Source organism: Pseudomonas sp. Sample_10, assembly GCF_004321495.1.
GTDB lineage: Bacteria > Pseudomonadota > Gammaproteobacteria > Pseudomonadales > Pseudomonadaceae > Aquipseudomonas.
In genome coordinates, this window is the sequence record NZ_RCOE01000150.1 from 56,518 (window position 1) to 109,726 (window position 53,209).

The window sequence follows — 53,209 nt, forward strand, 5'->3', positions numbered from 1 at the left end:
GAAGCCTTGTTCCAGACGCAGGCGTACCACACCGGGGGTTGCGCCGAAATCGTGGATATCAATGTCCATGGCGGCTGGCATCTGGCCCTCGAACATCCGTGCAAACAGATGCTGCCAGCGTTGTTCACTGCCGTTGACCGAGGTCTGCACGGTGATGGTCAACTTGCCGGACTGACCCGGTTCGATCAGTACTTCGAGATCGCCGGAACCGACACAGCCCACCAGCGTGCGACCGCGTGGCGGCTGTCCGGCGGGGAATTCGAAAGATAAGGTTTCCATCAAAAAACTCCCTTTTGCAGGCTGTCGCCCGACTCGATACCGTCGATCAACAGGCAGGCTGCGAGCAGGTCGGCAGCACCGCCGGGCGAGGCATTCAACGCGATAAGTTGTTGGTCCAGCTGGTGCAGCCGGCGCCGTCCGGCGAGGCTGGCACTGCCACCGGCATCGAGTACCGCCTGGGCGCCGATTTGCATGGTGCGCAGGCCCTGTTCGCCGGCGCGGTACAGCACGCAGGTGTCGGCCAGATCGGTCATGATCGCCAGCAGCGCATCGAGCCGAGCGTTCGGTTCGCCATGCCCGTTGGCGCGGCTGCGCTTGAGTTGCGGCAGCGCCCGTTGGATAACTGCCGGAAATCCCAGTTGGGCTTCTTCCCGGGCACCGCGCGCACCGTAGCGTTGCGCGACTTGCGCGCCGTGGCTGAGGGGACGTGGCGCGAAGCGGTCATCGAGCAAGGCCAGCCTTGCCGCGCGCAACGCGATGGAACCGGCGGCGGTGGATTCAGGCTCCAGCGCGGCAGCGGCGACCAACAAGCCCAGCGCCCAGATCGCCCCGCGATGAGTGTTCACACCGTTGGTGGTGGTGAGCATCGATTGCTCGCCTTGGCGACCGATCAGACCGATCGCTTCGCGCAGCGGCAAACCGATCTCGCCGATCTCGACAGCGGCTTCAGCCATTTCCTTGAACGCCGGCCACAAGGCCAGCGCCGAAGCGTGCATCAGCCCCAGGTGCAAATCGGTGTGGGCGCCATTGCCACGACGGTCGACCAATGCCGGTTTCGGCGACAGGTCCGCTTCGTCGATCAGCGCGTCCACGGCCAGGTCCGCCAGCCGCTCGGCCAGGCTCAGGGTTTTCGCTTGCAGGTTGAGTGCGTGCATTACCAGCTCCTGAACTTGGCGGGTGGGTTGTAAAGGCCGCCGGACCACTCGACCAGATAGGCCACGCTCTTGGCGGCGAGCAGTTCGCGGGTGGCGTCGGTGCGGCGGATGCCGAGGTCTTCGGGCAAGGCGATCAAGCCTTCGCGGCGCATGCGTGCGGTGTCTTTCGGGTTGTGGCGCAGGCCGATGGCAGTGACGCCAGCGACCGCAGCAATCATGGCCTGACGTTCTTCGAGCGAGCGCGCCTTGTACAAATAGGCGATGCCTTCTTCGGTCAACAGGTGGGTTACGTCGTCGCCGTAGATCATGATCGGCGCCAGTGGCATGCCGCTTTTCTTCGCCACTTCAATGGCGTCGAGGGTTTCAACGAAGGTTGGTTTTCCGCCCTCCTGGAAGGTCTCGACCATTTGCACCACCAGTTTCTTGCCACGTTCGAGCAACGGCTCGGCGGCATCGGCGTGGCGCATGTCCAGCCAGGCTGGCGTACCGTGGCGGCGACCCCGCGGGTCGTGACCCATGTTCGGTGCGCCGCCGAAACCGGCCAGCCGTCCACGGGTCACGGTGGAAGAATGGCCATCGCCATCGACCTGCAGCGTGGCACCGATGAACAGGTCCACGGCGTACTGCCCGGCCAATTGGCTGAACATCCGGTTGGAACGCAGCGAGCCGTCACGTCCGGTGAAGAACACATCGGGCCGGGCGGCGATGTAGTTTTCCATGCCCAGCTCGGTGCCGAAGCAATGCACACTTTCAACCCAGCCGCTTTCAATCGCCGGGATCAGCGTCGGGTGCGGATTGAGCGTCCAGTTGCGGCAGATCTTGCCTTTGAGGCCGAGGGATTCGCCGTAGGTCGGCAGGATCAGCTCGATAGCGGCCGTGTTGAACCCGATACCGTGATTGAGCGACTGCACGTTGTGTTTTTCGTAGATGCCACGGATCGCCATCATCGCCATCAACACGTGCACAGGCTTGATGTGCCGGGGGTCGCGGGTGAACAGCGGCTCGATGTAAAACGGCTTGTCGGCCACCACCACGAAATCGACCCACGACGCAGGAATGTCCACACGCGGCAAGTCGCTGACGTCGTCCACCAACTGGTTGACCTGGACGATGACGATGCCATCGCTGAAGGCCGCCGGTTCGATCAGCGCCGGAGTGTCTTCGGTACTTGGGCCGGTATAGATGTTGCCGGCACGGTCGGCCATGAAGCCGGCCGAGAGCACGACGTTGGGAATCAGGTCCACCACCAGTCGCGCATAGAGTTCGATGTAAGTATGGATCGCGCCGATTTCCAGCAGGCCGTCTTCGAGCAACTGGCTGATGCGCAGGCTCTGGGTGCCGGCGAAAGAGAAATCGAGCTTGCGGGCGATACCACGTTCGAACAGGTCCAGGTGCTCGGAACGACCGACACTGGGCATGATCATGTGCAGATCGTGGAGCTTGCCCGGATCGACCTTGGCCAGGGAGCGCGAAAGAAAATCCGCCTGCTTCTGGTTGTTGCCCTCCAGCACCACGCGATCGCCCGGCAAGATCAATGCCTCGAGCGCCGCGACGATCTTGTCGGTGGGCAGCACCACCCCATCAGCCAGGGATTTAACCAACTCCAGACGCCGCTGCTTTTCGCTGCGTCGCCGCGTCCATCGCGAGTCGGGGGATATTGTTGTAGTCATGACCACTCCACGGGTTCGCTGTCGTGGGGGTCACATTAGGAGCGTTGGGTGGGGGCATCAATCAAGCAGAGTGGTGGATTGTTACGATCAAGTTAATGGTTGCCTTCACTGACCCATCGCGGGCAAGCCCGCTCCCACAAGGTTCGCGCCGTACACAAAATTGGTGACCGACACGGTCACTGTGGGAGCGGGCTTGCCCGCGATGGCGTCAGTAAAGTCTCCAAAGTCTTGCGCCATGGAACATCACAGCTCAGTCATCTGCTCCTGCACTCGAATCAAAAGCTGGGAAGTACTTTCCAGCAACTGCGCCAGCAATGCCTCATCTTCATCCATATAGCCTTCGTACTCCGCCAGATTTCGCCGCTCATGACACAAGGCGAAAAGTCGGACCTGAAGCTTGTTCGCATCGGCGGTATGAACCAGACACTGGAAAACCAGGTAGCGCTTGTCGGAGCGATAGCCACTCAACCGCAGGGCAGTCAGCGCAATGGCGTGAGCAGCGTTGTAAGCCAAATCGAATCGACTTGCGAAGGAAAGAGAAAGGGTTTCTGCGTCTTTCAGTCAAGCGATGGCCGAACGCATCAAGCCTTCGCATTCCGTGCGTTCCGGCGGCTCGACCTTCAACCCACCGCTACGTACCAGATTCTCCAGACTCTCGTTGCTGCCCATCCTTGGACTCCACAGGGCTCTCACCCATCAGATTGATCTTGTCCTGTTGCGCTACCCGCACGACGAAGCTGTTTTCAGCCTTTATTTTTGCGGCCCAGTCTTCGGGGGTGTAGAGCGTCGGGTTAAAGGTGCGGCCCAGTTGCTCTTCCAGGGGCAAGAGCCGTTCCATCACTTCACTGTAGTGCAGCCCTTTACCAATCAGCATCAGATCAATGTCACTGGATGCGTTGGCCTGATCCTTGGCGATCGACCCATAGACAAACGCCCAATCGAGCTGATCGGCGAAGGCCTGCAATGCGTCGCGCAAAGGCTGTGCGATACCGAAGGTTTTGCGGGTGATACCCATAAGCTCTGTATAGATCGGGCAATCGGGATTGGCTTGATAGTGAGTCTGGTTGCCCTGTCGGGACATCGTCAGCACCCCCGCCCGTTGCAAACGATCCAGTTCGCGCATGAGGCTGCCTTTGCCCACTTGAGCCCAGCGCACGATCTCGTTGGCGTAAAAGCTTCGGTCGGGTTTGCCGAACAACAGGCCCAGCACTTTTTGCTGAGTGGTCGTGAACAAGGCTTCGCTGAGGGAGAGGTTTTGCACAGTGGACAACCAAAGAGTCCTAAAAAGGGAACGATAGGTCCCTTTTTAGGGACTTTTCATTCTTTTCCAACCCATTGGGTTCTGTATTTGAATATTTGTTCGTAGACACAGTGAGTGAATGCCCAGCCTAATGTCACGACCTAGAGCAATGCCGGAACTCGCTAAGTGGTGAATTGTTACCGTTACCGAAACTAATTCACGTCTTCTCGTATCTTCTTTAGTTTCTGTGCAAATCGATAAGTTGCCGCCGTAGACACCTCCGTCGCGCCACGTATATTTCCACTCGATACAAGCTCAGCTTGGACTTCGGCTACGCTAAATTTTGCATGAGCGCGACTCAACCTAGGGGTAATTGAATTACCATTACCAAAGCTAGCAACTCTTTCCAATTGATCTAATACACCACTGTATTTGTCACGATGTTCGAAAAAATTATTAATTTTCGGATTTAAATATTTCCCCGAAAGAATATTCGAGAAGGAAGATCTGCGAATAGGCTCTATCCTAGAAAATTTCTTGATAAGATCCATGTTCAATGGATCTTTATCCAGCGCGCTATATAAATTCACTGATCGCTCATTCGAAAAACGTGCCGGAGCTCTCCATTTTGCAAGTTGAGCGTTCGAATTCGATAGTGGATTATTCAGATTATTTGAGTGTTTTAGATATGAAAATTTATGCCCAGCCGAAAAGGCACTCATATCAGCCAATTTTGCATCTCTTAAAACGTCTACAAAGTCTATGGTTGACATCAAAAACCAACGCATATGGCCTGTTGGGTCAGAGCCATTCACAGGATCCCCCGAACAATAGGCGTAGGGATTAATCCCCCCCTTACCAAACGGACTCAAACTGTCCGGACTATTAAATCGCATCATAATCGGATTGAACGCCCGATATCCGTTACCCAACAAATAGTGTCTGGTGATCGCATCGGGCCGCTCACCATTAAAACCCAACAAGCTGGTTAAACTATTATCCGCGTGACGATGGCCATAAGGTGAATAAGCAATTGCAGCCGAATTCCCACCAACTATGTGCATCACTGAACGCTGCTGATCAGTGGCCAACAAAGCCGTTTCCAGTGTGTCGCCCAAACTTCTCCGCTGTGCCAATAACAGATCATCCTGCTGCAAGATTGAACAGCGAGCTAGGCCATGAATCTCCGTGACCAATCGTCTTTTGCAATAAAAGCGCTGAAGAGTGTCCTGTGTGGCCGAATTCAAGCCAATTAGACAATCCAGCGGATCATAATGATAAGTGCAGAGTACTTCCTTGTTTTGGGAAGGCATTGGCAGGGCTCCTGCTGCTCCTTGCTGATGGCATTGAGTTTCGGCCCTTAAGCTGAAGGTGTCTACTAGTAGAACTGATAGGTAAGCGTTGGCCCGAGGCCTCGACCAAGATTCGGGATGAGCCTGCTCATCACAAGCGGCCTGAACCGATGTTTTTTGTTTAATCATTTGTCTGCAGGAACGGCGTGAGGCTACGCAGTTTGACGTTGTGACCTACAACACCCCCTGAACCCGCTGACTGGTGCGCTTTTGTGCTGATCTTTATCGTTTGGGTGTCGCTGACAACTCAGTGACCGGGCCTGGAAACCCGAGGTGTAGATGACGCAAAAGCGCCTTTCATAACGTATGCTTGCGCACCTTGAATGTGTGCATTCCGTTATGGCGGCTGTGCGTGGGAGACCTTCGGGTCTGCCGGGTTGTTTCCTTCATTTACCCCCGGATTTCCAGCCTGCGTACAGCTGCCACCCTTCGCCTGGAAATCGAATGGTGCAGCTGAAACTCATCAAATGAAGGGTTAAGTATTTTCAAAGTAACTCCCAATCCCCCAGAAACCGATCCCGATTCCCAAGCTTCCTTCGAAGACGAAAAACTCAAGGAAGCCGCCGACCGCGCCCTCTCTCATTACTTCCCGTCCCCTCACGAAAAACCGGCCAAGCGTCGAAAATTCCAGCTCTTCACCGTCTCTCCCGATGTCGGCACCGAAGCGCTTCTGGCCAATACCTCCGAAGACCTGCTGTCCATCAGCGCCATTGCAGCCGATCTGGCGGACGTTGTGGAAGGCTCCTGCCGCTCGGTAGCCCTGGCGCTCAGCCGGATGGCTGATGGCGTGCATTTGTTGGTGGAGCAGGCGCTGGATCATCATGAGGCGTTGGCTCAGGCCAGGGTTTAGCAGTCAGGTTTTCGGTGGATTAAAGTTCGCGTTCAAGCCCGCTCCCACATTGGACCGAGGTGAACACAGGTTTTGTGAGGAGCTCGGACTAATGTGGGACTTGCTCGCGAAGGGGCCCTTCAGACGAGCCCGGCACTCACCAACAACTCCTCCAGCGCCAACAAATCCGGGACCTTGGCCACTTGATCAGCCACCTGCACCGCCGCTTTCTCCAGCGAACACAACGGCACATCCACATAGCTCAGCTGACTGTCGAGCTTGTACGAACGCGGAATCCCCTGCACCAGCATGGCAATGAATTTCAGCTCGGGCCGGCCTCCCAGGGCATTGAGAATGACGATTCGCGCCCGCTCGCCAATGACGATTTTCTGTCCGCAGGCCGACTCGAAGCTCAGCAGCGGAATCTGCCGATTGCGCCACGTTACCCGCCCCAGGTACCAAGGTGGCGTATCCAGGTCGAACGCCGCAGGCTGGTAATCGATCAGCTCGGCCACCGCAACGTTGGGCAAGATCAGGTGACGGTCGGCCAGCGGTAGCAACAGGCCGGTGAGGTTGCTGGTGCGCTGGCTGATCAGCCGCTCAAGCATGGGTTTTGCTCCACAGGGCAATGCTTTCAAGCAATACCGATTCCTGGTACGGCTTGCCAAGATAGTCGTTGACGCCGATGGCCATCGCCCGGTCGCGGTGTTTCTGGCCGGTGCGTGAGGTGATCATGATGATCGGCAGGTGCTGCAAGCGCTCATCGTTGCGGACCTGGGTCGCCACTTCGAAGCCGTCCATGCGCGGCATTTCGATGTCCAGCAGCATCAGGTCGGGCATGTGCTCTTCGAGCAACAGCATGGCGTCGACCCCGTCCTTGGCGGTTAGCACGTTCATGCCGTGACGTTCGAGCAAGCGGCTGGTGACCTTGCGTACCGTGACGGAATCGTCGACCACCATCACCAGCAATGGCCGCTGCGGCTCGGCTTCGCCTTCGTGGCTCGCCGGGCGCTGCGGCACATGGGCCTGCATCGCACGGATCGGCGCCAGCAAGTCCAGAATCAGCACGACCCGGCCATCCCCCAGAATCGTCGCGCCGGAAACGCCCTGCACTGCGGCGAACTGCGGACCAAGGCTTTTCACCACGATCTCGCGGGTGCCGGCCATGGCGTCGACCAGCACGGCAATGCGGCGCTCGTTGCATTGCACCAGCAGCACCGGCAACGGCAGGCTCTGGCCCAATAGTTTTGGCCGGGCACTGGTTTTCAGCAGCTCGCCCAGATAGCACAGCTCGTAGCGTTGCCCGGCATATTCGTAGGTGGGCGGATCGAGGCGGAAATGCCCTTCAAGCTCGTTGGGCAATACGCGGACAATGCCGTCGATGGTGTTCAGCGGGATCGCATACTGATCATCAAGACATTGCACCATCAGCGCCCGATTGACCGACACGGTAAACGGCAGCCGAATGCGGAAATGCACGCCCTGTCCCGGCACGGAATCGATGCTCATGGTGCCGCCCAGTTGCCGCACTTCTTCGTGCACCACGTCCATGCCGACACCCCGTCCGGAGATCTGGGTGATTTTCTCGGCCGTGGAAAACCCCGGTTGCAGGATGAATTGCAGAACGTCACGGTCGCTGATGTCGCTGTCCTGATCGAGCAAGCCGCGCTTGATCGCCTTGCGCCGCACAGCGTCCAAAGGCACGCCGGCACCGTCGTCGCGGATATCGAAAATGATGTCGCCGCCCTCGCGCAACAAGTCGAGGGTGATTCGCCCTTGCGCCGGTTTCCCCGCCGCGATCCGCACTTCGGCAGGCTCAAGGCCATGGTCCACGGCATTGCGCAGCATGTGCTCGAGGGGCGCCGCCATGCGTTCGAGCACGTTGCGATCCATCTCGCCTTCGGCGTTGCCGACGATGAACTCGACGTCCTTGCCCAGCTCGCCGGCCACCTGACGGACAATGCGCTTCAAGCGTGGCAGCATCCGTTCGAACGGCACCATGCGCGTGCGCATCAGGCCTTCCTGCAACTCGGTGTTGATGCGCCCCTGCTGTTGCAGCAGGTTCTCCGCATCCTGATTGCGCCGGTCGAGGGTTTCCTTGAGGTCGAGCAAGTCAGAGGCGGATTCGAACAGTGCCCGCGACAGTTGCTGCAACTGCGAGTGACGGTCCATCTCCAGCGGATCGAACTCTTCGTAACCCAGGCGCTCGGCGTCGACTTGCTGGCGGCTGAGAATCCGGCCCTGGGTTTCGGTGTCGAGGCGGCGCAACTGGTCACGCATCCGCTCGATGGTGGTTTCCATTTCGTTCAGCGCCACTTGGGCGTCGCTGACCTGCTGTTCGATGCGGCCGCGGAAGATCGAGGTTTCGCCAGCCAGGTTGACCAGGTCATCGAGCAGCTCCGCCGAGACCTTGACCATGTCTGCACCGGCATCCGCTTGCAGCAACGGCGTCTCGGGTTTTGCCGCCGCGGGCAGCGCGGTCGTTGGCGCAGCTTCAGGTTCCGCCGGGTGGCTGAAGTTTTTGATCGCATCGATCAATCGGTCTGCCGGTGGCAGCGGTTCGCCGGCGCGAGTGGCGTCGAGCATTTGTGCCAGCCGGTCATGACTGCGTTGCAGCAGTTCGAACAACGCCCCCGTAGATTTCAGTTCACCGCTCGACAAGCCTTCGTAGAGAAATTCCAGCTCATGGGCCAGGTCGCCAATCGGACCGATTTCGACCATGCGCGCCCCGCCCTTGAGGGTGTGCAGGTCGCGCAGCAGGGTTTCCACTTCCTGACGGCTCGAAGGCTCAGCCTGCCAGCGCAACAGCGCCGCGCCGGAGCTTTCGATGATGTCGAAACCTTCTTCGAGGAAGATGTCCAGCAGTTCGCCATCGTGATGCGCCGAGTCATTGCTGGCTGCCGGTTCGACCATGTCGGCGTTACCGGCATGGCCCAGGCGGAACGCGCGTATCGCCTCGATCAGCTCACTCGGATCGCCCAACAGTTGATGCTGCTGCAATTGCTTCAGCAACTGTGCCATGCGCTCATGACTGTGTTGCAGCAACTGCGCCAGGACGTCGCTGTAGCTGTAGCGACGGTCCACCAACCCCTCGTAAAGGCTTTCCAGCTCATGGGCCAGATCACCGACCGGCTCGACCTCGGCCATCCGTGCGCCGCCCTTGAGCGTATGCAAATCGCGTTGCAGCGACGACAGCGGCGCAGCACTTTGCGGATCGTTCAACCAGCGCTGCAAGGCCTGGTTGGCGCTGTCGAGGATGTCCACCGCTTCTTCGAGGAAGATTGAAACGATCTCGTCTTCCAGATCGTTAACGCGGTCCCCTGTGGGAGCTGGCTTGCCAGCGATGATCTCGCAGGCGACTTGGTTATCCAGTGAATGCGCGTCATCGTTGACGTCCATCGCTGGCAAGCCAGCTCCCACAGGGTGGAGTGTGTTTTCAAGTTCAGCGGTGACATCACCCAACTCGCGAATGCTCAGGGTGCGGCTGCCGTCACTGCGGATCAGGCCCATGGCCGATGGGTCGAGGCTCTGATCGAGCAAGCCATGCAAGGCACGAATCCGTTCCGGACGCGGGCTGACTTCCTGGCCAGCGGCCAATTCGTCGAGCATGTTGATCAACGCTTCATGAGCACTTTGCGCCTCGTGGAAAAACGCCTCGCTGACGGCCAGGCTGCTTTCTTCCACGGCACCGTAGAGGTCGAGCAAGGCTTCGCAAAGTTCATCCACCGGATGCAAATCGGCCAGGTGCGCGCCCTCGCCGAGGGTGGTCAGCTCGTCCAGCAGCGCACTGAGTTCCTGGCGCTCGCCGGGGTGCTGCTGCCAGCGCTGCAGCAGGCTTTCGGCATCCAGCAGGATGTCCATGCCCTGGGTCAGGAAGTTGTTGATCAACTGCGGATCGCGCTTGACCCGCAACCCGCTGCTCGGCGCGTTCAAGAGGTTTTGCAAACGCTCGCCGAGCATGGCCTGGGCCCGCTCGATCAACGCTTTGGCACGGGGGATTTCGGCCAACGGCTCGCGCCTGAGCTGGCGCAAGCCAAGCCGGAACAAGCCTTCGGCTTCAAGCAGCAATTCGACTTCATCCAGCTCCAGTGCCACCTGATGCGCCTTGTACTCGCGCAACAGTTGGTCCAGCGGCGCGGCCAGTTCGGCAATCGGCAACACACCCGCCATCGACGCACTGCCCTTGAGCGTATGCAAGGCTCGCTGCAACTCGTCACTGGCCTGCAGCGGCAGATGCTCGGCCGCCTGTTCGAGAAAGCGATTGAGGCTGCTCAAATGGCTTTCGGCCTCCTTGCGAAAGATCTCCAGCAACAGCGGATCAAGGGCCGAAACGTCTTGAGTGTCTTCCTCACAGGCCGGTTCCTCGCCCTTGGCCAAGGCATGGGCGCGGGCAGCCAACTGGTCGACATCGTTGCGCTGACGCTGAGCATTGGCGGTGTATTCGGCCACCAGTTCAGGCAACAGGTTGAGCACATCACCGAGCAGTTGCTGCACCGTGGCGCCTGGTTCCACGCTGTTTTCCAGTACGCGGTTGAGCAGGTTTTCCACGGCCCAGGCCAGCTCACCCAGCACCAATGCGCGAACCATGCGGCCGCTGCCCTTGAGGGTATGGAAGGCGCGGCGCAATTCAATCAAGGCCGAATGGTTATCGGGATTGACCGACCAGCGCGGCAGGTATTCGCGCAGGACTTGCAGGACTTCATCGGTTTCTTCGAGGAAAACCTCGCGCAACTCATCGTCCACCGGCTCTTCGCCGGGCGGAGGCGGCAGCAGGCTGCCGGGGGTAGTGACAGCGGGCGGATTCAGGGCGGACACCGGACTGGCCAGCACATCGGCGAGGGTCTGGACGATGGCTGGCCCATCAAGCTCCTGGCGTTGCTGCATGACCTGCGCTTCGCTGGGGCTCAGCACATCATCAAGCACCGGCACATGCTGTTCGCTGGACTTTTCATTAGGGAAGAAGCCGAGCGACGCCAGGCTTTTTTCGGCGACGTCGAGCAGTTGTTCGCCGGGTGCTTCAGGGTCATCGCTCAAGCGTTCCAGATAATATTCGAGACTGGTGATGACGTCGGCCAGGCTGTCGAGCTCCTGCCAGCCGGGCTGCCCCGGATCCAGCAGCAGGTGTTCGCGGATGAAATGGTTGCAGGTTTCGATCAGGCTCGCCGCGCGGTTCAACGGAATCATCGCCAACGCACCGCGCACTTGGGTCAGCAACGCTGGCAGTGCCTGCAAATGCTGGCGGTCCCAGTCGGCGTCGATGTAGTCGACGATCATGTCCTTGGCCTGTTGCAGGCAGATACGCGTTTCCTTGATCACGATCTGGTGGATCTGTGTCAGGTCGGTGGTCGGCAGGCGGCTGTCTTCCTGGCTTTCGGGCTCCACCGTGCCGACCATGCCGGCCAGCGTGGCTTCGACATAAAGCAACGCCCCGGCAACGTCCATGAGGATCGCATCGTCGGGCGCGCGCTGGCCCTGGACGAGGCTCAGCACCACCGCCAGTTGATCAATGATGACCTTGCGTGGCTGACCAAAGCCCAATACCGCCAGGGTGTCAGCGATTTGCCGCAGGGGTGCCAGCAGGCTGTCCAGATCGGAAGTGTGTTGCCGGTCGCTACGCACGAACAGGTCAAGGCGCTCCTTGACCCGTACCAGCTCTTCGCACAAGGCGGCCAATACCGAACGCATGGCGTCGCGGTCAGGACCGGCCAGCCGTGCGCGTTCTTCGTCGACCATTGCGCTGTCGGGCAGCGCGTCGTCCAGTCCGTAGCGATCTTTCATGGTCAGCATCTGCCCGGTGGGATGTTCGGCCTTGGCAATGTAGAACAGCAAACTCTTGAGCAACTCCGGTGGCGGAGGCTGATTGACGCCGTGCATGCCCTGCTCCAGCAGACGCTTGAGCTCTTTGTCGGCATCCTTGAACAGGCTGCGCAACGCCGGACTGTTGGCGATGGCGCCAGCGCGCATGCCTTCGACCAATGCCGAAGCGACCTGCCACAACGGGGCCAGAGGCGCGTTGGCACACAAGCTTTCGAGACGGGCAAAGACTTTCGCCAGAAAACCGAGATGGGTGTCGTCATCCTGCTCGCGCAACAGACCGACCAGTGCCATCTGCAACATCTGCCGCAGCTTGCGCAGCACGTTCGGCAGTTCGGCCGGTTCCAGCAGCGCCAGGGATTGTTCACTCAACGGCGGCAGGTGCGGCAGTTGCGGGCTGAACAGGCTGGTTTCCGACAACAGGCTTTCGCCACGGGCACTGCGCAAATCGTTGATCAACGGCAGTACGACCAAGGGTAGATCACGGCGGGCACCTTGCACGCGGTCAAGGTAGATCGGCAGTTGCCCCAAGGCCTGCAGCATCAGGTGCAATGCTTCGTCACGGTGACTGACGCGCCCCTCTTGCAACGCGATGACCAGTTGCTCCATTTCTTCGGCGAGCAGTGCCGCGCCGTAGAATTCGACCATCTGCAGGCTGCCGTGAACCTGATGGATATACGCCAGGCATTCGCTCAGGGCGTGCGTCGCCTGCGGATCGTCAAGCCGGGTTTCGATCGCGTGATGAGCCTGCTTCAGCGTTTCGGCAATTTCGCCTTTGACCCATTCGAGGGCCACATAGTCGTGCCGATCACCCATAACCACTCCAGTCCCCACTTCGTTCAAGATGCCTGCACCCGTGGTCCGGTTCAAGCTTTGTCCGCCACCGGCGCCTTGGTGGCGGGCAAGGTGAAACCAGACACCGAACGCCGCAACTGGCTGGCCATTTTCGCCAGGTTGCCGATGCTCTCGGCCGTTGCGGTAGAACCGGACGAGGTCTGCGTGGTGATCTGCTGGATCACGTTCATCGTCAGGGAAATCTGACCGGCAGACGACGTCTGTTGTTGTGCCGCGTTGGAAATGCTCTGGATCAGTGCCGCGAGGGTTTTCGACACCCCTTCGATTTCTTCCAGGGCCACACCGGCATCCTGCGCCAGGCGGGCACCACGCACCACTTCGGTGGTGGTCTGTTCCATGGAAATCACCGCTTCGTTGGTGTCGGTCTGAATCGCCCGCACCAGGGTTTCAATCTGTCGCGTGGCCGCCGATGAGCGTTCGGCCAGGCGTTGCACCTCGTCCGCGACCACCGCGAAACCGCGTCCGGCATCGCCGGCCATGGACGCCTGGATCGCCGCGTTGAGGGCGAGGATGTTGGTCTGGTCGGCAATATCGTCGATCAGGCTGACGATATCGCCGATTTCCTGGGACGACTCACCCAGGCGCTTGATCCGCTTGGCGGTGTCCTGGATCTGTTCACGGATATTGTCCATGCCGTGGATGGTGTTGTGCACCACTTCGTTGCCCTTGTTGGCGATTTCCACCGAACGCTCGGCCACCGCCGAGGATTCAGCGGCGTTGGCCGACACCTGATCGATGGACTGGGCCATGTCATTGATCGCGGTGGAGGCTTCGGAAATCTGCTGAGCCTGATGCTCGGAAGCCTGTGCCAGGTGCATGGCGGTGGCCTGGGTTTCCTGCACGGCGGCGGCGACTTGCCCGGCGGTCAGGTTGATGGTTGCCACCAGATCACGCAGCTGGTCCACGGAGTAGTTGATCGAGTCGGCGATGGTGCCGGTGAAGTCTTCGGTCACCGACGCGGTCACGGTCAGATCGCCGTCGGCCAGGTCCTCGATCTCGTCGAGCAATCGCATGATCGCGTTCTGGTTGCGTTCGTTTTTCTCGGCGGTTTCCCGCAGTTGGCGATTGGTTTCGCGCACCATCACCAGGCCGATGAGGATGATCGACATCAGCGCCGCCAGGCCCAGCACATAGCCGCCGATGGTGTCGGTATCGCGCCCGCCGGCGAGGTTTTCGAACCCGCTGGCCAGGTGCGAGGCTTCATCGAGCAGGGTTTGCGACAGGCTGAAAATGTTGGTGGCCGATTCGCGAACCTTGAACAGTTCAGGCGAGGTTTCGAGGATTTCATCGACGGAGCCGGAAACGAACTCGAACAGCTCGGCAATCTCGATCAGCCGCGCACGCGCATCTCGGTCCTCGACCTGGCTGACTTTCAGCGCCGGATTGCCTTGGAGCATGCCATTGAGCACCTGGCCGAAACGTGCGGCATCGCGACCGAAGGCGTCGGCCGCCTGCTGCGAATTTTCATCCCCCGACAGCACCGTGTTGACGGCGCCCAGGATGCGCTCGGCCAGCAACGATTGGCGTTGAGCCATCGCCACCTGTGCGGCGGGCGCTCCGCGTTGCAGGAGGGTTTCCACCACTTTTTCGTACTCGACCTGCAACTGCGGGACGGTTTCAGCCAGGGTCGCGGCAACTTGATGCAGCGATAGCACGGTCTGTTCGCTGGAAAGAATGGCGTCGGTGTTTTTCAGCAGGCGTTCCCAGTCCAGTTGCACGGCGCGCATTTCCGGGCGCACGGCGGCCGGTGCGGGAGGCAGGCCGGTGGACGGGTCGCCTTTTTTCAGATAGCTCCAGCGCTGGGCAAAATCGTTGCGCGCATCGCTGAGCAACTTGAACGCCGCGGCCTTGCCGGCGGCGGCTTCGGTGGCGTTCTTGGCAATGCGCTGGGATAACACGCGCAGCTCGCCGGCATGGCCGATGTACTGCTTGTCGTACGTGGCCTGGGTGTTGAGGTACGCGAAGTTGGCGAACAACAGCATGATGAAGATGATCAGCGCGATGAACAGCACGATGATCTGCGACCGACTGCGCGACCCTTCCATTGGCTTGCCTGTTTTTGCTTTTGTCATCGGTCTTCGCCTGTACTGCCCAATTCACTTCAAACCCGACACCGTCCCTGTGGGAGCTGGCTTGCCAGCGATGGCATCACCTCGGTTCAAGATGAGACCGAGTTGCCTGCATCGCGGGCAAGCCCGCTCCCACAAAGGGCCGCGTTCACACCGCGATGTTCATGAAACCCTGCGAGCGCGCCAGCGCAAACGGGCTGAACACCCGCCAGGTCTGCTCGCCCTCAAAGCAGCCTTCGACAAACGCCGCCATCGGGCCGGAAACCGCATCGCCCGCGACAGCCTCAAGACTGCCGTGGGCGAAGTGCTGAAGGCCGAACACTTCGTCGACCATCAGCCCGGCGAACACGTCTTCATGCTCCACCACCAGCACCCGCCGCTGCCGACGCGCCACCGAGAGCTCGTGTCCAAAAAAGGCACACAGATCCATGATCGGCAGCAGGCGTCCACGCAGATTGGCAACGCCCTTGACCCAAGGCTTGACCCCCGGCACCTGAGTGAAACGCGGCTCGTGCAATACTTCACTGACCTCGCCCATCGGCGCGACGTACCAGCATTCACCGAGGCGAAAACCGATGCCGCTCCAGCTGTTCTGGTGGGTCGGCTGGGACGGCAAATCCGCCGCCAGCAAGCGACAGCGCTGGTCGATCTGCAGCAGCAGTTCAAAAGCCGTCAGCGACTCGGTCATGGCCGGACGATCAACCGGCCAGCACGTTGTTCAGGGTTTTGAGCAGGGTTTCCTCATCAACCGGTTTGGTCAGGTAATCCTTGGCCCCTTGGCGCGTGCCCCAGACCTTGTCGGTTTCCTGATCCTTGGTGGTGATGATGATCACCGGGATGTGCCCGGTTTCCGGATCCTTGGTCAACTGTCGGGTAGCCTGAAAACCGTTGAGGCCGGGCATGACGATGTCCATCAGCACTGCGTCGGGTTTTTCCTGGCGGGCCAGGGCCACACCGTCGGCGCCATTCTCGGCTTTTAATACCTCATGGCCGTGCTTTTCCAGCATGCCGGTCAATTTGTACATTTCAGTCGGCGAATCATCGACGATCAGAATACGTGCCATGGTCTTCCCCATTCTTGTCGACGCAAGGCCCGTTGGCCGAGCGTCACTGTAGGTGTCTTACTGCGGCAAAACGGCGGCGAAGCCCGGAACATGGGCCTGGATCGCGTTCAGCAGTTCTTCCTTGCTGAAAGGCTTGGTCAAAAACTGGTCGGAGCCGACGATGCGGCCCTTGGCCTTGTCGAACAGCCCGTCCTTGGACGACAGCATAATCACTGGCGTGGACTTGAATGCACTGTTGTTCTTGATTAAAGCGCAGGTCTGATAACCATCCAGACGCGGCATCATGATGTCGACAAAGATGATGCCGGGATGATTGTCGGCGATCTTGGCCAGGGCATCGAAACCGTCGATGGCCGTGATGACCTCACAACCCACGTTCTTGAGCAGCGTTTCGGCGGTACGGCGAATCGTCTTCGAATCGTCGATCACCATGACCTTCAAGGCGCTGGGGTGCTGTTCCATAAATGCTCTACCGTCGCCTTTGTGAATCAATATGTCCGTTTGCCGGTTAACGGCGGCCCGAAACCCTTGATACTCAAGGGCCAGCATCACTAGGCAGTCTTTTTAGCACAGTCTCCAGCACCAATCTATCGGCCGACCGGTGCGGTGGTTTTTCCTTGACCGGGAACCTACTCAGCGCCACTCTGACGCCACTTTTATTGGCTGGTTTTCTGTAGGAGCAAGCCCTCGCGATGGTCGTCAACGATAACACTGGCTGCCGACACCCCGAGGCGCTCTCAGGTTTATCGCGAGCAGGCTCGCTCCTACAGGGGATCGGCACCGGCCCCCAAATTTCGAGGAAAAACCCATGAGCGTTCGCGTCGGGATTGTCATGGACCCAATTGCCAGCATCTCCTATAAAAAGGACAGCTCGCTGGCCATGCTGCTGGCCGCGCAGAAGCGTGGCTGGGAACTGTTCTATATGGAACAGCGTGACCTGTACCAGGCCGAAGGCCAGGCACGGGCGCGGATGCGTCCGTTGCAAGTGTTCGCCAACCCGGAAAAATGGTTCGAGCTGGGCGCTGAAAGCGATGCGCTGCTCAGCGACCTGGATGTGATCCTGATGCGCAAGGATCCGCCATTCGACATGGAGTTTGTTTACTCCACGTATCTGCTGGAGCAGGCCGAAAGCGCCGGCGTGCTGGTGGTCAACAAGCCGCAGAGCCTGCGCGACTGCAACGAAAAGCTGTTCGCCACGCTGTTCCCGCAGTGCACGCCGCCGACCATCGTCAGCCGTCGCCCGGACGTGCTGCGCGAATTCGCCGACCATCACGGTGACGTGATCCTCAAGCCGCTGGATGGCATGGGCGGCTCCTCGATCTTCCGCCACACTGCGGGCCACCCGAACCTGTCGGTGATCCTCGAGACCCTGACCCTGCACGGCCAGCAACAGATCATGATCCAGGGTTACCTGCCGGCCATCGTCGATGGCGACAAGCGCATCCTGATGATCGACGGCGAGCCGGTGGATTACTGCCTGGCGCGCATTCCCGCCGCTGGCGAAACCCGTGGCAACCTCGCTGCCGGTGGCCGCGGCGAAGCGCGTCCGCTGACCGAGAAGGATCGCTGGATTGCTGCGCAAGTCGGCCCGACCCTGCGCGAAAAAGGCCTGCTGTTCGTCGGCCTCGACGTGATCGGTGAGCATCTGACGGAAATCAACGTCACCAGCCCGACCTGCATTCGCGAGATCGACAATGCCTTCGGGACCGACATTGGCGGCATGCTGATGGATGCCATCGATCAGAAGCTCAAGGCACGTTGATTAGCCAAACCAACATTGCGTTATCATGCGCGGCCTGTGAAAACGCGATGTTGGTTTCCTTGTCATGACCCTCCCGTCCGATCTGCCAGCTGAACTCGCCCACCGTGGCGTGCGCCCGGCCGATCGCCTCGGTTTTACCCTGTTCCTGGCGGCATTGATTCACCTGGCCTTGCTGCTCGGCGTCGGGTTCGCCGTGGTCGAACCCAAGCAGATCAGCAAAACCCTGGAAATCACCCTCGCTACCTTCAAAAGCGAAAAGAAACCTGAAAAGGCCGATTTTCTTGCTCAGGAGAATCAGCAGGGCAGCGGCACCCTGGATAAAAAAGCGGTCCCGAAGACCACTGAAATCGCACCGTTCCAGGACAACAAGGTGCAGAAAGTCACGCCACCGCCAGCGGCCAAGCCTGAACAGCAGGAAGCACCGCCCAAGGCTGCCGTGACCACGGTCGCGCCGAAGCCGAAGAAAGCCGCCAGCAAAACCGAAGAACCCAAGCCCGTCACCAAACCTGCGGTGGCCGCGCCAACATTCGACACCGAACAGCTGTCCAGCGATATCGCCAGCCTGGAAGCCGAACTGGCCAACGAGCAACAGCTTTACGCCAAACGCCCGCGCATCCACCGCCTGAGTGCCGCTTCGACCATGCGCGACAAGGGCGCCTGGTACAAAGATGAATGGCGCAAGAAGGTCGAGCGCATCGGCAACCTCAACTATCCCGACGAAGCCCGGCGCAAGCAGATTTATGGCAATTTGCGGCTGATGGTGTCGATCAACCGCGATGGTTCGCTGTATGAGGTACTGGTGCTCGAATCTTCCGGCCAGCCGCTGCTCGACCAGGCAGCCCAGCGCATTGTGCGGCTGGCGGCGCCGTTTGCACCGTTTACCGGGGATCTTTCGGACGTCGACCGACTGGAAATCATCCGCACCTGGAAGTTTGCGCGCGGCGATCGGCTCTCCAGCAATTGATGTACGCCCCACCCCCTGTAGGAGCGAGTCTGCTCGCGATGAACCTGAGAGCACCACGGAGTGTCATGGGCCCAGCGTTATCGTTGACGAACATCGCGAGCAAGCTCACTCCCACAGAAATGTGAGTCGTCAGCGGGAATTTGCGGCATTTCCTACGCATCCTCAGCTTGTCAGTTCGCCCCTCCAACGCCACACTAGCGCTCATGAAAAACGTCAGCCCCAGCTACCTCAAGCATCACTTCCTGATCGCCATGCCACACATGGCCGACCCGAACTTTGCGCACACCTTGACCTACATCGTCGAGCACACGGCCAATGGTGCCATGGGGCTGGTGGTCAACCGTCCGCAAGACCTGAACCTGGCCGATATTCTCGAGCAATTGCGTCCCGATATAGAACCGCCGGTCCTCTGCCAGCATGTGCCGATCTTCATTGGCGGCCCGGTGCAGACCGATCGCGGCTTTGTCCTGCATCCTTCGGGCAAAACCTTTCAGGCGACCGTTGATCTGGAAGGCGAGCTGTCCCTGTCGACCTCTCAGGATGTGCTGTTTGCCATTGCCGATGGCGTCGGCCCGGCAAAAAGCCTGATCGCCCTCGGTTATGCCGGCTGGGAAGCCGGGCAATTGGAGGCCGAACTGGCACAAAACGCCTGGCTGACCTGCCCGTTCGACGCCGACATCCTCTTCAACACCAGCAGCGAACTGCGTCTGGAGGCAGCGGCCAAGCATTTGGGCGTCAACCTCAGCCTGCTGACCAGCCAGGCGGGGCACGCCTGATGGCCCTGCGGCTGATTCTCGGTTTTGACTACGGCACCAAACAGATCGGCGTCGCGGTCGGCCAGGTGATTACCGGCCAGGCCCGCGAGCTGTGCACCTTGAAAGCACAAAACGGCATCCCCGACTGGGACCAGGTTGAAGCGCTCATCAAAGAGTGGAAGCCGGACGCCGTGGTGGTCGGCCTGCCGCTGAACATGGACGGCACGCCGAGCGAGATGTGCCTGCGAGCCGAGAAGTTCGCCCGCCGCCTCAACGGCCGCTTCAACCTGCCCTTCTATACCCACGATGAGCGCCTGACTACCTTCGAAGCCAAAGGTGAGCGACGTGATCGCGGCGGACAAAAGGGCAGTTACCGCGACAACCCGGTCGACGCCATCGCCGCGGCCCTGCTGCTGCAAGGCTGGCTCGACGAAAACACTGCACTGTTCGAATCCTGACGAGTCGCTAACCCGCCTCTCTTAGCTACAACCCGAGCCTGCCGTACAAGCAGCACCGGCTCGGGTCCAAGAAGGAGCAACCATGAGCCTGCCCAATCCTGCCGAACTGATCAGCCAGATGGCCACGCGCCTGAAGGCCCACCTGGAACACCGTGGTATCAGCGAACCGCGTTACATCGGCATTCGTACCGGCGGTGTCTGGGTCGCCCAGGCCCTGCTCAAGGAGCTGGGCAGCGAGGAGCCACTCGGCACCCTGGACGTTTCCTTCTACCGCGACGATTTCAGCCAGAACGGCCTGCACCCGCAAGTACGCCCCTCAGCCCTGCCGTTCGAAATCGAAGGCCAGCACCTGGTGTTGATCGATGATGTTCTGATGAGCGGGCGCACCATCCGCGCCGCGATGAACGAACTGTTCGACTACGGTCGCCCAGCCAGCGTGACGCTGGTGTGCCTGCTGGACCTGGACGCCGGCGAGTTGCCGATTCGCCCGAACGTGGTCGGCGCGACGCTGTCGCTGGCCGCCCACGAGCGCGTCAAGCTGTCCGGCCCGGAGCTTGCGCTCGAACTGCAAGACCTCGCCCTTTAATTCGCCCTATTGAGAGTCCCCCTCGCGATGACGCCTCTAGACACCAAGCGCCCGCTGCAGCTCAATGATCAGGGCCAGCTGCGCCACTTCCTCTCGCTCGACGGCCTGCGCCGTGAGTTGCTGACGGAAATCCTCGACACTGCCGACTCGTTCCTTGAAGTCGGCGCCCGGGCGGTGAAGAAAGTCCCGTTGCTGCGCGGCAAGACCGTGTGCAACGTGTTCTTCGAGAACTCGACCCGCACCCGCACCACCTTCGAACTGGCGGCCCAGCGGTTGTCGGCTGACGTGATCACCCTCAACGTATCGACATCGTCGGCGAGCAAGGGCGAAACCCTGCTCGACACCCTGCGCAACCTCGAAGCCATGGCTGCCGACATGTTCGTCGTGCGTCACGGTGACTCCGGCGCCGCGCACTTCATCGCCGAACATGTCTGCCCGCAAGTGGCGATCATCAACGGCGGCGACGGCCGTCACGCGCACCCGACCCAGGGCATGCTCGACATGCTGACCATCCGCCGGCACAAGGGCGGCTTCGAAAACCTTTCGGTGGCCATCGTCGGCGACATCCTGCACTCGCGGGTAGCGCGCTCGAACATGCTGGCCCTGAAAACCCTTGGCTGCCCGGACATCCGCGTGATCGCGCCGAAAACCCTGCTGCCGATCGGTATCGAGCAATACGGCGTGAAGGTTTACACCGACATGACCGAAGGCCTGAAGGATGTCGACGTGGTGATCATGCTGCGCCTACAGCGCGAGCGCATGACCGGAGGCCTGCTGCCGAGCGAAGGCGAGTTCTACCGCCTGTTCGGCCTGACCACAGCGCGCCTGGCCGGCGCCAAACCCGATGCCATCGTCATGCACCCGGGGCCGATCAACCGTGGCGTGGAAATCGAGTCAGCGGTGGCCGATGGCCCGCACTCGGTGATCCTCAACCAGGTGACCTACGGCATCGCGATTCGTATGGCTGTGCTGTCCATGGCCATGAGCGGACAAACAGCGCAGCGCCAATTCGAGCAGGAGAACGTTCAGTGAAGCTCAGCATTCTCGGCGCACGCGTCATCGATCCCGCCAGCGGCCTGGATCAAGTTACCGATATTCACATTGAAGCCTGCAAGATCGTTGCCCTTGGCGCCGCACCGGCCGGTTTTGTCGCGGTCGACACCATCGATGCCAAAGGTCTGGTGGCCGCCCCGGGTCTGGTCGACCTCAACGTCGCCCTGCGTGAGCCGGGCTACAGCCGCAAAGGCTCGATTATCAGCGAAACCCGTGCCGCAGCGGCCGGGGGTGTCACCAGCCTGTGCTGCCCACCGAAAACCAAACCGGTGCTGGACACCTCGGCCGTGGCCGAACTGATCCTCGACCGCGCCCGCGAAGCCGGCAACACCAAAGTCTTCCCGATCGGCGCCCTGAGCAAAGGTCTGGACGGCGAACAGCTGGCGGAACTGGTCGCCTTGCGCGATGCCGGTTGCGTGGCCTTCGGCAACGGTCTGGAGAGTTTCCGCAATACCCGCACCCTGTGCCGGGCGCTGGAATATGCAGCAACCTTCGACCTGACAGTGATTTTCAACTCCCAGGATCACGACCTGGCCGAAGGCGGCCTGGCCCATGAAGGCCCGACGGCCAGTTTCCTCGGCCTGCCGGGCATTCCGGAAACCGCTGAGACCGTGGCCCTGGCCCGCGACCTGTTGCTGGTCGAACAAAGCGGTGTGCGCGCGCACTTCAGCCAGTTGACCAGCGCTCGCGGCGTGGCCCTGATCGCCCAGGCCCAGGCCCGGGGTTTGAAGGTCACCGCCGATGTCGCGCTGTATCAACTGATCCTGACCGATGAAGCGCTGATCGATTTCAGCAGCCTGTATCACGTCCAGCCTCCGCTACGCACCCGCGCCGACCGCGATGGTCTGCGTGAAGCAGTGAAATCCGGAGTGATCTCAGTCATTTCCAGCCATCACCAACCCCACGAACGGGACGCCAAACTGGCGCCGTTCGGCGCGACCGAGCCGGGCATCAGCAGTGTTGAACTGCTATTGCCATTGGCAATGACGCTGGTGGAAGACGGTTTGCTGGACCTGTCGACGTTGTTGGCGCGATTGAGCACCGGACCTGCCGAGGCGCTGCGCCTGCCGGCGGGCAAACTGGCGGTAGGTGGCCCGGCGGACATCGTGCTGTTCGACCCTGCGGCCTCGACCGTGGCCGGTGAGACATGGCTGTCCAAAGGCGAAAACTGCCCGTTCATTGGGCACAGCCTGCCGGGTGTTGTGCGTTACACCCTGGTGGACGGGCGAATCAGTCACCAGGCTTGAGACCGCGTCGCTTGCATTCGCGGGCAAGCCCCACACAGTACGAGGAGTTCACAGAATTTGTGAACTCCTCAGAACCTGCGGGAGCGGGCTTGCCCGCGATGGCTTATTGGAAGGCGCTGCGCTTCTGCGCGTTACGCACCGAAACCTGATCATTCAGCGTCCAGAAGTCATACAACACTCCCAGGAAAAACAACCCGCCGGTCAGCAGGTACAGCAATCCGCTGATCCACTTCCCCTGATACATCCGGTGCACACCGAACACCCCCAGAAACGTCAACAGAATCCACGCGACGTTGTATTCGATTGGCCCAGCGGTAAAACGCAGGTCTGCCTCACGATCCATGGCCGGGATCAGGAACAGGTCGATCAACCAGCCAATGCCCAGCAAACCCAAGGTGAAGAACCAGATCGTCCCGGTCACCGGCTTGCCGTAATAAAACCGGTGGGCGCCGGTGAAACCGAAAATCCACAGCAGATAACCAATCACTTTGCTGTGGGTGTCTTGATGCGGAACAGGCGGTTGATAGGTGTTCATGGATGACCTCGATTAACACGATAGATAAATATTCTTGAATTCTTTGTGACTTTTTTACGGGCACCCGACATACGGCAAATGGTACCTTCGCTCCCGTCAAAGCCTTATAACACCGGACTTCTGTCGGACAATTGCGTCCAATTGCCGCTTTTTTAGTTCCGTTGGACGCGAATTGAATCGACCAACGGCCTCGGAAGGGCAAAAAAAGCTGTTATAAAGTTGCGCGTTCACCTATTCGAGCCTTGCCTAATGCGTTCATTTTTCAAGACATGGCTAACCATTTGCCTTTTGATGCCACTGGCCGCCCACGCCACCAATCGTGAGCAACGTCTTCCAAACGTTAATGGTTACACCCCAAAATCCCACGCTTCTGCTCCTTCGAGCAAAAGCAAGAAAGCGCTCAGAACGGCTCCAGAGCTGACCAGCAAAAGCAGCCTGGTGCCACCGATGGCAACCAAGGAAAGCAGCAACGTGCTCAGCCGTGCGGTCAACGTCCTCGGTACGCCGTACCGTTGGGGCGGCAGCAGCCCGAGCAAAGGCTTCGACTGCAGCGGCCTGGTAAAGTACGCGTTCAACGACGCCACGTTTGACCTGCCTCGTACTTCCAATGCCATGGCCAGCGGTCATGGCGAGAAAGTCGATCGCAAGGACCTCAAGCCGGGCGATCTGATTTTCTTCAACATCAAGAGCCGTCGAGTCAATCACGTTGCCATCTACCTGGGCAACGACCGCTTCATCCACGCGCCGCGCCGTGGCAAGTCGGTGACCATCGACACCTTGAAGAAACCGTACTGGGAAAGCCACTACGTGGTTGCCAAGCGGGTTCTTCCGAAAGAACAGAATCAGTTGCGGGTTGTTCAACGCTGATTGGACGGCGAGCACTTGTGGCGAGGGAGCTTGCTCCCGCTGGAGAGCGCAGCGCTCCCGCTTTTTGGGGCTGCTTCGCAACCCAGCGGGAGCAAGCTCCCTCGCCACGGTTGCATTAGGATCGTTCCCACGCTCTGCGTGGGAATGCAGCCCAGGACGCTCTGCGTCCCAAGAGCCGAACGCGGAGCGTCCGTTGAGGCGTTCCCACGCAGAGCGTGGGAACGATCATCCAAGCTCCCTCGCCACGGTTGCATTTCAATTCTCAAAAACCATCCGGCGACCGCGCCTTCTCCCGTGCATGCTCGCGACTGACCAACCCCTTGGTCACCAAATCCTTCAAGCCCATATCCAGCGTCTGCATCCCCAGCGACCCGCCCGACTGGATCGATGAGTACATCTGCGCCACCTTGTCTTCGCGGATCAAGTTACGGATCGCCGACGTCCCCAGCATGATCTCATGGGCCGCCATGCGCCCACCGCCGATTTTCTTCACCAGTGTCTGCGACACCACCGCCAGCAATGATTCGGAGAGCATTGAGCGCACCATGGATTTTTCATCACCCGGAAACACATCGACAATCCGGTCGATGGTTTTTGCCGCCGACGTGGTATGCAGCGTGCCGAACACCAGGTGACCCGTTTCCGCAGCGGTCAGCGCCAGGCGAATGGTTTCCAGGTCGCGCATCTCGCCCACCAGGATCACGTCCGGGTCCTCGCGCAGGGCCGAACGCAGCGCCGTGGCGAAACTGCGGGTATCGCGGTGGACTTCACGTTGATTGATCAGGCATTTGCGCGATTCGTGGACAAACTCGATCGGGTCTTCGATGGTAAGGATGTGATGGTGGCGATGGTTGTTCAGGTAATCGATCATCGCCGCCAGCGTGGTGGACTTGCCGGAGCCGGTCGGGCCGGTCACCAGCACCAGGCCACGAGGTGCGTCGGTCATCTTGCGAAACACGTCGCCCATGCCCAGCTCGTCCATGCTCAGGACCCTGGACGGAATCGTGCGGAACACTGCGCCGGCACCGCGACTGTGGTTGAACGCGTTGACCCGAAAGCGGGCGACGCCGGGCACTTCAAAGGAAAAGTCGGTTTCCAGGTGTTTTTCGAAATCCACCCGTTGGGTATCGTTCATGATGTCGTAGATCAACGCCTGCACTTGCTTGTGATCCAGTGCCGGCAGATTGATCCGTCGTACATCGCCATCAACCCGAATCATCGGCGGCAGGCCCGCTGACAGGTGCAGGTCGGATGCGCCCTGTTTGGCGCTGAAGGCGAGCAGTTCAGTGATATCCATAGCGTCTCTCAATTCCAGTAGAATGCCGCGAACCTTCAGACCGCTGGCGCCTCTTGATGTCCACGATAGCAGACAACATTCTTCAGGTTAGTTCGCGCATACATGCCGCAACACTCGCCGCCAATCGCGTCGAAAACAGCGTCCAGCTGCTGGCCGTGAGCAAAACCAAACCCGCACAAGCCTTGCGCGAAGCCTATGCCGCCGGCCTGCGCGACTTTGGCGAGAACTATCTGCAGGAGGCCTTGGGCAAGCAGCTCGAACTGGCCGACCTGCCCTTGATCTGGCACTTCATCGGCCCCATTCAATCGAACAAGACTCGTGCCATTGCCGAGCATTTCGATTGGGTACACTCCGTGGATCGCTTGAAAATCGCACAACGCTTGTCCGAACAACGCCCTGCCGATTTGCCGCCACTGAACATCTGCATCCAGGTCAATGTCAGTGGCGAGGCCAGTAAATCCGGCTGCACCCCCGACGATCTGCCGGCCCTGGCTAATGCCATCAGCGCCCTGCCGCGCCTGAAGTTGCGCGGGCTGATGGCTATCCCTGAGCCGACCGAAGATCGCGCCGCACAGGATGCCGCCTTCGCGGCCGTGCAAAGCCTGCAAGCCAGCCTCAACCTGCCGCTCGACACACTTTCCATGGGCATGAGCCACGATCTTGAATCGGCCATTGCCCAGGGCGCCACCTGGGTCCGTATCGGTACGGCACTGTTCGGCGCTCGCGACTACAGTCAGCCGTAACATGGCTGAGACACTTCTGAATAAGGACCTGACATGAGCAAGACGCGTATTGCCTTTATCGGTGCCGGCAACATGGCCGCCAGCCTGATCGGTGGCCTGCGGGCCAAAGGTCTGGATGCGGCGCAGATCCGCGCCAGTGATCCGGGCGAAGAAACCCGCGCCCGCGTGAGCGCCGAGCATGGCATCGAAGTATTCGCCGACAACGCCCAGGCCATCGATGGCGCCGATGTGGTCGTACTGGCGGTCAAACCCCAGGCGATGAAAGCCGTTTGCGAGGCCATCCGCCCAAGCCTCAAGTCCAACCAGCTGGTGGTGTCGATTGCCGCCGGCATCACTTGCGCCAGCATGAACAACTGGCTCGGTGCCCAGCCCATCGTGCGTTGCATGCCCAACACGCCGGCACTGTTGCGCCAGGGTGTCAGCGGCTTGTTCGCCACCGCCGAAGTGACAGCCGAGCAGCGTCAGCAAGCCCAGGAGCTGTTGTCCGCAGTCGGCATTGCCCTGTGGCTGGACCAAGAGCAGCAACTGGATGCGGTCACCGCCGTTTCTGGCTCCGGCCCGGCGTACTTTTTCCTGTTGATCGAAGCCATGACCGCCGCAGGCGTGAAACTCGGCCTGCCAGCGGACATCGCCGCGCAATTGACCTTGCAAACCGCCCTGGGCGCTGCACACATGGCGGTATCCAGTGACGTCGACGCCGCGGAATTACGTCGCCGCGTGACCTCGCCTGCGGGCACCACGGAAGCCGCTATCAAGTCGTTCCAGGCCAACGGTTTCGAAGCCCTGGTCGAAAAAGCACTGGGCGCCGCCGCGCACCGCTCCGCCGAGATGGCTGAGCAACTTGGCCGCTAATCAGCTCTCAATAAGGAATCAATAATGCTCGGACTCAATGACGCTGCCATTTTTGTGATTCAAACCCTGGGCAGCCTGTATCTGCTGATCGTGCTGTTGCGCTTCATCCTGCAACTGGTGCGTGCCAACTTCTACAACCCGCTCTGCCAGTTCGCCGTGAAAGCCACTCAACCGCTGCTCAAGCCACTGCGCCGGGTGATCCCGAGCATGTTCGGCCTGGACATGTCGTCGCTGGTCCTGGCCCTGGTGGTGCAAATGGCGCTGTTCGCGGTGATCCTGCTGCTCAGTGGCTACTCGGTCGACGCCCTGCTCCTGGCGCCTTGGGCGCTGATCGGTATCTTTGCGCTGTTCTTGAAGATCCTGTTCTGGGCGATGATCATCAGTGTGATCCTGTCCTGGGTCGCTCCGGGCAGTCATAACCCGGGGGCGGAACTGGTGCAGCAGATCACCGAGCCGGTACTTGCGCCGTTCCGCCGGATCATCCCGAACCTGGGCGGCCTCGATATTTCGCCGATCTTCGCCTTCATCGCGTTGCAGTTGCTGCAAAGCTGGCTGATCCCGCGCCTGGCTTACTACGCGCTGATGCCGAAGGAATTGTTTGGCCTGATCTGACTCGTTCGCAGCTGGACCGCGTCATCGTTCATCGCGGGCAAGCCTCGCTCCTACAGGACGTATATGACTTCTGTAGGAGCGAGGCTTGCCCGCGAAGGCAGCGCCCCGGTGTAACAGGAAAAACAGGCCCGGCCTTCATGATCGTTCCCACGCTCTGCGTGGGAACGCCTCTGCGGACGCTCCGCGTTCGGCTCTTTGCGACGCGGAGCGTCCCTGGCCGCGTTCCCACGCAGAGCATGGGAACGATCATCGCGGGTAGTTGCTTGCTGCTAGGGGCAGCGGTCTTTAGACTTACGCCTCATTTCAACGAGAGCAGGGTCGATGCCAGCTGCCTTTCCCCCCGATTCTGTTGGTCTGGTGACGCCGCAAATGGCGCACTTCAGCGAACCCCTGGCGTTGGCCTGCGGCCGTTCGCTTCCAGCCTATGACCTGATTTACGAAACCTACGGCACGCTGAATGCTTCAGCGAGCAACGCCGTGCTGATCTGCCACGCCTTGTCCGGTCACCACCACGCTGCCGGCTATCACAGCGTCGACGACCGCAAACCCGGTTGGTGGGACAGCTGCATCGGCCCCGGCAAGCCGATCGACACCAGCAAGTTCTTCGTGGTCAGCCTGAACAACCTCGGCGGTTGCAACGGTTCTACCGGCCCGAGCAGCGTCAACCCGGAAACCGGCAAGCCGTTCGGCGCCGACTTCCCGGTGCTCACCGTGGAAGACTGGGTGCACAGCCAGGCGCGCCTGGCGGATCTGCTGGGCATCGGCCAATGGGCCGCTGTCATCGGTGGCAGCCTGGGGGGCATGCAAGCGTTGCAGTGGACCATCACTTATCCGGATCGCGTGCGCCACTGCCTGGCCATCGCCTCGGCCCCCAAACTGTCGGCGCAGAACATCGCCTTCAACGAAGTGGCGCGCCAGGCGATTCTCACAGACCCGGAGTTCCATGGCGGCTCCTTCCAGGAACACGGCGTGATTCCCAAGCGCGGCCTGATGCTGGCGCGAATGGTCGGGCACATTACCTATCTGTCCGATGATTCCATGGGCGAGAAATTCGGCCGCGGCCTGAAAAGCGAAAAGCTCAACTACGACTTCCACAGTGTCGAGTTCCAGGTTGAAAGCTATCTGCGTTATCAGGGCGAAGAGTTCTCCGGGCGCTTCGATGCCAACACCTATCTGTTGATGACCAAGGCCCTGGATTACTTTGATCCGGCAGCCAACTTCGACGATAACCTGGCAAAAACCTTCGAAAACGCCACGGCAAAATTCTGCGTGATGTCGTTCACCACCGACTGGCGCTTCTCGCCTGCCCGCTCGCGGGAACTGGTGGACGCACTGATGGCTGCACGCAAGGACGTCTGTTATCTGGAAATCGATGCGCCGCAAGGTCATGACGCCTTCCTGATCCCGATCCCGCGTTACTTGCAGGCGTTCGGCAACTACATGAACCGCATTACGTTGTGAGATAGCCATGAGAGCTGATCTGGAAATCATCCAGGAATGGATCCCCGCCGGTAGCCGCGTGCTCGACCTTGGTTGCGGCGACGGTGAACTGCTGACCTGGCTGCGCGACAACAAGCAAGTCAGCGGCTACGGCCTGGAAAACGATGCGGACAATATCGCCGCGTGCGTGGCCAAAGGCATCAACGTCATCGAGCAGGACCTGGACAAGGGCCTGGGCAACTTCGCCAGCAACAGCTTCGACGTCGTGGTCATGACCCAGGCGCTGCAAGCGGTGCACTATCCGGACAGGATCCTCGACGAAATGCTGCGGGTCGGTCGCCAGTGCATCATCACGTTCCCGAATTTCGGCCATTGGCGCTGCCGCTGGTACCTGGCGAGCAAGGGCCGGATGCCGGTTTCCGAGTTCCTGCCTTATACCTGGTACAACACGCCGAACATCCACTTCTGCACCTTCGCCGACTTTGAAGCCTTGTGTCGCGAACGTGAAGCCAAGGTCATTGATCGGCTTGCCGTGGATCAACAGCATCGGCACGGGTGGGCCAGTAAGCTATGGCCTAATCTGTTAGGTGAGATCGGTATTTACCGCGTCAGCAGCCCGGGGCTTGCAGACCACAAGGTCGCGGTCTGATCCACCACATTCGAGGAGAACGATCATGGGTCGTCTAGCGCTGTTTTTACTTACTGCCTGCCTGAGCGTCACCGCCATGGCTGCTGACACCATCAAGGGTGACCGCCAGGAAAAGTTTGGCGACGTGACGGTGCACTACAACACCTTCAACTCCACGTATCTGACGCCCGACATCGCCAAAGCCGCAGAGCTTACCCGCAGCAAGAACCAGGGCGTCATCAATATTTCCGTGCTCAAGGACGGCAAGCCACAAATGGCTCAGGTCAGCGGCACGGTCAAGGACCTCACCAGCCAGAGCGTGAACCTGAACTTCCGCCAGATCACTGAACAGGGCGCGATCTACTACATCGCCCAATTCCCGGTGGAGCAACAGGAAAACCGCACCTTCGACATCAAGGTGCAGACCGGTGACAAAATCCACACCATCAATTTCAACCAAGAGTTATTCCCCGGCCAATGATCAACTTCACGCAACTCGTATTGGCCAGCCATAACGCCGGCAAACTCAAGGAACTCCAGGCCATGCTCGGCGACTCGGTGCAACTGCGCTCGATCGGCGAGTTCAGCAGCATCGAGCCTGAAGAAACCGGCCTGTCGTTCGTCGAGAACGCCATCCTCAAGGCCCGCAATGCCGCGCGCATTTCCGGCCTGCCGGCGCTGGCCGACGATTCCGGGCTGGCGGTGGACTTCCTCGGCGGTGCGCCGGGCATCTACTCGGCGCGGTATGCCGACGGCAAAGGCGATGCGGCGAACAACGCCAAGCTGCTCGACGTCTTGAAGGACGTGCCTGAAGCCGAACGCGGTGCGCAGTTTGTCTGCGTGCTGGCACTGGTGCGTCACGCCGACGATCCGCTGCCGATCCTCTGCGAAGGCCTGTGGCACGGGCGCATCCTGACCCAGGCCAGCGGCGAACACGGTTTTGGCTATGACCCGCTGTTCTGGGTGCCGGAACGCGAGTGCTCCAGCGCTGAGTTGAGCCCTGCCGACAAGAACCGGATCAGCCACCGCGCCCGTGCAATGGATCTACTGCGCCAGCGCCTGGGCTTGAAATGACCGATGAATCCACAGCATCGCCACTGATCTTCGGCGGCGATGCGCAAACGCCTCGGGCGGCGCTGTCAGTGCTGCCGCCCCTGGCGCTGTACATCCACATTCCGTGGTGTGTACGCAAATGCCCTTATTGCGACTTCAACTCCCACACTGCCAGTCCTGTGCTGCCGGAAGAAGAGTATGTCGACGCGTTGCTGGCCGATCTCGATCAGGACCTGCATGCCGTTCACGGGCGTGAGCTGAGCTCGATCTTCTTCGGTGGCGGCACGCCGAGCCTGTTCAGCGCCCAAGCCCTGGGGCGTTTGCTCAAAGGCGTGGAACAGCGCATCGCGTTTGCCGACGATATCGAAATCACCCTGGAAGCCAACCCCGGCACCTTCGAACAGGACAAGTTCGTGGCCTACCGGAAACTGGGGATCAATCGCCTGTCGATCGGCATCCAGAGCTTCCAGCAGGAAAAACTCCAGGCATTGGGCCGCATTCACAATGGTGACGAAGCGGTACGCGCCGCTGGCATGGCACGTCAGGCCGGGTTCGATAACTTCAACCTGGACTTGATGCACGGCTTGCCGGATCAGTCCCTGGAAGACGCCCTGGCGGACCTGCGCACGGCCATTGCCCTGAAACCCACGCACCTGTCGTGGTACCAACTGACCCTGGAACCCAACACCGTATTCTGGAACCAGCCGCCGACGCTGCCGGAAGACGATACGTTGTGGGACATCCAGGAGGCAGGCCAGGCGCTACTCGCCGAGCACGGTTACGCGCAATACGAAGTCTCGGCCTATGCCCTGCCAGGTCGACCGGCGCGGCATAACCTCAATTACTGGAGTTTCGGCGATTTCATCGGCATCGGTGCCGGTGCCCACGGCAAACTCAGCCATCCGGACGGCCGCATCATCCGCACATGGAAGACTCGCTTGCCGAAGGACTATTTGAATCCGGCGAAAAGCTTCCAGGCCGGCGAGAAAGCCCTGAACAACGATGAGATGCCGTTCGAGTTCCTGATGAACGCGCTGCGCCTGACGGAAGGCGTCGAATCGCGGCTCTATCCAGAACGTACCGGCATGCCCCTGGAAAGCCTTGCCGAAGGCCGCCGGGAAGCCGAACAAAGCGGCCTGTTGCAGGTCGAACCGTCACGTCTGGTAGCCACCGAGCGCGGACAACTCTTCCTCAACGACTTGCTGCAGAAATTTCTGACATAAGGAAATCGAATGGATTTGGTACTCGACCTGCTTGCCACCGTGTCTCGCTGGAGCCGCAGCAACCTCTCGGAAATCGCCCTGGCCCTGGTGGGTTGCCTGCTGGTGCTGTTCGGTGCGGATTTCAAAAGTTGGGTCGAGCAACGCCTGGGCAGTATCGCCGGCGCCCTGCGCGTGCCGCTGATGGCTCTGTTGTGCATGGTGGGTAGCGGCGCAGCGTTGATCTACGCCACGCCATGGATCGTTCGGGGCTTGAGCCAGTTCAACAACTACAGCCTGGCGCCGGTGTTGTTGGTGGTGCTGGTACTCATCGGCGTAGTCGCGGACCGCCGCTGATTCCCTGGCCATTGATCGTTCCCACGCTCTGCGTGGGAACGCAGCCCGGGACGCTCTGCGCCCCTTTTAAAGCCGAATGCGGAGCGTCCGTTGAGGCATTCCCACGCGGAGCGTGGGAACGATCAGCTATGGCGCGATTTAGGACTGCTTTTCGAACTTCAGATCCCACACGCCATGCCCAAGACGTTCGCCACGGCGTTCGAACTTGGTGATCGGGCGTTCGGCCGGACGGGGTACGCACTTGCCGTCTTCGGCGAGATTGCGATAACCCGGCGCGACGCTCATCACTTCCAGCATGTACTCGGCATACGGTTCCCAGTCGGTGGCCATGTGCAGAATGCCGCCCACCTTCAGCTTGCTGCGTACCAGCTCAGCGAATGAGGCCTGAACGATGCGGCGCTTGTGGTGACGGCTCTTGTGCCACGGGTCCGGGAAAAACAGCATCAGACGATCAAGGCTGTTGTCAGCGATGCAGCGGTTGAGCACTTCGATGGCGTCGCAATCGTAGACCCGCAGGTTGGTCAAACCCTGGGTCAACACGCCATTGAGCAGCGCGCCGACACCCGGACGGTGAACCTCGACGCCAATGAAATCCTGTTCCGGCGAGGCTGCTGCCATCTCCAGCAATGAATGGCCCATGCCAAAACCGATTTCCAGCGAGCGCGGTGCCGAGCGACCGAACACCTGGTCGAAATCCACCGGTGCGTCGGCCAGCGGCAACACGAATTTCGCTGCGCCCTGGTCCAGGCCGCGCTGCTGGCCTTCGGTCATGCGCCCGGCGCGCATCACGAAACTCTTGATGCGGCGGTGTTGGCGCTCGTCGCCTTCGTCCGGCTGGACAGGCGTGTCGTTCGATTCAGTCATCAATGGCTCTTACTTGATCAGACCATCCAGCGGCGAAGAGGCGCTGGCATAGAGTTTTTTCGGCATGCGGCCGGCGAGGTAGGCCAGGCGGCCCGCGACGATCGCGTGTTTCATGGCTTCGGCCATCATGACCGGCTGCCCCGCGTGGGCGATCGCCGAATTCATCAGCACCGCGTCACAGCCCAGTTCCATGGCGATGGCGGCGTCGGAAGCGGTACCGACACCGGCATCCACCAACACCGGAATTTTCGCTTCCTCGAGGATGATCTGCAGGTTGTACGGGTTGCAGATCCCCAGCCCCGAACCGATCAGACCGGCCAGCGGCATGACGGCGATGCAGCCGATTTCCGCCAATTGACGGGCGATAATCGGGTCATCACTGGTGTAGACCATCACGTCGAAACCTTCCTTGACCAGTGTTTCTGCGGCCTTGAGGGTTTCGATCACGTTGGGAAACAGGGTTTTCTGGTCGGCCAGCACTTCCAGCTTTACCAGGTTGTGACCATCGAGCAGCTCACGGGCCAGGCGGCAAGTGCGCACGGCCTCGATCGCGTCGTAGCAACCGGCGGTGTTCGGCAGGAAGGTGTAGCGATCCGGCGACAGCACTTCAAGCAGGTTCGGCTCGCCCTCGATCTGCCCGAGGTTGGTGCGACGCACGGCGAAGGTGACGATCTCGGCACCCGAGGCTTCGATGGCCTGGCGGGTTTCTTCCATGTCACGGTACTTGCCGGTACCGACCAGCAAACGCGACTGGTAAGTACGACCGGCCAGGACGAAAGGCTTGTCGCTACGAACGATGCTCATGGGAAATCCTCTGTAGGAGTGAGGTACTTGCTGAATGCTGCGGCCTTTCGGCCGAGGCGACTAGCCGCCGCCGATGGCGTGCACGACTTCGACGTTGTCGCCGTCGTTCAGGGTGGTATCTGCATGCTGACTGCGCGGGACGATATCCAGATTGAGTTCGACCGCCACCCGGCGTCCGGTCAAGTCCAGACGGGTCAGCAGGGCCGCAACGGTTTCACCGTCGGGCAGTTCAAAGGATTCGCCGTTCAACTGAATGCGCATGCCGGATGCCGCCATCATTTTTAGGGGCTGGCATTCTAGCCCGATCAGTCAGGCCGACCCAAGCCATTCGTCAGTCACACACCTTGCAGGAGCGAGCCTGCTCGCGATGGATGCCAGAACAACGCGTGTAATCAGCAAGCACGCGTTATCGTTCACGTCCATCGCGGGCAAGCCTCGCTCCTACAGAGGTCAGCTCAACCGCCAGGCGGCGAGGCCCAGGCAAAACCAGCCCACCAGAAACGCCAGCCCGCCAAATGGCGTGATGATGCCAAGCTTGCTGACTCCGGTCAGCGTCAGCACATACAGGCTGCCGGAAAACAGCAGGATGCCGATGACAAACGATGCACCAGCCCACGTCACAAGGCGCCCGGGGATTTGCGTGGCCAGCAACGCGACACCCAGCAACGCCAGAGTGTGCACCAGTTGATAGGTGACGCCGGTATGAAAAATCGCCAGGTACTCGGCGCTCAGACGGTTTTTCAGGCCATGGGCCGCAAACGCCCCAAGGCCGACACCGGTGAAGCCGAAAAAAGCGGCCAGCATCAGAAAGCCACGCAGCATGAAGAACTCCAGTCAGACTCAATCTACAGGGTCTGTATAATGGCCCGCTCCACGGGTTCGGCCAAGCCATCTCTATGCTGCGTATCTATTTCCGTCGTTTCACCAAGGCCGTGCTCTGGTTCATGGGCGGCAGCGTCCTGTTGGTGCTGATCTTTCGCGTGGTGCCGCCACCGGGGACGGCGCTGATGGTCGAGCGCAAGATCGAATCCTGGATCGATGGCGAGCCCATCGACCTGCAACGCTCGTGGAAGCCGTGGGATGAAATTTCCGATGACCTGAAAGTCGCAGTGATTGCCGGCGAAGATCAGAAATTCCCCGAACACTGGGGCTTTGACGTGAATGCGATCAAGGCGGCACTGGCCCATAACGAACTCGGCGGCTCGATCCGCGGCGCCAGCACCCTGAGCCAGCAAGTCTCGAAAAACCTGTTCCTGTGGTCCGGTCGCAGCTGGCTGCGCAAAGGCCTGGAAGCCTGGTTCACCGGACTGATCGAAGTGTTCTGGCCCAAGCAGCGGATTCTCGAGGTGTACCTCAACAGTGTCGAGTGGGATGACGGCGTGTTCGGTGCCGAGGCTGCGGCCAGGCACCATTTTGGCGTCAGCGCCAAAGGCCTCAGCCGCCAGCAATCGAGCTTGCTGGCGGCGGTCCTGCCCAATCCGCGGGTGTGGAGTGCCAGTCATCCGACGGGATACGTGGCGCGGCGCGCAGGCTGGATTCGGCGGCAGATGAGTCAGTTGGGTGGTGAGAGTTATCTGGTTGGCCTCAACGATTCGCGCCGGGCGCCTTGGGCTCAATAACCAATAATGGGCACACACAAAAACGCCCCGATCAATGATCGGGGCGTTTTTTATTGCTGGTGCCCGGGTTACGCGGCGATCGACACCTTGAGCTTGTTCATCGCGCTCTTCTCAAGCTGACGAATACGCTCGGCCGAAACGTTGTACTTCTGCGCCAGGTCGTGCAGCGTGGCTTTTTCTTCCGCCAGCCAGCGCTGGTAGAGGATGTCACGGCTGCGGTCGTCCAACACTTCCAGCGCTTCGTGCAGGTTGTGGTTGGAGTTGTCGCTCCAGTCGGCATCTTCCAGCTGACGCGCCGGGTCGTACCGGTGGTCTTCCAGATAATTGGCCGGCGACTGGAACGCACTGTCGTCGTCGGCTTCGGCAGCCGGGTCGAAGGCCATGTCGTGGCCAGTCAGGCGACTTTCCATCTCACGCACTTCCCGAGGCTCTACACCGAGGCTTTCCGCCACACGATGCACTTCCTCGTTGTTCAACCAGGCCAGACGCTTTTTCTGGCTGCGCAGATTGAAGAACAGCTTGCGCTGGGCCTTGGTGGTCGCGACTTTCACGATGCGCCAGTTGCGCAGGATGAACTCGTGGATTTCCGCCTTGATCCAGTGCACCGCAAACGACACCAGGCGCACACCCATTTCCGGGTTGAAACGCTTGACCGCCTTCATCAGGCCAACGTTGCCTTCCTGGATCAGGTCGGCCTGGGCCAGCCCGTAGCCGGAATAGCTGCGGGCGATATGTACGACAAAACGCAGGTGGGCGAGCACCATCTGCCGAGCCGCCTCAAGATCCTGCTCATAATAGAGACTCTCGGCCAGTTCACGCTCCTGCTCCGGCGTCAGCAATGGAATGCTGTTGACGGTGTGCACATAGGCCTCCAGGTTCGCACCCGGGACCAGAGCATATGCAGGCTGCAAAGAATTGGTCATACGAAAAAACCTCCGACTTACATACTCGTGCCAGTGGCACTGCGAAAATTGACCGGAAACCAAAAGACAAGTTCCCCTAAAAACTGCAAGGTCAATCACGCGCAAAAAAGATTCTACTTCGGCGCCAACTCCCTGAGATGACGTGCGACTGCAATCCATGCACCGATATAACCCAACAGCACCGCGCCAAGCAAGAGAGACAGACCATCGGCCACCGGTACGCCGGCCAGCGCGAAATCGCTGCCATACAAACCGGCCAGCCCGACGACCGCATCGTTCAGCCAGTCCAGACCAAACGCCAACAGCCCCCAGGAAAGCAGCCCTGCACCGAAACCATACAACGCACCCATATAGAGAAAGGGCCTGCGCACATAGCTGTCAGTGCCGCCCACGAGTTTAATCACTTCTATCTCGGTGCGGCGGTTTTCAATATGAAGACGAATGGTATTGCCTATCACCAAAAGTAATGCAGAAACCAGAAGCACGGTCAGACCAAAGACAAAGCGGTCACCGAGCTTGAGGATGGCTGCCAGACGCTCGACCCAGACTAGATCAAGTTGCGCCTGTTGTACCCTGGGCAGTTCGGAAAGTTTTTGTCTTAATGCTTCAAGTGCAGGCTTGTCGACTTCGTTCGGCGTCACCAGGACCACGCCGGGCAGCGGGTTCTCCGGTAACTCCTTGAGCGCATCGCCCAGGCCGGACTGCTGCTGGAACTCTTCCAGAGCCTGATCACGCCCCACGTACTCGGCATCCGCCACACCGGGCATGGCCTTGATCTGCTCACGCAGGGATTCACCTTCAGCCGGGCTGGCTTCGAGTTGCAGGTACAGGGAGATCTGTGCCGCACGCTGCCAGGAACCGCCCAGACGCTCGACGTTACTTAGCAAAAGTGACAGCCCCATGGGTAAGCTCAGGGCAACGGCCATCACCATGCAGGTGAAAAAACTGCCAATCGGCTGCTTGCCCAGGCGGCGCAAGCTGTCCAGCAAGCTGGCACGATGGCTTTCAATCCAGGCGCGAAACAGTGTGGCGAAGTCCGGGCCATCATCGTCATCGCGCTTTTTCTTCTGCGGCTGCGGATCGGCGGCCTTCGGGGCCACGCGCTCGGAAACCTTCGGACTGCGTGTCGCACTCATACGCCGGCCTCCCCGTCGCCAATCAATCGGCCGCGTTGCAACGTCAGCATACGGTGGCGCATGCGCGCGATCAGGGCCAGGTCGTGACTGGCGATCAGCACGCTGGTGCCCAGGCGGTTGATGTCTTCGAACACGCCCATGATTTCTGCCGCCAGACGCGGGTCGAGGTTACCGGTCGGTTCGTCCGCCAGCAGCAAGGCCGGGCGATGGACGATGGCGCGGGCGATGCCGACGCGCTGTTGCTGACCGGTGGACAGGTCGCCGGGATACAAATCGGTCTTGTCCGACAGCGCCACACGTTCCAGCGCCGAGTCCACGCGCTTGGCGATTTCCGCCTTGGACAAACCGAGGATCTGCAACGGCAATGCGACGTTATTGAACACCGTGCGATCGAACAGCAACTGATGGTTCTGGAACACCACGCCGATCTGCCGGCGCAGGAATGGGATCTGTGCGTTGCTGATGGTGCTCAGGTCCTGCCCGGCGAGCAGCAGTTTGCCGCTGGTGGGACGCTCCATCGCCAGCAACAGCCGCAACAGCGTACTTTTACCGGCACCGGAATGGCCGGTGACAAACAGAAACTCGCCGCGACGGACTCGAAAGCTCAGCTCATGCAAGCCGACGTGACCATTCGGGTAGCGTTTACCGACCTGTTCGAAACGAATCATGAACGCTCCCGCTCGGCAAACAGTGCCTGGACAAAGGGTTCAGCTTCAAAAGTGCGCAAATCGTCGATGCCTTCACCGACGCCGATGTAGCGGATCGGCAGGCCGAACTGCTTGGCCAGGGCAAAAATCACCCCGCCCTTGGCGGTACCATCAAGCTTGGTCAGCGCCAGGCCGGTCAGTTCGACGGTCTGGTTGAATTGCTTGGCCTGATTGATGGCGTTCTGGCCGGTGCCGGCATCGAGTACCAGCAGCACTTCATGTGGCGCGTCGGCGTCGAGCTTGCCGATCACCCGGCGGACCTTTTTCAGCTCTTCCATCAGGTTGTCTTTGGTGTGCAGGCGACCGGCGGTGTCGGCGATCAGAACATCGATGCCACGGGCCTTGGCGGCTTGCACGGCATCGAAGATGACCGAAGCCGAATCCGCGCCGGTGTGCTGGGCAATGACCGGGATTTTGTTGCGCTCACCCCAGACCTGCAATTGCTCCACCGCCGCAGCACGGAAGGTGTCACCGGCGGCGAGCATGACTTTCTTGCCTTCCAGTTGCAGTTTCTTCGCCAGTTTGCCGATGGTCGTGGTTTTGCCGGCACCGTTGACGCCCACCACCAGGATCACGAACGGCTTGTTCTGCGAGGCGATTTTCAGCGGTTGTTCGACCGGCTTGAGCATCGCCGCCAATTCGGCTTGCAGGGACTTGTAGAGGGCGTCGGCATCGGCCAACTCTTTGCGCGCGACCTTCTGCGTCAGGCGCTGGATGATCACCGAAGTGGCCTCTACCCCAACGTCGGCGGTCAGCAGACGGGTTTCCAGGTCATCGAGCAGTTCGTCATCGATGGCTTTCTTGCCCAGGAACAGGCTGGCCATGCCTTCGCCGATGCTGGCACTGGTCTTGGACAAGCCTTGCTTGAGTCGGGCAAAAAAACCGGCTTTGGTTTCTTCGCTGCGTACAGGCTCGACCGGAACTTCAACCGGGGCAACGGCCACCGGCTCGATGACAGGTGCAGGTGCAGGTTCGGGCTCAGGCATCTGGACAACCGGTGCCACCGGTTCCGGGACCGCTTCAACGACCGGTGCGACAACCGGCACTGGCTCAGGGGCAAAGGCACTTGGAGCAGGAATCGGCGGCGTTACATGGGGCGCCAGCTCGTCTTCGACCAACGCCACCGGCTCTTCCGCCACGGGCAAGGTCAGCCAGGGTTCTGCGGCCGGGGACAGCGGCAGTTCGGCAACGATTTGCGGTTCAGGTTCGACGGTCGGTTGCAGCACCGGCTCGGCGATTGGCAGGACGACCGGCACTGATGCTTCTTCTATTACCGGCGCAGGCGTGGGTTCAGGGAGTGGTTGTGGCTGTTCGACGACGGATTCCTGCGGTTTTTTGCGCAGCCATCCGAACAGGCTTTTCTTTTCGCCAGCCGTAGCTGGGGTCTTCTTGTCGTCGTTGGAACCAAACATGGAGGACGGCTATCTCACGGTAGCGACGCGCCAACGGGCGCCCCGGCAAATAAATATTCGATGCAGAACAGACTGCGATTGCTACAGCTTGTTCACGCGCAACATTTTGTCGAGGTGCAATCGGGCACCTTGCAAAAAAACGACTTCACGAAGGACTGAAGCGTAATAATCGGCGAAAACGCAGAGTTTAGTTGATAAACCATAGCTTTCTGCCGCAAACCCAAACAACCTGATCACACACAAAGGTCTGATAGGCGTGGCCGCCAGTAAAACGGATCAGTATCCTAGCACCCTCTCGCCCGCCGACGCTAAGACCTAGCGGGCAGCCCAACAGGTTTAAACACGAATGAATGCTCTAGCCCGCCGCGCCGCAGGCCTGCTGCTCAGCACAGTTTGTCTGCCCCTCTCGGCCCTGGCTGCCGACCCGCAACCCACCCACGAGTTCACCCTCGACAACGGCTTGAAGGTCGTCGTGCGCGAAGACCATCGTGCGCCGGTGGTGGTTTCCCAAGTCTGGTACAAGGTCGGCTCCAGCTACGAGACACCGGGTCAGACCGGCCTGTCCCATGCCCTGGAGCACATGATGTTCAAGGGTAGCGAGAAAGTCGGCCCTGGCGAAGCGTCGTTGATCCTGCGCGACCTCGGCGCCGAAGAGAACGCCTTCACCAGCGACGATTTCACCGCCTACTACCAGGTGCTGGCCCGCGACCGCCTGGGCGTGGCTTTCGAACTGGAAGCCGACCGGATGGCCAGCTTGCGCCTGCCACCGGACGAGTTCGCCCGCGAGATCGAAGTCATCAAGGAAGAACGCCGCCTGCGTACCGACGACAAACCGATGTCCAAGGCTTACGAACGTTTCAAGGCCATGGCCTACCCGGCCAGCGGCTATCACACGCCGACCATCGGCTGGATGGCAGACCTGGAGCGCATGAAAGTCGAAGAGCTGCGCCACTGGTATGAATCCTGGTACGTGCCGAACAACGCCACGCTGGTGGTGGTTGGCGACGTGACACCCGAAGAAGTCAAAACCCTGGCCCAACGCTATTTCGGCCCGATCGCCAAGCGTGCCGTGCCTGCCGCGAAAAAACCGCTGGAACTGGCCGAACCCGGCGAGCGCCAGATCACCTTGCACGTGAAGACCCAATTGCCCAGCCTGATGCTGGCATTCAACGTGCCGAGTATCGCCACCGCCGAAGACAAACGCTCGGTGAACGCCTTGCGCCTGATTTCCGCGCTGCTCGATGGCGGCTACAGCGCACGTATCCCGACCCAACTGGAGCGCGGCGAAGAATTGGTGTCCGGCGGCTCGTCGAGCTACGACGCCTACACCCGCGGCGATAGCCTGTTCACGCTGTCGGCAACGCCCAACAGCCAGAAAAACAAGACCATTGCCCAGGCCGAAGCCGGTTTGTGGAAGCTGCTTGAACAGCTGAAAACCACTGCGCCGACCACTGAAGAACTGGAGCGTGTGCGGGCACAGGTCATCGCCGGCCTGGTTTACGAGCGCGACTCGATCACCAGCCAGGCCACGGCCATTGGCCAACTGGAAACGGTCGGGCTGTCCTGGAAACTGATGGATACCGAGCTCGCCGATCTGGAAAGCGTGACCCCGCAAGATATCCAGAATGCCGCCAAGCTGTATTTCACCCGCGAACGTCTCAGCGTCGCCCATGTTCTGCCAGAGGAGACGACTCATGAGTGAGCGTAAAAAACCGCGCCTGGCCCTGTTCGGCCTGATCGCCGTCGCGCTGATCGGCTCTGCCGCGTTCTATTTTTCGAAAACCGACGAATCCAATGCCAGCGAAGCCCTGGACAAGGCCAAGGCCAGCCAGAAGCTGCAATCGCTGACCGAACTCAACGGCAAGGCACCGAGCCGCCGCAAACTCGACGTGCAGACCTGGAACACCGCCGAAGGCGCCAAGGTGTTGTTCGTCGAAGCCCGTGAACTGCCGATGTTCGATATGCGCCTGATCTTCGCCGCCGGCAGCAGCCAGGATGGCAGCGCACCCGGCCTGGCCGTGCTGACCAACGCCATGCTCAACGAGGGTGTGGCCGGCAAAGACGTCAGCGCCATCGCCCAGGGTTTCGAGGGTCTGGGAGCCGATTTCGGCAATGGCGCTTACAAAGACATGGCGGTTGCATCGCTGCGCAGCCTCAGTGCAACGGACAAACGTGAACCGGCCTTGCAGCTGTTTGCGCAAGTCGTCGGCAAGCCAACCTTTCCGGCCGACTCATTTACCCGCATCAAGAACCAGTTGCTCGCCGGCTTCGAATACCAGAAACAGAACCCCGGCAAACTGGCCAGCCTGGAGTTGATGAACCGCTTGTACGGCGATCACCCCTATGCGCACGCCAGTGATGGCACGGCAAAGTCCATTCCCGAGGTGACCCTCGCGCAACTGCGCGCTTTCCACGAAAAAGCCTATGCCGCGGGCAACGTAGTCATCGCACTGGTTGGCGATCTGTCCCGCGCCGAAGCCGAGGCCATGGCCGCGCAGGTGTCCAGCGCCCTGCCCAAAGGTCCGGCCCTGCCGAAGATCGCCCAACCGACCGAACCCAAGGCCAGCATCGGCCACATCGAGTTCCCGTCCAAACAGACCAACCTGATGCTTGCGCAACTGGGCATCGATCGTGATGATCCGGACTACGCCGCACTGTCCATGGGCAACCAGATCCTCGGTGGTGGCGGTTTCGGTACTCGACTGATGAGCGAAGTGCGCGAGAAGCGCGGCCTGGCCTATGGCATATATTCGGGCTTCAGCCCGATGCAGGCGCGTGGCCCGTTCATGATCAACGTGCAGACCCGCGCCGAAATGAGCGAAGGCACTCTGAAACTGGTGCAGGACGTCCTCGCGGACTACCTTGCAACCGGCCCGACCGAGAAAGAACTCGACGACGCCAAGCGTGAACTGGCCGGCAGCTTCCCGCTGTCCACCGCCAGCAACGCCGACATCGTCGGTCAACTGGGTGCCATTGGCTTCTATGACTTGCCGCTGAGCCACCTGGAAGACTTCATGCAACAGTCGCAGAACCTGACCGTCGAGCAAGTCAAAGCGGCCATGAACAAACACTTGAGCACGGACAAAATGGTCATCGTCAGCGCTGGCCCGACCGTGCCGCAAAAGCCGCTGCCGGCCCCTACTGATAAACCTGCCGAGCAACCGCTCGGGGTTCCGGAGCATTAATGGCTACTTCCCGTCCCAAAAAACCCGTCCACAACGTGCACAACGGCGTGAACCAGCTGCGCATCATCGGCGGCGAATGGCGCAGCCGTAAACTGAGCTTCCCCGATGCGCCGGGTCTGCGTCCGACGCCGGACCGGGTGCGTGAAACCCTGTTCAACTGGCTCGCACCTTACGTTCCAGGCGCCAAAGTGCTGGACCCGTTCACCGGCAGCGGCGCGCTGTTCCTCGAAGCCCTGTCCCGTGGCGCGGCCATGGGTCAGGCGCTGGACGCCAGCAGCCTCGCGGTGTCGAGCCTCAAGGAACACCTGGGCACATTGCGCTGCACCACCGGCCAGGTTCAGACCGCTGACGCCCTGCGCTACCTGGAAACCCAGACCGCCACGCCCTACGACCTGGTGTTCCTCGACCCGCCGTTCAACCAGAACCTGTTGCCCGCCGTTTGCGCCCTGCTCGAAGAGCGCCAATGGCTGGCCGACGATGCCTGGATATACACCGAAAGCGAGTCAGCGCCGTCAACCCTGGGCCTGCCGCAGAACTGGCGCCTGCACCGGGAGCAGAAATCCGGGCGAGTGTATTACTCGTTGTGGCAGCGCGGCGCCTGACGTTGCGATTGTGAGGAGCACTACATAGTTACCGCCTGACGTCCTTACGGATCATCCACAGTGGTTTGCGCATAACCCTGCAAACCACTGAGGATGAACACGGATGAACATCTCCTGCTGCATTTTTGTACTGCCATTTATCGCCTGGCTGCCGCTCATGGCCAGCGCTGCCACACCCCCTGCGACGCAAGACTTCGTGCTGGATAACGGCCTCAAGGTCGTCGTGCGCGAGGACCATCGCTCCCCAATCGTCACCGCTCAGCTGTGGATCAAGGCCGGTTCAAGCTACGAGCCGCCCGGCCAGTCGGGCCTGTCCCATGCCCTCGAACACATGGTCTACAAAGGCAGCAGCAAGGCCTGCGCTGGAGAATTCGAGGCGATACTGGAAAGTCTGGGCGCCAGCCAAAACGCCTATACAGGCCCTGATTTCACGGTTTTTTACCAGACACTCGCTTCCGGCCGCGTCGGCGTCGCGTTCGAAATTCTCGCCGATCTGATGAGTACGGCCGAGCTGGATCCGCAGGACTTCACACCGGAGCTCAAGGTCATTCAGGAAGAGCGGCGGATGTACGTCGATGATGAAATCACCGTGCTGGCTCAAGAAAGACTGAACAGCATCGCCCACCCCGCCAGCGGCTATCGCACCCCGACAATTGGCTGGATGCATGACCTGCAACGAATGAGTACCGCGCAATTGCAGCAGTGGTACAAGGCCTGGTATTCGCCGGGCAATGCGACCCTCGTGGTCGCTGGCGATGTCCAGCCCGAGCAGATCAAGGCCCTTGCACGGCAGTATTTCGGCCACCTTGAGCGAGGCACGACACCGGCGGCCCCTGCCCCCGTCGAACTCACTTCTGCGGGCGAACGATCGCTGACCCTGCATGCACCCGTGGCGTCCCCGCGCTTGATCATGAGTTTCAACGCGCCAAGCCTGGCCACGGTTCTGGATCGTCGGACCGCCCATGCCCTGCGCCTGCTCGATATGTTACTGGCCGGTTCCAATAGCGCACGCATCAAACAGCGACTGCAACTGAGCGAGTCAATATTCACCGAGGTCCTCTCGGAATACGACGCCTTCAATCGCGGCGACTCGTTACTGACGATCAGCATGCAGCTCAATGCGGACAAGCTCAATGATGCTGACGCAGCCCTCACCCGTGTGTGGCAGGTGATCGAATCACTCAAAAGCAAGGCACCGGAACCGGCAGAACTGGAACGCGCGAAAAACCTGCTGATCGCCAACCTGGTTTATGCGCAGGACGACCTGCAGAGACAAGCCCACAACCTGGGTCTTTTGCAGACCATTGGCCTGGACTGGCGGCTTGCCGATCTGGATACGCAAGAGCTGAACAAGGTCACACCGCTGGATATTCAACAGGTGGCACAGACTTATCTGACGCGTGAGCGCCTGAGTACCGCGAAAATCCTGCCGGAGAAGAACAATGGATAAGTTCAAAGGCTTGATCAATGGATTGATACTGGCAAGCATGCTGCTCAGCGTTCAGGCCAATGCCGCTGCAATCACGGCGCCCCCGAAACCGGTGCTGCAATCGCTCAGCGAAGCACAAGCGCCTGCGTTCCAACGCACGCTATCGATCAAGGGTTACAAGACTTTCAGCGGCACCAAGATCCTGTTCATCCGTACCCCTGGCTTGCCGATGTTCGACACCCTCGTAAGCTTTGCCGCCGGCAGCGCCCACACAGCACATCAACCGGGCCTGGCAGCGTTGACCTTCAGTCTGTTGAATGAAGGTGTGGCGGGCAAGGACGTCAATGCCATACAGGCGACCTTCGATAACCTGGGCGCAAAGATGGATATGGGAATCAGCCAGGATCGGACGTGGTTTTCCCTGCGTAGCTTGAGTGACGAATCACGACGCACACCAGCCCTGGATTTGTTTGCCCAAATCCTCGGCAAGCCGATGCTGCCGGAGGCCTCCATGGCCGCAGTCAAATCACAATTGCAGTACGTTCTGGATCGCGAAGACCAGTCCCACGCCATTCAAGCCCGCCACGCGAACCTCGGCCAGCTGTTTCCCGACCACGGTTATGCTCAGTCGTTCTTCGGAACCCGGGCCAGCCTTGCCTCCATCACTCGCACCCAGGTGGAGGACTTTCATCGCGAGGCCTATGCCGTGGGCAATGCCCAAATCACACTGGTCGGCGACCTCACCGAAGAGGAAGCCCAGCACATTGGTGCGCAGATAGCCGCGGCCTTGCCCAAGGGGCCGGCCATTGCTGCGATTCGACCCGCGACCAGCCCGACCGCTTCAGGTCTGCTGCGCGTTGAGCGGACATCGACTCAGGCTTACTTGCGCCTGGCCCAGCCAAGTGTCCTGCGAAGCAATCCGGATTACGTCGCGCTGCAGACAGCCATGCTGGTTTTCAGCAAACGACTGACCAATGAACTGCGAGAACGCCGAGGCTTGACCTATCACGTTGAGGCCGAACTCTCAGCCCTTCAGGCACAAGGGCTTCTCTCCATCGAAATACAGACCAGACCCGAGCAGGCCGATGCGGTGCTGGCCCACATCGAGACAATGTTCAGCGACTTTCTCAACCACGGGCCGACCCAACGGGAACTTGAAGACAGCCAACAGCAACTGATTGGTAGCGCGCCGTTGAACAGCGCAACCAATGCGCAGATCTTGAGACAGTTGTACGCCATCAGCACACAAAATCTGCCGCTGGACCTGGACTTTGACGCGCAGGCGGCTTCGAAGCTGAACCTCACATCAATCAAGAGCGCACTCAACCGGCATTACCACTCTGGACAATGGCAGGCGGTCATCCTGGGGCCAAAGGCAGATCAACAACCGCTGCCCGAGCCGAGCGAAAGCGCAACCAATGCCATGTGTCGCGTGCCTGGCGAGATTGTGGCAAGTTAGACTGCCAGGGTGACGCGGTCGCGGCGCTGTCCCGCCGCGTCTTCCGGCAGACTCATGAACACATCCACCGAGAATGACTGTGCAACCGCACCCCGCACCGCCCTCCTTCACCCCCGCCTTCGGCATCGGCAACCCGCACCTGCAAACCTTGTGGGGGCCGCTGTGGCGTAAAACCGTGCACATCGACCGCGACCGCGAACGCCTGTGGCTCGAAGACGGTGATTTTCTCGATCTCGACTGGTACGGCCCGCACAGCGCCGAAGCGCCGTTGGTGCTGGTGCTGCACGGGCTGACCGGTTCATCGAATTCGCCCTACGTGGCCGGCATGCAAAAAGCCTTGGCTGATCGGGGCTGGGCCAGCGTCGCGCTGAACTGGCGCGGCTGCTCGGGCGAACCCAATCTATTGCCGCGCAGCTACCATTCCGGCGCCAGCGAAGATCTGGCCGAAACCATCAAACATCTGCGGGCCAAGCGGCCACTCGCGCCGCTCTATGCGGTCGGTTATTCCCTGGGTGGCAATGTCCTGCTCAAGCACCTGGGTGAAACCGGCAGTGACAGCGGCGTACTTGGCGCGGTGGCCGTGTCAGTGCCGTTCCGACTGGACCAGTGCGCCGACCGGATCGGCCAGGGTTTTTCCAAGGTCTACCAGGCGCACTTCATGCGCGAAATGCTGGCCTACATCAAGAACAAGCAGCGCCAGTTCCAGCATGACGGCCGGGAAGACGGCCTGGCGGCACTGGCCGCGCTCGGTTCATTGGAAAACATGCGCACGTTCTGGGATTTCGACGGCCGGGTGACCGCGCCACTGAACGGTTTCGTGGATGCCGAGGATTACTACCGCCGCGCATCGAGTCGCTACTTTCTCGGAGAGATTCGCACACCGACCCTGATCATTCAGGCGGCCGACGATCCCTTCGTCTTCCCCCACAGCCTGCCGCAAACCGATGAGTTATCGGCCTGTACGCAATTCGAACTGCAGGCCAAGGGCGGACACGTCGGGTTCGTCGACGGCTGGGTCAGGCAACCGGGTTACTACCTGGAACGACGCATCCCCCAGTGGCTGGCCAACGCAGGCCGGGCGTAGGCATACGAAGGGAGCTGCGAGCGTATCGATGCTTTGTTCTTCACTCGCCTACTGCGATACCCCGCGCAGGATCATTGATCCACTCGCTCCAAGAACCGGCGTACAACGCACCCAGCGGATACCCCGCCAGGCACAATGCGAACAGGTTATGGCAAGCCGTCACACCGGAACCGCAGTACGCCACCAGATCGTTCGGCGAACGGTCGGCAAGTTTTGCGGCGAAGCGCTGCTTGAGCTGATCAGCCGGCAGAAACCGCCCATCCGCGCCGAGGTTGTCGGTAAACGCCGCACATTGTGCACCGGGAATGTGCCCGGCGACCGGATCGATCGTTTCCATTTCACCCTTGAAGCGCGGCAGTGCGCGGGCATCGAGCAAGGTCAATTGCGGTTGCGCGAGACGCTTTTGCAATTGTTCGGCACTGAGCAGCAACGAAGCATCCGGGGCGCCGCTGAACGTGCCGCGAGTGATCGAGGACGCATCCAGACTCAGCGGCAAACCCGCCGCGTGCCAGGCCTTTAGCCCGCCATCGAGGATGAACACGCCGTCACGCTTGCCCAGCCAGGCCAGCAACCACCAGGCGCGAGCCGCGAAGGCGCCCGGGCCGTCGTCGTACAAAACCACTTCACTGTCATTGTTGATGCCCCAGGCTTGCAGACGCTCGATCAATTCGGCCGGTTCAGGCAGCGGATGACGCCCGGTCACGCCCTTCACCACTTTGCCGCTCAGATCACGTTCGAGATCGGCAAAGCTCGACCCGTTGATGTGGCCCTCGGCATAGCTGCGCTGCCCGTAATCCGGGTCTTCAAGGGCAAAGCGACAATCGAGAATCACCAACCCCGGCTGGTCCTTTTTCAAGTCCAGCGCTTGTGGGCTGATCAGTTGCGCGATGGGCATAGCGGGCTCCTGTGATTAAACGCAATTCAATCCTGCTGCACGCGCTGGCTCAAACCTCTTCCAGCGCCTGAGCCAACGGCACGTAAAACTCTTCAAACAAGGCGTTGACCGCTTCGCGCGCCTCATCCGTGACGAATCCGGCTTCCAGTACCAGTACCTGATACACGCCGCGCTTGATCGCCTGCTCGCTCAGATGACTGGAATTTTCCCGCGTGGTGCACAGAAAGCGCACCCAGGAAGTGAGGATGATCCAGGCATTGAGGGTCAGGGACTCGATCTGCACACGATCCATCTTCAAGATGCCAGCGGCAACGAAACCTTCGTAGATCGCCATGCCCTGAATTACGCAGCGCTGGGAAAAGCGCCGGTAACGGGCGGCCAGTTCCGGATCGCTGTCGAGCAAATGCTCGAGGTCGCGGTGCAAAAACCGGTAACCCCACATCGCCGAGAGCAACTCCTTGAGATAGAAGCGCTTGTCTTCTACCGTCGCGGCGCGGCCCTGTGGCGGGCGCAGAAAGCTGTCCACCAGGGTTTCGTACTCGCTGAACAGCACGGCGATGATCGCCTGCTTGTTCGGGAAGTGGTAGTACAGGTTGCCCGGGGAAATCTCCATGTGGGCAGCAATGTGGTTGGTGCTGATGCTGCGCTCGCCCTGTTGATTGAACAGCTCCAGGCTGTTCTGCACGATGCGCTCGCTGGTTTTGATCCGTGGGGCCATGGCTTGAGCTTTAATTCAGAGTGCGTTGATGGGCATCTTACGACCTATCCGCAAGCGGATGGAACATCACTGCGCGACGAAGGCATTTGACTTTTTAGAGCATAGACTCTAAAAAGTGCCTCATTAGAATAAATCCGGAGCCGACCATGACTGCTGAAATTTCCTACCTGCAAAACCTACAGCAGCCTCTGGACGAGCTTCAGGCGCTGTTCGAAGCACAACGTGCGGCGTATGCCGCCAACCCGATGCCCCCTGCCGCCCAGCGCCAACAGTGGCTCAAGGCATTGCGCGACTTGCTGAACAGCGAGCGTCAGGCCTTGATTGACGCGATCAGCCAGGACTTCAGCCATCGCAGCGCCGATGAGACCCTGCTCGCTGAATTGATGCCCAGCCTGCACGGCATCCATTACGCCAGCCAGCACCTCAAAGGCTGGATGCGTGCGTCGCGGCGCAAGGTCGGCGTTGCCTTTCAACCAGCCTCGGCCAAAGTGGTTTACCAGCCGCTGGGCGTGGTTGGGGTGATCGTGCCGTGGAATTACCCGTTGTACCTGGCGATCGGCCCGATGGTGGGTGCGCTGTCGGCGGGTAACCGGGTGATGCTCAAGCTCAGCGAATCCACCCCGGCCACCGGTTTGCTGATGAAGCAGTTGTTGGCGCGGATCTTCCCCGAAGACCTGGTCTGCGTCGTGCTGGGCGAGGCCGATATCGGCGTGGCGTTTTCCCGCCTGCGTTTCGATCACTTGTTGTTCACTGGCGCCACCAGCATCGGTAAGCACGTGATGCGCGCGGCGGCGGAGAACCTGACACCGGTGACACTGGAACTGGGTGGCAAGTCTCCGGCCATTGTGTCCCACGATGTGCCGCTCAAGGACGCCGCCGAACGCATCGCGTTCGGCAAGACCCTCAATGCCGGACAGACCTGCGTGGCTCCGGACTACGTGCTGGTGCCGGAGGATCGTGTCGGTGGCTTCGTTGAAGCCTATCGCTCGGCTGTGCGCGGGTTTTATCCGACGCTGACTGACAACCCGGACTACACGGCAATCATCAATGATCGACAACTGGCTCGGCTCAATGGCTACGTCAGCGATGCCACCAGCAAGGGTGCGTTGCTGATTCCTCTGTTCGAGCAAAGCCAGGGCCGTCGCATGGGCCATAGCCTGTTGCTCAACGTCAGCGATGACATGATCGTGATGCAGGACGAAATCTTCGGCCCGCTGCTGCCGATCGTCCCGTATCGGGATCTCGATCAGGCGTTTGCCTACATCAACCAACGCCCTCGCCCGCTGGCGCTGTATTACTTCGGCTACGACAAGCGCGAGCAAAACCGCGTGCTGCACGAGACCCACTCCGGTGGCGTGTGCCTCAACGACACGCTGCTGCATGTGGCTCAGGATGACATGCCTTTCGGCGGCATCGGTGCTTCGGGCATGGGTCACTACCACGGGCACGAAGGCTTCCTCACCTTCAGCAAGGCCAAGGGTGTGCTGATCAAACAGCGCTTCAACGCGGCGAAACTGATCTATCCGCCGTACGGTAAATCCATTCAGAAACTGATCCAGAAGCTGTTTATTCGCTAACGATCGTCACCCTCGGGTAATAACAATAATGAACCCAAGCCTGTCCGATACACCCGCGCTGTCACGGCGCGGCCTGCTCAAGTTCAGCCTCGGCGCCAGCGCCTTTCTCGCCACCGCCGGATTGGGTGCCAGCCTCACGGGTTGCTCTTCGGGTGCACCGCAAAGTGGTTTCACGGCGTTGCGCAGCGGCGATCTGCTGTTTTTGCGGGCCTTGCTTCCGGTAATGCTTGACGGTGCGGTGACCGCCGAACGCATGCCGGCTGCGGTCGATGGCACTTTGAAAAGTCTGGACTACAACCTCGATCACCTGTCGCCGCAAATGCTCAAGCTGACCCGGCAACTGTTCGATGTGCTGGGCATGGCTGTCACACGCGGTCCGTTGACCGGGATCTGGGGCAGCTGGGAAAACGCCAGCGCCGACGATATCCGGCACTTCCTCGATCGCTGGGAAAACAGCTCGCTGAACTTGCTGCGCATGGGTCACAGCTCTTTGCTGCAACTGGTGATGATGGCCTGGTACGGCCGCCAGGAATCGTGGGCGCATTGCGGCTATCCCGGACCGCCGACGGTTTGAAAACCGTATCGAGCCTTTCGCGGGCAAGCCTCGCTCCTGCTGCAGCGAAGGCGTCATCTGCCTCACCAAAATATCCAGAACAATAAGAGAACCCGAAGATGCCCGTACCCGATCCGTTCCGCGAAGGCATGGCCCGTGGCTGGAAAACCCATAACGGTTCGCAACTGAGCCAGGACCTGACCCTCGAAGCGGATGTGGCGATCATCGGCAGCGGTGCCGGTGGCGGCACCACCGCCGAAATCCTCAGCGCAGCCGGCTACAAAGTGCTGCTGATCGAGGAAGGTCCGCTCAAGACCAGCAGCGACTTCAAACTGCTCGAAGACCAGGCCTACGCCAGTCTCTATCAGGAAGGCATCGGGCGCATGAGCAAGGATGGCGCGATCACCATCCTTCAGGGCCGGGCGGTGGGCGGCACCACGCTGATCAACTGGACTTCCAGTTTTCGCACTCCGCAACCGACCCTGGAGCATTGGGCCAAAGAGCACAACGTCAAGGGTCACAGCCCGGCCGACATGGCGCCGTGGTTCGAAAAAATGGAGCAGCGTCTGGGCGTCGCGCCGTGGATGGTCCCGCCCAATGCCAACAACGACGTGATCCGCAAAGGCTGCGAAAAACTCGGCTACAGCTGGCATGTCATCCCGCGCAACGTGCGCGGCTGCTGGAACCTCGGCTATTGCGGCATGGGCTGCCCGACCAACGCCAAGCAATCGATGATGGTCACGACCATTCCAGCGACCCTGGAAAAGGGCGGCGAGTTGCTTTACCTGGCCCGCGCCGAAAAACTCGTCATCAGCGGCGACAAAGTCACCGGCCTGCATTGCGTGGCGATGGACGAGCGCTGCGTCGAACCCACCGGTCGCAAGATCACGGTCACGGCGCGGCATTACGTGCTGGCCGGCGGTGGCATCAACTCACCAGGCTTGTTGATGCGTTCCGGAGCGCCTGATCCGCACGAACGCTTGGGCAAACGCACGTTCCTGCATCCGGTGAACATGTCCGCTGCGTTGTTCGACGAGGTCGTCAACCCGTTCTATGGCGCGCCGCAGTCCATTTATTCCGATCATTTCCAATGGCAGAACGGCACTACCGGCCCCATGGCCTACAAACTGGAAGTTCCACCGCTACACCCGGCGCTGGCCGCGACATTACTCGGGGGCTTTGGCGAGGAAAACGCCGGGCACATGACCAACCTGCCGCACACCCACGCCATGCTGGCACTGCTGCGCGACGGTTTTCACCCGGACAGCCAGGGTGGCAACGTCGAATTACGCAGCGACGACACGCCAGTACTCGATTACCAAATCTCGCCTTATACCTGGGACGGGTTGCGCCGGGCATTCCACACGATGGCCGAGATCCAGTTCGCCGGCGGCGCCCGGGCGGTGATGCCGATGCACGCCGACGCGCGCTACGTCAAAACCCTCGCCGAGGCACGCGCGCTGATTGACGGTCTAAGCCTGGAGTTGTACCGCACTCGTTTGGGCAGCGCGCATGTGATGGGGGGTTGCGCGATGGGCGAAGATCCGAAAAATGCCGTGACCGACAGCCTCGGCCGGCACCATCAATTGGCCAATCTATCGATTCATGACGGCTCGCTATTCCCTACCAGCATTGGCGCAAACCCGCAGTTGTCGGTCTACGGCCTGACGGCGCAACTGGCGACTTCTCTGGCCGAACGTTTAAAAAATCCGTGAAAAAAGCGATTATTCGCATCGTCTATAGTGCTTTCTTACCCAACAGGCGACTTGGCCGACCGGGAAGGCTGC

The 53,209-nt window shown here is 60.3% G+C and carries 51 protein-coding genes and 1 pseudogene (1 of these 52 cut by a window edge); 28 read left to right on the plus strand and 24 right to left on the minus strand.

Features of this window, described 5'->3' with window-relative positions; translation table 11 throughout:
• From D8U18_RS14330 to D8U18_RS14355, 6 genes and pseudogenes are all read right to left on the minus strand, one after another.
• Positions 1-279, minus strand: the 5' portion of a protein-coding gene (locus tag D8U18_RS14330) for a malonate decarboxylase subunit delta (RefSeq protein WP_056853961.1). It extends 21 nt beyond the left edge of the window; only the first 279 of its 300 coding nucleotides appear in the window; the start codon lies at positions 277-279; its stop codon lies off the left edge, out of view.
• On the minus strand, positions 279-1,154 hold the full coding sequence (locus D8U18_RS14335) for a triphosphoribosyl-dephospho-CoA synthase (protein WP_130906035.1): 876 nt from the start codon (positions 1,152-1,154) through the stop codon (positions 279-281). The genes D8U18_RS14330 and D8U18_RS14335 overlap by 1 nt, the downstream gene beginning before the upstream one ends.
• Positions 1,154-2,824, minus strand: coding sequence for a malonate decarboxylase subunit alpha (gene mdcA / locus D8U18_RS14340; RefSeq protein WP_131107842.1), 1,671 nt, complete (start codon positions 2,822-2,824; stop codon positions 1,154-1,156). Before mdcA ends, D8U18_RS14335 begins: the two co-directional genes overlap by 1 nt.
• A 243-nt stretch (positions 2,825-3,067) precedes the next feature.
• Positions 3,068-3,493 (minus strand): annotated as a pseudogene (locus D8U18_RS14345) (hypothetical protein).
• Positions 3,456-4,085 carry a nucleotidyltransferase domain-containing protein gene (locus D8U18_RS14350; protein WP_130930311.1) on the minus strand — a complete coding sequence of 210 codons (630 nt, stop codon included), beginning with the start codon at positions 4,083-4,085 and terminating at the stop codon, positions 3,456-3,458. Before D8U18_RS14350 ends, D8U18_RS14345 begins: the two are co-directional and overlap by 38 nt.
• 191 nt (positions 4,086-4,276) lie before the next feature.
• Entirely contained in the window at positions 4,277-5,377 is a 1,101-nt protein-coding gene (locus D8U18_RS14355; protein WP_131107843.1) for an RHS repeat-associated core domain-containing protein, read from the minus strand.
• Positions 5,378-5,897: 520 nt separating this feature from the next.
• Between D8U18_RS14355 and D8U18_RS29040 the strand changes: the two genes are divergently transcribed.
• Positions 5,898-6,266 carry a DUF6124 family protein gene (locus D8U18_RS29040; RefSeq protein ID WP_131107860.1) on the plus strand — a complete coding sequence of 123 codons (369 nt, stop codon included), beginning with the start codon at positions 5,898-5,900 and terminating at the stop codon, positions 6,264-6,266.
• Between the two features lie 119 nt (positions 6,267-6,385).
• Here the strand turns inward: D8U18_RS29040 and D8U18_RS14365 are convergent, their stop codons facing one another.
• The 6 genes from D8U18_RS14365 to pilG form a co-directional block, all read right to left on the minus strand.
• On the minus strand, positions 6,386-6,841 hold the full coding sequence (locus D8U18_RS14365) for a chemotaxis protein CheW (protein WP_130907694.1): 456 nt from the start codon (positions 6,839-6,841) through the stop codon (positions 6,386-6,388).
• 4 nt (positions 6,842-6,845) lie between these two features.
• Complete coding sequence (locus tag D8U18_RS14370; protein WP_131107844.1) at positions 6,846-12,875, minus strand: Hpt domain-containing protein; 6,030 nt, start codon at positions 12,873-12,875, stop codon at positions 6,846-6,848.
• Between the two features lie 50 nt (positions 12,876-12,925).
• Complete coding sequence (locus tag D8U18_RS14375; protein ID WP_236708450.1) at positions 12,926-14,959, minus strand: methyl-accepting chemotaxis protein; 2,034 nt, start codon at positions 14,957-14,959, stop codon at positions 12,926-12,928.
• Positions 14,960-15,131: 172 nt separating this feature from the next.
• On the minus strand, positions 15,132-15,671 hold the full coding sequence (locus tag D8U18_RS14380) for a chemotaxis protein CheW (protein ID WP_056853967.1): 540 nt from the start codon (positions 15,669-15,671) through the stop codon (positions 15,132-15,134).
• A 10-nt stretch (positions 15,672-15,681) separates the two neighbouring features.
• Complete coding sequence (gene pilH, locus D8U18_RS14385; protein ID WP_056853968.1) at positions 15,682-16,047, minus strand: twitching motility response regulator PilH; 366 nt, start codon at positions 16,045-16,047, stop codon at positions 15,682-15,684.
• Positions 16,048-16,104: 57 nt separating this feature from the next.
• Positions 16,105-16,509, minus strand: a complete 405-nt coding sequence (gene pilG / locus D8U18_RS14390) for a twitching motility response regulator PilG (RefSeq protein ID WP_056854372.1) — start codon at positions 16,507-16,509, stop codon at positions 16,105-16,107.
• 346 nt (positions 16,510-16,855) lie between these two features.
• Between pilG and gshB the strand changes: the two genes are divergently transcribed.
• The 7 genes from gshB to D8U18_RS14425 all read left to right on the plus strand — a co-directional run bounded on the left by gshB (position 16,856) and on the right by D8U18_RS14425 (position 22,872).
• Entirely contained in the window at positions 16,856-17,809 is a 954-nt protein-coding gene (gene gshB, locus D8U18_RS14395) for a glutathione synthase (protein WP_056853969.1), read from the plus strand.
• A gap of 64 nt (positions 17,810-17,873) precedes the next feature.
• Positions 17,874-18,773, plus strand: coding sequence for an energy transducer TonB (locus D8U18_RS14400; protein ID WP_130906039.1), 900 nt, complete (start codon positions 17,874-17,876; stop codon positions 18,771-18,773).
• 203 nt (positions 18,774-18,976) lie between these two features.
• The gene (locus D8U18_RS14405) at positions 18,977-19,549 is read left to right on the plus strand and encodes a YqgE/AlgH family protein (RefSeq protein WP_131107845.1); all 573 of its coding nucleotides are present in this window, start codon (positions 18,977-18,979) and stop codon (positions 19,547-19,549) included.
• Positions 19,549-19,986 (plus strand): Holliday junction resolvase RuvX, encoded by a 438-nt coding sequence (gene ruvX, locus D8U18_RS14410; RefSeq protein WP_056853972.1) that lies wholly within the window; start codon positions 19,549-19,551, stop codon positions 19,984-19,986. The genes D8U18_RS14405 and ruvX overlap by 1 nt, the downstream gene beginning before the upstream one ends.
• Before the next feature lie 82 nt (positions 19,987-20,068).
• Positions 20,069-20,572 carry a bifunctional pyr operon transcriptional regulator/uracil phosphoribosyltransferase PyrR gene (pyrR, locus tag D8U18_RS14415; RefSeq protein WP_056853973.1) on the plus strand — a complete coding sequence of 168 codons (504 nt, stop codon included), beginning with the start codon at positions 20,069-20,071 and terminating at the stop codon, positions 20,570-20,572.
• Between the two features lie 27 nt (positions 20,573-20,599).
• The gene (locus D8U18_RS14420; RefSeq protein WP_020797380.1) at positions 20,600-21,604 is read left to right on the plus strand and encodes an aspartate carbamoyltransferase catalytic subunit; all 1,005 of its coding nucleotides are present in this window, start codon (positions 20,600-20,602) and stop codon (positions 21,602-21,604) included.
• Positions 21,601-22,872 carry a dihydroorotase gene (locus D8U18_RS14425; RefSeq protein ID WP_131107846.1) on the plus strand — a complete coding sequence of 424 codons (1,272 nt, stop codon included), beginning with the start codon at positions 21,601-21,603 and terminating at the stop codon, positions 22,870-22,872. Before D8U18_RS14420 ends, D8U18_RS14425 begins: the two co-directional genes overlap by 4 nt.
• A 103-nt stretch (positions 22,873-22,975) precedes the next feature.
• Here the strand turns inward: D8U18_RS14425 and D8U18_RS14430 are convergent, their stop codons facing one another.
• Positions 22,976-23,407, minus strand: coding sequence for a TM2 domain-containing protein (locus D8U18_RS14430; RefSeq protein ID WP_130906042.1), 432 nt, complete (start codon positions 23,405-23,407; stop codon positions 22,976-22,978).
• Between the two features lie 249 nt (positions 23,408-23,656).
• Between D8U18_RS14430 and D8U18_RS14435 the strand changes: the two genes are divergently transcribed.
• Entirely contained in the window at positions 23,657-24,274 is a 618-nt protein-coding gene (locus D8U18_RS14435) for a C40 family peptidase (RefSeq protein ID WP_056853976.1), read from the plus strand.
• A 262-nt stretch (positions 24,275-24,536) separates the two neighbouring features.
• On the opposite strand, the gene D8U18_RS14440 is transcribed toward D8U18_RS14435, so the two are convergent.
• A complete protein-coding gene (locus D8U18_RS14440) occupies positions 24,537-25,571 on the minus strand; it encodes a type IV pilus twitching motility protein PilT (RefSeq protein ID WP_056853977.1) in 1,035 nt (344 codons plus the stop codon).
• A gap of 56 nt (positions 25,572-25,627) precedes the next feature.
• Here D8U18_RS14440 and D8U18_RS14445 point away from each other — a divergent pair, with 56 nt between their 5' ends.
• The 9 genes from D8U18_RS14445 (at position 25,628) to D8U18_RS14485 (ending at position 32,455) form a co-directional block, all read left to right on the plus strand.
• Complete coding sequence (locus tag D8U18_RS14445) at positions 25,628-26,314, plus strand: YggS family pyridoxal phosphate-dependent enzyme (protein WP_056853978.1); 687 nt, start codon at positions 25,628-25,630, stop codon at positions 26,312-26,314.
• A 33-nt stretch (positions 26,315-26,347) separates the two neighbouring features.
• Positions 26,348-27,166, plus strand: a complete 819-nt coding sequence (gene proC / locus D8U18_RS14450; RefSeq protein WP_056853979.1) for a pyrroline-5-carboxylate reductase — start codon at positions 26,348-26,350, stop codon at positions 27,164-27,166.
• A gap of 24 nt (positions 27,167-27,190) precedes the next feature.
• Positions 27,191-27,778, plus strand: a complete 588-nt coding sequence (locus tag D8U18_RS14455) for a YggT family protein (RefSeq protein ID WP_056853980.1) — start codon at positions 27,191-27,193, stop codon at positions 27,776-27,778.
• Positions 27,779-28,099: 321 nt separating this feature from the next.
• Positions 28,100-29,239 (plus strand): homoserine O-acetyltransferase, encoded by a 1,140-nt coding sequence (locus tag D8U18_RS14460; protein WP_056853981.1) that lies wholly within the window; start codon positions 28,100-28,102, stop codon positions 29,237-29,239.
• 7 nt (positions 29,240-29,246) lie between these two features.
• Entirely contained in the window at positions 29,247-29,867 is a 621-nt protein-coding gene (gene metW / locus D8U18_RS14465) for a methionine biosynthesis protein MetW (RefSeq protein WP_130930298.1), read from the plus strand.
• 25 nt (positions 29,868-29,892) lie between these two features.
• The gene (locus D8U18_RS14470) at positions 29,893-30,327 is read left to right on the plus strand and encodes a DUF4426 domain-containing protein (RefSeq protein ID WP_056853983.1); all 435 of its coding nucleotides are present in this window, start codon (positions 29,893-29,895) and stop codon (positions 30,325-30,327) included.
• Positions 30,324-30,920, plus strand: a complete 597-nt coding sequence (gene rdgB, locus D8U18_RS14475; RefSeq protein ID WP_131107847.1) for an RdgB/HAM1 family non-canonical purine NTP pyrophosphatase — start codon at positions 30,324-30,326, stop codon at positions 30,918-30,920. Before D8U18_RS14470 ends, rdgB begins: the two co-directional genes overlap by 4 nt.
• Positions 30,917-32,122 (plus strand): radical SAM family heme chaperone HemW, encoded by a 1,206-nt coding sequence (gene hemW / locus D8U18_RS14480; protein WP_131107848.1) that lies wholly within the window; start codon positions 30,917-30,919, stop codon positions 32,120-32,122. The genes rdgB and hemW overlap by 4 nt, the downstream gene beginning before the upstream one ends.
• Positions 32,123-32,131: 9 nt before the next feature.
• Positions 32,132-32,455 carry a DUF3392 domain-containing protein gene (locus D8U18_RS14485; protein ID WP_131107849.1) on the plus strand — a complete coding sequence of 108 codons (324 nt, stop codon included), beginning with the start codon at positions 32,132-32,134 and terminating at the stop codon, positions 32,453-32,455.
• A 138-nt stretch (positions 32,456-32,593) separates the two neighbouring features.
• On the opposite strand, the gene trmB is transcribed toward D8U18_RS14485, so the two are convergent.
• The 4 genes from trmB to D8U18_RS14505 all read right to left on the minus strand — a co-directional run bounded on the left by trmB (position 32,594) and on the right by D8U18_RS14505 (position 34,945).
• The gene (gene trmB, locus D8U18_RS14490; protein ID WP_131107850.1) at positions 32,594-33,319 is read right to left on the minus strand and encodes a tRNA (guanosine(46)-N7)-methyltransferase TrmB; all 726 of its coding nucleotides are present in this window, start codon (positions 33,317-33,319) and stop codon (positions 32,594-32,596) included.
• Positions 33,320-33,328: 9 nt separating this feature from the next.
• A complete protein-coding gene (locus D8U18_RS14495; protein WP_056853988.1) occupies positions 33,329-34,123 on the minus strand; it encodes a thiazole synthase in 795 nt (264 codons plus the stop codon).
• 60 nt (positions 34,124-34,183) lie between these two features.
• Positions 34,184-34,384 carry a sulfur carrier protein ThiS gene (gene thiS, locus D8U18_RS14500; RefSeq protein WP_007953386.1) on the minus strand — a complete coding sequence of 67 codons (201 nt, stop codon included), beginning with the start codon at positions 34,382-34,384 and terminating at the stop codon, positions 34,184-34,186.
• Positions 34,385-34,573: 189 nt separating this feature from the next.
• A complete protein-coding gene (locus tag D8U18_RS14505; protein WP_131107851.1) occupies positions 34,574-34,945 on the minus strand; it encodes a DUF423 domain-containing protein in 372 nt (123 codons plus the stop codon).
• 74 nt (positions 34,946-35,019) lie between these two features.
• On the opposite strand from D8U18_RS14505, the gene mtgA reads away from it, so the two are divergent.
• Positions 35,020-35,742, plus strand: coding sequence for a monofunctional biosynthetic peptidoglycan transglycosylase (mtgA, locus tag D8U18_RS14510; protein WP_056853990.1), 723 nt, complete (start codon positions 35,020-35,022; stop codon positions 35,740-35,742).
• A 68-nt stretch (positions 35,743-35,810) separates the two neighbouring features.
• On the opposite strand, the gene rpoH is transcribed toward mtgA, so the two are convergent.
• From rpoH to ftsY, 4 genes are all read right to left on the minus strand, one after another.
• Complete coding sequence (gene rpoH / locus D8U18_RS14515; protein WP_056853991.1) at positions 35,811-36,665, minus strand: RNA polymerase sigma factor RpoH; 855 nt, start codon at positions 36,663-36,665, stop codon at positions 35,811-35,813.
• A 113-nt stretch (positions 36,666-36,778) separates the two neighbouring features.
• Positions 36,779-37,801: a permease-like cell division protein FtsX gene (gene ftsX, locus D8U18_RS14520; RefSeq protein WP_056853992.1), complete on the minus strand. Its 1,023-nt coding sequence runs from the start codon at positions 37,799-37,801 to the stop codon at positions 36,779-36,781.
• Positions 37,798-38,469, minus strand: coding sequence for a cell division ATP-binding protein FtsE (gene ftsE, locus D8U18_RS14525; protein ID WP_003229148.1), 672 nt, complete (start codon positions 38,467-38,469; stop codon positions 37,798-37,800). The genes ftsX and ftsE overlap by 4 nt, the downstream gene beginning before the upstream one ends.
• Complete coding sequence (gene ftsY, locus D8U18_RS14530) at positions 38,466-39,920, minus strand: signal recognition particle-docking protein FtsY (RefSeq protein WP_131107852.1); 1,455 nt, start codon at positions 39,918-39,920, stop codon at positions 38,466-38,468. Before ftsY ends, ftsE begins: the two co-directional genes overlap by 4 nt.
• 346 nt (positions 39,921-40,266) lie before the next feature.
• Between ftsY and D8U18_RS14535 the strand changes: the two genes are divergently transcribed.
• From D8U18_RS14535 to D8U18_RS14560, 6 genes are all read left to right on the plus strand, one after another.
• Positions 40,267-41,622, plus strand: a complete 1,356-nt coding sequence (locus D8U18_RS14535; RefSeq protein WP_131107853.1) for a pitrilysin family protein — start codon at positions 40,267-40,269, stop codon at positions 41,620-41,622.
• Positions 41,615-43,105 (plus strand): pitrilysin family protein, encoded by a 1,491-nt coding sequence (locus tag D8U18_RS14540; RefSeq protein ID WP_056853995.1) that lies wholly within the window; start codon positions 41,615-41,617, stop codon positions 43,103-43,105. Before D8U18_RS14535 ends, D8U18_RS14540 begins: the two co-directional genes overlap by 8 nt.
• Positions 43,105-43,707 (plus strand): 16S rRNA (guanine(966)-N(2))-methyltransferase RsmD, encoded by a 603-nt coding sequence (gene rsmD, locus D8U18_RS14545; protein ID WP_056853996.1) that lies wholly within the window; start codon positions 43,105-43,107, stop codon positions 43,705-43,707. Before D8U18_RS14540 ends, rsmD begins: the two co-directional genes overlap by 1 nt.
• A 103-nt stretch (positions 43,708-43,810) precedes the next feature.
• Positions 43,811-45,157 carry a pitrilysin family protein gene (locus tag D8U18_RS14550; RefSeq protein WP_131107854.1) on the plus strand — a complete coding sequence of 449 codons (1,347 nt, stop codon included), beginning with the start codon at positions 43,811-43,813 and terminating at the stop codon, positions 45,155-45,157.
• Entirely contained in the window at positions 45,150-46,595 is a 1,446-nt protein-coding gene (locus tag D8U18_RS14555) for a pitrilysin family protein (RefSeq protein ID WP_130931317.1), read from the plus strand. Before D8U18_RS14550 ends, D8U18_RS14555 begins: the two co-directional genes overlap by 8 nt.
• Before the next feature lie 73 nt (positions 46,596-46,668).
• Positions 46,669-47,679, plus strand: coding sequence for a hydrolase (locus D8U18_RS14560; RefSeq protein WP_131107855.1), 1,011 nt, complete (start codon positions 46,669-46,671; stop codon positions 47,677-47,679).
• A gap of 40 nt (positions 47,680-47,719) precedes the next feature.
• On the opposite strand, the gene D8U18_RS14565 is transcribed toward D8U18_RS14560, so the two are convergent.
• Positions 47,720-48,574: a sulfurtransferase gene (locus D8U18_RS14565; RefSeq protein ID WP_131107856.1), complete on the minus strand. Its 855-nt coding sequence runs from the start codon at positions 48,572-48,574 to the stop codon at positions 47,720-47,722.
• A gap of 49 nt (positions 48,575-48,623) precedes the next feature.
• A complete protein-coding gene (locus D8U18_RS14570; RefSeq protein WP_056854001.1) occupies positions 48,624-49,292 on the minus strand; it encodes a TetR/AcrR family transcriptional regulator in 669 nt (222 codons plus the stop codon).
• A 146-nt stretch (positions 49,293-49,438) separates the two neighbouring features.
• On the opposite strand from D8U18_RS14570, the gene D8U18_RS14575 reads away from it, so the two are divergent.
• The 3 genes from D8U18_RS14575 to D8U18_RS14585 all read left to right on the plus strand — a co-directional run bounded on the left by D8U18_RS14575 (position 49,439) and on the right by D8U18_RS14585 (position 53,137).
• Complete coding sequence (locus tag D8U18_RS14575; RefSeq protein WP_056854002.1) at positions 49,439-50,869, plus strand: coniferyl aldehyde dehydrogenase; 1,431 nt, start codon at positions 49,439-49,441, stop codon at positions 50,867-50,869.
• Positions 50,870-50,897: 28 nt separating this feature from the next.
• Positions 50,898-51,443, plus strand: coding sequence for a twin-arginine translocation pathway signal protein (locus D8U18_RS14580; RefSeq protein ID WP_131107857.1), 546 nt, complete (start codon positions 50,898-50,900; stop codon positions 51,441-51,443).
• Between the two features lie 98 nt (positions 51,444-51,541).
• Positions 51,542-53,137 (plus strand): GMC family oxidoreductase, encoded by a 1,596-nt coding sequence (locus D8U18_RS14585; RefSeq protein ID WP_131107858.1) that lies wholly within the window; start codon positions 51,542-51,544, stop codon positions 53,135-53,137.
• Positions 53,138-53,209 lie beyond the last annotated feature (72 nt).

Bases quoted from the DNA above. Each gene is read 5' to 3' on its own strand.
- D8U18_RS14335 (WP_130906035.1), bottom strand. From the start codon at position 1,154: ATGCACGCACTCAACCTGCAAGCGAAAACCCTGAGCCTGGCCGAGCGG.
- mdcA (WP_131107842.1), bottom strand. From the start codon at position 2,824: ATGACTACAACAATATCCCCCGACTCGCGATGGACGCGGCGACGCAGC.
- D8U18_RS14355 (WP_131107843.1), bottom strand. From the start codon at position 5,377: ATGCCTTCCCAAAACAAGGAAGTACTCTGCACTTATCATTATGATCCG.
- D8U18_RS14370 (WP_131107844.1), bottom strand. From the start codon at position 12,875: ATGGGTGATCGGCACGACTATGTGGCCCTCGAATGGGTCAAAGGCGAA.
- D8U18_RS14375 (WP_236708450.1), bottom strand. From the start codon at position 14,959: ATGGAAGGGTCGCGCAGTCGGTCGCAGATCATCGTGCTGTTCATCGCG.
- D8U18_RS14380 (WP_056853967.1), bottom strand. From the start codon at position 15,671: ATGACCGAGTCGCTGACGGCTTTTGAACTGCTGCTGCAGATCGACCAG.
- pilH (WP_056853968.1), bottom strand. From the start codon at position 16,047: ATGGCACGTATTCTGATCGTCGATGATTCGCCGACTGAAATGTACAAA.
- pilG (WP_056854372.1), bottom strand. From the start codon at position 16,509: ATGGAACAGCACCCCAGCGCCTTGAAGGTCATGGTGATCGACGATTCG.
- gshB (WP_056853969.1), top strand. From the start codon at position 16,856: ATGAGCGTTCGCGTCGGGATTGTCATGGACCCAATTGCCAGCATCTCC.
- D8U18_RS14400 (WP_130906039.1), top strand. From the start codon at position 17,874: ATGACCCTCCCGTCCGATCTGCCAGCTGAACTCGCCCACCGTGGCGTG.
- D8U18_RS14405 (WP_131107845.1), top strand. From the start codon at position 18,977: ATGAAAAACGTCAGCCCCAGCTACCTCAAGCATCACTTCCTGATCGCC.
- ruvX (WP_056853972.1), top strand. From the start codon at position 19,549: ATGGCCCTGCGGCTGATTCTCGGTTTTGACTACGGCACCAAACAGATC.
- pyrR (WP_056853973.1), top strand. From the start codon at position 20,069: ATGAGCCTGCCCAATCCTGCCGAACTGATCAGCCAGATGGCCACGCGC.
- D8U18_RS14420 (WP_020797380.1), top strand. From the start codon at position 20,600: ATGACGCCTCTAGACACCAAGCGCCCGCTGCAGCTCAATGATCAGGGC.
- D8U18_RS14430 (WP_130906042.1), bottom strand. From the start codon at position 23,407: ATGAACACCTATCAACCGCCTGTTCCGCATCAAGACACCCACAGCAAA.
- D8U18_RS14435 (WP_056853976.1), top strand. From the start codon at position 23,657: ATGCGTTCATTTTTCAAGACATGGCTAACCATTTGCCTTTTGATGCCA.
- D8U18_RS14440 (WP_056853977.1), bottom strand. From the start codon at position 25,571: ATGGATATCACTGAACTGCTCGCCTTCAGCGCCAAACAGGGCGCATCC.
- D8U18_RS14445 (WP_056853978.1), top strand. From the start codon at position 25,628: ATGTCCACGATAGCAGACAACATTCTTCAGGTTAGTTCGCGCATACAT.
- proC (WP_056853979.1), top strand. From the start codon at position 26,348: ATGAGCAAGACGCGTATTGCCTTTATCGGTGCCGGCAACATGGCCGCC.
- D8U18_RS14455 (WP_056853980.1), top strand. From the start codon at position 27,191: ATGCTCGGACTCAATGACGCTGCCATTTTTGTGATTCAAACCCTGGGC.
- D8U18_RS14460 (WP_056853981.1), top strand. From the start codon at position 28,100: ATGCCAGCTGCCTTTCCCCCCGATTCTGTTGGTCTGGTGACGCCGCAA.
- metW (WP_130930298.1), top strand. From the start codon at position 29,247: ATGAGAGCTGATCTGGAAATCATCCAGGAATGGATCCCCGCCGGTAGC.
- D8U18_RS14470 (WP_056853983.1), top strand. From the start codon at position 29,893: ATGGGTCGTCTAGCGCTGTTTTTACTTACTGCCTGCCTGAGCGTCACC.
- rdgB (WP_131107847.1), top strand. From the start codon at position 30,324: ATGATCAACTTCACGCAACTCGTATTGGCCAGCCATAACGCCGGCAAA.
- hemW (WP_131107848.1), top strand. From the start codon at position 30,917: ATGACCGATGAATCCACAGCATCGCCACTGATCTTCGGCGGCGATGCG.
- D8U18_RS14485 (WP_131107849.1), top strand. From the start codon at position 32,132: ATGGATTTGGTACTCGACCTGCTTGCCACCGTGTCTCGCTGGAGCCGC.
- trmB (WP_131107850.1), bottom strand. From the start codon at position 33,319: ATGACTGAATCGAACGACACGCCTGTCCAGCCGGACGAAGGCGACGAG.
- D8U18_RS14495 (WP_056853988.1), bottom strand. From the start codon at position 34,123: ATGAGCATCGTTCGTAGCGACAAGCCTTTCGTCCTGGCCGGTCGTACT.
- thiS (WP_007953386.1), bottom strand. From the start codon at position 34,384: ATGCGCATTCAGTTGAACGGCGAATCCTTTGAACTGCCCGACGGTGAA.
- D8U18_RS14505 (WP_131107851.1), bottom strand. From the start codon at position 34,945: ATGCTGCGTGGCTTTCTGATGCTGGCCGCTTTTTTCGGCTTCACCGGT.
- mtgA (WP_056853990.1), top strand. From the start codon at position 35,020: ATGCTGCGTATCTATTTCCGTCGTTTCACCAAGGCCGTGCTCTGGTTC.
- rpoH (WP_056853991.1), bottom strand. From the start codon at position 36,665: ATGACCAATTCTTTGCAGCCTGCATATGCTCTGGTCCCGGGTGCGAAC.
- ftsX (WP_056853992.1), bottom strand. From the start codon at position 37,801: ATGAGTGCGACACGCAGTCCGAAGGTTTCCGAGCGCGTGGCCCCGAAG.
- ftsE (WP_003229148.1), bottom strand. From the start codon at position 38,469: ATGATTCGTTTCGAACAGGTCGGTAAACGCTACCCGAATGGTCACGTC.
- ftsY (WP_131107852.1), bottom strand. From the start codon at position 39,920: ATGTTTGGTTCCAACGACGACAAGAAGACCCCAGCTACGGCTGGCGAA.
- D8U18_RS14535 (WP_131107853.1), top strand. From the start codon at position 40,267: ATGAATGCTCTAGCCCGCCGCGCCGCAGGCCTGCTGCTCAGCACAGTT.
- D8U18_RS14540 (WP_056853995.1), top strand. From the start codon at position 41,615: ATGAGTGAGCGTAAAAAACCGCGCCTGGCCCTGTTCGGCCTGATCGCC.
- rsmD (WP_056853996.1), top strand. From the start codon at position 43,105: ATGGCTACTTCCCGTCCCAAAAAACCCGTCCACAACGTGCACAACGGC.
- D8U18_RS14550 (WP_131107854.1), top strand. From the start codon at position 43,811: ATGAACATCTCCTGCTGCATTTTTGTACTGCCATTTATCGCCTGGCTG.
- D8U18_RS14555 (WP_130931317.1), top strand. From the start codon at position 45,150: ATGGATAAGTTCAAAGGCTTGATCAATGGATTGATACTGGCAAGCATG.
- D8U18_RS14560 (WP_131107855.1), top strand. From the start codon at position 46,669: ATGACTGTGCAACCGCACCCCGCACCGCCCTCCTTCACCCCCGCCTTC.
- D8U18_RS14565 (WP_131107856.1), bottom strand. From the start codon at position 48,574: ATGCCCATCGCGCAACTGATCAGCCCACAAGCGCTGGACTTGAAAAAG.
- D8U18_RS14570 (WP_056854001.1), bottom strand. From the start codon at position 49,292: ATGGCCCCACGGATCAAAACCAGCGAGCGCATCGTGCAGAACAGCCTG.
- D8U18_RS14575 (WP_056854002.1), top strand. From the start codon at position 49,439: ATGACTGCTGAAATTTCCTACCTGCAAAACCTACAGCAGCCTCTGGAC.
- D8U18_RS14580 (WP_131107857.1), top strand. From the start codon at position 50,898: ATGAACCCAAGCCTGTCCGATACACCCGCGCTGTCACGGCGCGGCCTG.
- D8U18_RS14585 (WP_131107858.1), top strand. From the start codon at position 51,542: ATGCCCGTACCCGATCCGTTCCGCGAAGGCATGGCCCGTGGCTGGAAA.